The sequence below is a fragment of the Plantactinospora sp. CA-294935 genome, assembly GCF_050936445.1.
Taxonomy (GTDB): domain Bacteria; phylum Actinomycetota; class Actinomycetes; order Mycobacteriales; family Micromonosporaceae; genus Plantactinospora.
The window spans coordinates 9,185,496-9,243,166 of sequence record NZ_JBNJMU010000001.1; the positions used below are offsets into that span (position 1 = coordinate 9,185,496).

46 protein-coding genes, 2 pseudogenes and 1 riboswitch (2 of these 49 cut by a window edge) are annotated in these 57,671 nt (G+C 71.3%); of the genes and pseudogenes, 25 read left to right on the forward strand and 23 right to left on the reverse strand.

Translation table 11 applies throughout. The features are described 5' to 3' along the window. Positions 1-864 carry the 3' portion of a S8 family serine peptidase gene (locus tag ACQEVC_RS39890; RefSeq protein ID WP_432888797.1) on the forward strand. The gene continues 501 nt to the left of window position 1, outside the view, so 864 of the gene's 1,365 nt are visible here — the last part of the coding sequence; its start codon lies off the left edge, out of view; its stop codon occupies positions 862-864. Between the two features lie 74 nt (positions 865-938). Next, positions 939-1,382: a hypothetical protein gene (locus ACQEVC_RS39895; protein ID WP_432888799.1), complete on the forward strand. Its 444-nt coding sequence runs from the start codon at positions 939-941 to the stop codon at positions 1,380-1,382. A 39-nt stretch (positions 1,383-1,421) separates the two neighbouring features. Here ACQEVC_RS39895 and pgm read toward each other — a convergent pair whose 3' ends face one another. The 3 genes and pseudogenes from pgm to ACQEVC_RS39910 form a co-directional block, all read right to left on the reverse strand. After that, a complete protein-coding gene (gene pgm, locus ACQEVC_RS39900; RefSeq protein ID WP_432888801.1) occupies positions 1,422-3,068 on the reverse strand; it encodes a phosphoglucomutase (alpha-D-glucose-1,6-bisphosphate-dependent) in 1,647 nt (548 codons plus the stop codon). Positions 3,069-3,140: 72 nt separating this feature from the next. Continuing rightward, positions 3,141-4,376 (reverse strand): annotated as a pseudogene (gene glgC, locus ACQEVC_RS39905) (glucose-1-phosphate adenylyltransferase); the annotation flags it as partial. Positions 4,377-4,539: 163 nt separating this feature from the next. Next, on the reverse strand, positions 4,540-5,430 hold the full coding sequence (locus ACQEVC_RS39910) for a LysR family transcriptional regulator ArgP (protein ID WP_432888803.1): 891 nt from the start codon (positions 5,428-5,430) through the stop codon (positions 4,540-4,542). Positions 5,431-5,502: 72 nt separating this feature from the next. On the opposite strand from ACQEVC_RS39910, the gene ACQEVC_RS39915 reads away from it, so the two are divergent. From ACQEVC_RS39915 to ACQEVC_RS39950, 8 genes are all read left to right on the forward strand, one after another. Beyond that, on the forward strand, positions 5,503-6,144 hold the full coding sequence (locus ACQEVC_RS39915; RefSeq protein WP_432888805.1) for a LysE/ArgO family amino acid transporter: 642 nt from the start codon (positions 5,503-5,505) through the stop codon (positions 6,142-6,144). A 128-nt stretch (positions 6,145-6,272) separates the two neighbouring features. Continuing rightward, the gene (gene glgA / locus ACQEVC_RS39920) at positions 6,273-7,499 is read left to right on the forward strand and encodes a glycogen synthase (protein WP_432888807.1); all 1,227 of its coding nucleotides are present in this window, start codon (positions 6,273-6,275) and stop codon (positions 7,497-7,499) included. A 137-nt stretch (positions 7,500-7,636) separates the two neighbouring features. Further along, positions 7,637-9,685 (forward strand): alpha-1,4-glucan--maltose-1-phosphate maltosyltransferase, encoded by a 2,049-nt coding sequence (locus ACQEVC_RS39925; protein ID WP_432888809.1) that lies wholly within the window; start codon positions 7,637-7,639, stop codon positions 9,683-9,685. After that, positions 9,673-11,778: a 1,4-alpha-glucan branching protein GlgB gene (glgB, locus tag ACQEVC_RS39930; RefSeq protein ID WP_432888811.1), complete on the forward strand. Its 2,106-nt coding sequence runs from the start codon at positions 9,673-9,675 to the stop codon at positions 11,776-11,778. The genes ACQEVC_RS39925 and glgB overlap by 13 nt, the downstream gene beginning before the upstream one ends. A 135-nt stretch (positions 11,779-11,913) precedes the next feature. Next, the gene (locus ACQEVC_RS39935) at positions 11,914-12,696 is read left to right on the forward strand and encodes a class I SAM-dependent methyltransferase (protein ID WP_432888813.1); all 783 of its coding nucleotides are present in this window, start codon (positions 11,914-11,916) and stop codon (positions 12,694-12,696) included. Positions 12,697-12,932: 236 nt separating this feature from the next. Then, positions 12,933-13,454, forward strand: coding sequence for a hypothetical protein (locus tag ACQEVC_RS39940; RefSeq protein WP_432888815.1), 522 nt, complete (start codon positions 12,933-12,935; stop codon positions 13,452-13,454). A gap of 180 nt (positions 13,455-13,634) precedes the next feature. Then, positions 13,635-14,396, forward strand: coding sequence for a cyclase family protein (locus ACQEVC_RS39945; RefSeq protein ID WP_432888817.1), 762 nt, complete (start codon positions 13,635-13,637; stop codon positions 14,394-14,396). A 73-nt stretch (positions 14,397-14,469) separates the two neighbouring features. Beyond that, the gene (locus tag ACQEVC_RS39950; RefSeq protein ID WP_432888819.1) at positions 14,470-16,104 is read left to right on the forward strand and encodes a thiamine pyrophosphate-binding protein; all 1,635 of its coding nucleotides are present in this window, start codon (positions 14,470-14,472) and stop codon (positions 16,102-16,104) included. Between the two features lie 31 nt (positions 16,105-16,135). On the opposite strand, the gene ACQEVC_RS39955 is transcribed toward ACQEVC_RS39950, so the two are convergent. Then, positions 16,136-16,987, reverse strand: a complete 852-nt coding sequence (locus ACQEVC_RS39955; RefSeq protein WP_432888821.1) for a PhzF family phenazine biosynthesis protein — start codon at positions 16,985-16,987, stop codon at positions 16,136-16,138. Between the two features lie 141 nt (positions 16,988-17,128). Between ACQEVC_RS39955 and ACQEVC_RS39960 the strand changes: the two genes are divergently transcribed. Beyond that, positions 17,129-17,482, forward strand: a complete 354-nt coding sequence (locus ACQEVC_RS39960; RefSeq protein ID WP_346258588.1) for an ArsR/SmtB family transcription factor — start codon at positions 17,129-17,131, stop codon at positions 17,480-17,482. Between the two features lie 111 nt (positions 17,483-17,593). On the opposite strand, the gene ACQEVC_RS39965 is transcribed toward ACQEVC_RS39960, so the two are convergent. Further along, a complete protein-coding gene (locus ACQEVC_RS39965) occupies positions 17,594-18,649 on the reverse strand; it encodes an App1 family protein (protein ID WP_318401078.1) in 1,056 nt (351 codons plus the stop codon). 186 nt (positions 18,650-18,835) lie between these two features. Between ACQEVC_RS39965 and ACQEVC_RS39970 the strand changes: the two genes are divergently transcribed. Further along, entirely contained in the window at positions 18,836-20,551 is a 1,716-nt protein-coding gene (locus tag ACQEVC_RS39970) for a hypothetical protein (protein WP_432888823.1), read from the forward strand. A gap of 44 nt (positions 20,552-20,595) precedes the next feature. Continuing rightward, positions 20,596-21,138, forward strand: coding sequence for an acyltransferase (locus ACQEVC_RS39975; RefSeq protein ID WP_432888825.1), 543 nt, complete (start codon positions 20,596-20,598; stop codon positions 21,136-21,138). 103 nt (positions 21,139-21,241) lie between these two features. On the opposite strand, the gene ACQEVC_RS39980 is transcribed toward ACQEVC_RS39975, so the two are convergent. The 4 genes from ACQEVC_RS39980 to ACQEVC_RS39995 all read right to left on the reverse strand — a co-directional run bounded on the left by ACQEVC_RS39980 (position 21,242) and on the right by ACQEVC_RS39995 (position 27,381). Beyond that, on the reverse strand, positions 21,242-22,525 hold the full coding sequence (locus ACQEVC_RS39980; protein ID WP_432888827.1) for a nucleotide sugar dehydrogenase: 1,284 nt from the start codon (positions 22,523-22,525) through the stop codon (positions 21,242-21,244). A gap of 5 nt (positions 22,526-22,530) precedes the next feature. Next, complete coding sequence (locus ACQEVC_RS39985) at positions 22,531-24,102, reverse strand: glycosyltransferase family 2 protein (protein ID WP_432888829.1); 1,572 nt, start codon at positions 24,100-24,102, stop codon at positions 22,531-22,533. Beyond that, positions 24,099-25,709 (reverse strand): glycosyltransferase family 4 protein, encoded by a 1,611-nt coding sequence (locus ACQEVC_RS39990; RefSeq protein WP_432891975.1) that lies wholly within the window; start codon positions 25,707-25,709, stop codon positions 24,099-24,101. Before ACQEVC_RS39990 ends, ACQEVC_RS39985 begins: the two co-directional genes overlap by 4 nt. A 172-nt stretch (positions 25,710-25,881) precedes the next feature. Next, entirely contained in the window at positions 25,882-27,381 is a 1,500-nt protein-coding gene (locus ACQEVC_RS39995; protein ID WP_432891978.1) for a glycosyltransferase, read from the reverse strand. A gap of 321 nt (positions 27,382-27,702) precedes the next feature. Between ACQEVC_RS39995 and ACQEVC_RS40000 the strand changes: the two genes are divergently transcribed. Continuing rightward, positions 27,703-28,803: an acyltransferase gene (locus tag ACQEVC_RS40000; protein WP_432888831.1), complete on the forward strand. Its 1,101-nt coding sequence runs from the start codon at positions 27,703-27,705 to the stop codon at positions 28,801-28,803. A gap of 124 nt (positions 28,804-28,927) precedes the next feature. On the opposite strand, the gene ACQEVC_RS40005 is transcribed toward ACQEVC_RS40000, so the two are convergent. From ACQEVC_RS40005 to ACQEVC_RS40020, 4 genes are all read right to left on the reverse strand, one after another. Then, a complete protein-coding gene (locus tag ACQEVC_RS40005; RefSeq protein ID WP_432888833.1) occupies positions 28,928-31,441 on the reverse strand; it encodes a glycosyltransferase in 2,514 nt (837 codons plus the stop codon). 129 nt (positions 31,442-31,570) lie between these two features. Further along, positions 31,571-32,611 carry a Gfo/Idh/MocA family protein gene (locus tag ACQEVC_RS40010; protein WP_432888835.1) on the reverse strand — a complete coding sequence of 347 codons (1,041 nt, stop codon included), beginning with the start codon at positions 32,609-32,611 and terminating at the stop codon, positions 31,571-31,573. Beyond that, positions 32,608-33,717 carry a DegT/DnrJ/EryC1/StrS family aminotransferase gene (locus tag ACQEVC_RS40015; RefSeq protein WP_432888837.1) on the reverse strand — a complete coding sequence of 370 codons (1,110 nt, stop codon included), beginning with the start codon at positions 33,715-33,717 and terminating at the stop codon, positions 32,608-32,610. Before ACQEVC_RS40015 ends, ACQEVC_RS40010 begins: the two co-directional genes overlap by 4 nt. Before the next feature lie 188 nt (positions 33,718-33,905). Next, positions 33,906-34,580, reverse strand: a complete 675-nt coding sequence (locus ACQEVC_RS40020; protein ID WP_432888839.1) for a TetR/AcrR family transcriptional regulator — start codon at positions 34,578-34,580, stop codon at positions 33,906-33,908. A 154-nt stretch (positions 34,581-34,734) separates the two neighbouring features. Here ACQEVC_RS40020 and ACQEVC_RS40025 point away from each other — a divergent pair, with 154 nt between their 5' ends. The 6 genes and pseudogenes from ACQEVC_RS40025 (at position 34,735) to ACQEVC_RS40050 (ending at position 41,773) form a co-directional block, all read left to right on the forward strand. Further along, positions 34,735-35,631: an ABC transporter permease gene (locus ACQEVC_RS40025; protein ID WP_432888841.1), complete on the forward strand. Its 897-nt coding sequence runs from the start codon at positions 34,735-34,737 to the stop codon at positions 35,629-35,631. Then, positions 35,624-36,448 carry an ABC transporter ATP-binding protein gene (locus tag ACQEVC_RS40030; RefSeq protein WP_432888843.1) on the forward strand — a complete coding sequence of 275 codons (825 nt, stop codon included), beginning with the start codon at positions 35,624-35,626 and terminating at the stop codon, positions 36,446-36,448. Before ACQEVC_RS40025 ends, ACQEVC_RS40030 begins: the two co-directional genes overlap by 8 nt. Before the next feature lie 220 nt (positions 36,449-36,668). Continuing rightward, positions 36,669-38,118 (forward strand): annotated as a pseudogene (locus ACQEVC_RS40035) (D-ribitol-5-phosphate cytidylyltransferase); the annotation flags it as partial. Positions 38,119-38,416: 298 nt separating this feature from the next. Continuing rightward, on the forward strand, positions 38,417-40,114 hold the full coding sequence (locus ACQEVC_RS40040) for a CDP-glycerol glycerophosphotransferase family protein (RefSeq protein WP_432888845.1): 1,698 nt from the start codon (positions 38,417-38,419) through the stop codon (positions 40,112-40,114). A gap of 74 nt (positions 40,115-40,188) precedes the next feature. After that, on the forward strand, positions 40,189-40,983 hold the full coding sequence (locus tag ACQEVC_RS40045) for a GNAT family N-acetyltransferase (protein WP_432891981.1): 795 nt from the start codon (positions 40,189-40,191) through the stop codon (positions 40,981-40,983). Positions 40,984-41,233: 250 nt separating this feature from the next. Next, positions 41,234-41,773, forward strand: a complete 540-nt coding sequence (locus ACQEVC_RS40050; protein WP_432888847.1) for a DUF2231 domain-containing protein — start codon at positions 41,234-41,236, stop codon at positions 41,771-41,773. A gap of 151 nt (positions 41,774-41,924) precedes the next feature. Here ACQEVC_RS40050 and ACQEVC_RS40055 read toward each other — a convergent pair whose 3' ends face one another. Continuing rightward, on the reverse strand, positions 41,925-42,773 hold the full coding sequence (locus tag ACQEVC_RS40055; protein WP_432888849.1) for a C39 family peptidase: 849 nt from the start codon (positions 42,771-42,773) through the stop codon (positions 41,925-41,927). Positions 42,774-43,252: 479 nt separating this feature from the next. After that, positions 43,253-43,394, reverse strand: a riboswitch (cyclic di-AMP (ydaO/yuaA leader). Positions 43,395-43,650: 256 nt separating this feature from the next. Between ACQEVC_RS40055 and mdlC the strand changes: the two genes are divergently transcribed. Both mdlC and ACQEVC_RS40065 read left to right on the forward strand, forming a co-directional pair. Then, positions 43,651-45,252, forward strand: coding sequence for a benzoylformate decarboxylase (gene mdlC, locus ACQEVC_RS40060; protein ID WP_432888851.1), 1,602 nt, complete (start codon positions 43,651-43,653; stop codon positions 45,250-45,252). A 549-nt stretch (positions 45,253-45,801) separates the two neighbouring features. Next, positions 45,802-46,497 carry a hypothetical protein gene (locus ACQEVC_RS40065; RefSeq protein WP_432888853.1) on the forward strand — a complete coding sequence of 232 codons (696 nt, stop codon included), beginning with the start codon at positions 45,802-45,804 and terminating at the stop codon, positions 46,495-46,497. 239 nt (positions 46,498-46,736) lie between these two features. On the opposite strand, the gene ACQEVC_RS40070 is transcribed toward ACQEVC_RS40065, so the two are convergent. The 4 genes from ACQEVC_RS40070 to ACQEVC_RS40085 form a co-directional block, all read right to left on the reverse strand. Further along, entirely contained in the window at positions 46,737-48,338 is a 1,602-nt protein-coding gene (locus ACQEVC_RS40070; RefSeq protein ID WP_432888855.1) for a flavin monoamine oxidase family protein, read from the reverse strand. Between the two features lie 357 nt (positions 48,339-48,695). Continuing rightward, positions 48,696-49,775 carry an NADP-dependent oxidoreductase gene (locus ACQEVC_RS40075; protein ID WP_432888857.1) on the reverse strand — a complete coding sequence of 360 codons (1,080 nt, stop codon included), beginning with the start codon at positions 49,773-49,775 and terminating at the stop codon, positions 48,696-48,698. Between the two features lie 117 nt (positions 49,776-49,892). After that, entirely contained in the window at positions 49,893-50,087 is a 195-nt protein-coding gene (locus tag ACQEVC_RS40080; protein ID WP_432888859.1) for a DUF397 domain-containing protein, read from the reverse strand. After that, positions 50,080-50,844 carry a DUF5753 domain-containing protein gene (locus tag ACQEVC_RS40085; RefSeq protein WP_432888861.1) on the reverse strand — a complete coding sequence of 255 codons (765 nt, stop codon included), beginning with the start codon at positions 50,842-50,844 and terminating at the stop codon, positions 50,080-50,082. Before ACQEVC_RS40085 ends, ACQEVC_RS40080 begins: the two co-directional genes overlap by 8 nt. Positions 50,845-51,448: 604 nt before the next feature. Between ACQEVC_RS40085 and ACQEVC_RS40090 the strand changes: the two genes are divergently transcribed. The 3 genes from ACQEVC_RS40090 (at position 51,449) to ACQEVC_RS40100 (ending at position 53,217) form a co-directional block, all read left to right on the forward strand. Beyond that, positions 51,449-51,736, forward strand: coding sequence for a flavin reductase (locus tag ACQEVC_RS40090; RefSeq protein ID WP_432888863.1), 288 nt, complete (start codon positions 51,449-51,451; stop codon positions 51,734-51,736). 219 nt (positions 51,737-51,955) lie between these two features. Beyond that, positions 51,956-52,420 (forward strand): aminoacyl-tRNA deacylase, encoded by a 465-nt coding sequence (locus ACQEVC_RS40095; RefSeq protein ID WP_432888865.1) that lies wholly within the window; start codon positions 51,956-51,958, stop codon positions 52,418-52,420. Between the two features lie 191 nt (positions 52,421-52,611). Beyond that, a complete protein-coding gene (locus ACQEVC_RS40100; RefSeq protein ID WP_432888867.1) occupies positions 52,612-53,217 on the forward strand; it encodes a hypothetical protein in 606 nt (201 codons plus the stop codon). Between the two features lie 124 nt (positions 53,218-53,341). Here the strand turns inward: ACQEVC_RS40100 and ACQEVC_RS40105 are convergent, their stop codons facing one another. The 5 genes from ACQEVC_RS40105 to ACQEVC_RS40125 all read right to left on the reverse strand — a co-directional run. Then, positions 53,342-54,037, reverse strand: coding sequence for a class I SAM-dependent methyltransferase (locus tag ACQEVC_RS40105; protein WP_432891984.1), 696 nt, complete (start codon positions 54,035-54,037; stop codon positions 53,342-53,344). A 65-nt stretch (positions 54,038-54,102) separates the two neighbouring features. Next, entirely contained in the window at positions 54,103-54,909 is an 807-nt protein-coding gene (locus ACQEVC_RS40110) for an SAM-dependent methyltransferase (RefSeq protein WP_432888869.1), read from the reverse strand. An 85-nt stretch (positions 54,910-54,994) separates the two neighbouring features. Then, positions 54,995-55,141, reverse strand: a complete 147-nt coding sequence (locus ACQEVC_RS40115) for a hypothetical protein (protein WP_432888871.1) — start codon at positions 55,139-55,141, stop codon at positions 54,995-54,997. Between the two features lie 189 nt (positions 55,142-55,330). Next, positions 55,331-56,968 (reverse strand): SLC13 family permease, encoded by a 1,638-nt coding sequence (locus tag ACQEVC_RS40120; RefSeq protein WP_432888873.1) that lies wholly within the window; start codon positions 56,966-56,968, stop codon positions 55,331-55,333. A 97-nt stretch (positions 56,969-57,065) separates the two neighbouring features. Continuing rightward, positions 57,066-57,671 carry the 3' portion of an alkaline phosphatase D family protein gene (locus tag ACQEVC_RS40125; protein ID WP_432888875.1) on the reverse strand. It continues 1,914 nt past the right edge of the window, so the window shows 606 of its 2,520 coding nt (coding positions 1,915-2,520); its start codon lies beyond the right edge, outside the window; its stop codon occupies positions 57,066-57,068.

Here is a 57,671-nt window from a genome sequence, read left to right on the forward strand (position 1 = left end):
GCCGGTGCCGGCGACGACCTGGAGCAGGCGGTCGAGGAGGCACTGGCCGCCGACGTCGTGCTGGTGGCCGCGGCCGGGAACCGACCGGACGACGGGTTCGTCGGCTATCCCGCCGCCTTTCCCGGAGTGCTCGCCGTCGGCGCTACCGGACGGGACGGAAAACTCGCCCCGGTCAGCGTCACCGGTAACGCGGTCGGTCTTGTCGCGCCCGGAGTGGACATCGCCTCCACCAGCCGGACCGGGGCGTACCGCGCGGCCACCGGGACGAGCGACTCCACAGCGATCGTGGCCGGGGCCGCCGCGCTGGTCCGGGCGAGATATCCGGATCTCTCCGCCGCCGAGGTGGTGCACCGGCTCACCGCGACCGCCACCGACCGGGGCGCCCGTGGCCGGGATCCCGAGTACGGCCACGGCGTGCTGAACCTCGTCGAGGCGCTGACCGCCGACGTCGAGCCGGCCGGGGCGCAGCCCAGCCCCGGTACCCGACCGACTCCCACGACGGACGCGACGTCACCGGCCGTGGCCGCACCGCCGCCCGGCGACGAGTCGGCCGAGGTCCGGCTCAGCCCCGCCGCGTACGTGGTCGGCGGGCTCTGCCTGCTGGTGGTGTTGGCCGGTGCCGGCGTACTCGGCTGGTTGCTGGTGCGGGGCCGACGCCGGAGACAGGGCGGTGCGGGGCCACCCGTTCCTGGGCAGCCGGTGCCGCCCCATCCCGCCGCGACGTCGGGATACCCGGGATCACCGGGCGCACCGCAGTATCCGCCCGGATATCCGGCGCCGCCGAGCGGTCATCCGCCCGGTTACGGCCCAGCCGGACCGCCGTACCCGCCGAGACCCCCTGGCACACCGCCGCCGGGCAGATAGCCCAGCCGGTCTCCGCGACGAGGAGCGAAGGGCTCGGTCGTGGTCGGGACGCGGGTCGGCGTACCGTCGTTGAGATGCGGCAGGACGGGTCCGGCGACTGGGCAGAGCAACGACGGCAGGCGGTCGCCGCCCGGGCACTGGCCGACCAGCATCGCCGGGACGCGGAGCACGAGCAGGCCCGGCAGCTCGTCGCGGCGTTCGTCGCGCAGGCCCGGGAGCGGGGGCTGCGGCAGACCGCACTGACCGCACTCGCCTACAACGGCCGTACCCGTTACCGCACCAAGCTCACCGGCTGGTACCTGGACCTCGCCCGGATCCACGCGGTGGACGACGCCGGCAACTTCTACCTGCTGACCGTGCCGTCCAGCCTGCGTGCCCGGTTCACCGGTGCGACTGTCCGGCCGCAATCCGCGAAGCTGGTCGTCGGTGAGGGCGGGCCGGACGGCCAGTCGATGCCGCTGGCCGCGCTGTTGCGCAAGCGGCTCGACGCCGGTGACCGGTGGCCCGAGACCGCCTGACACGACGTCCGGGTTGCCACTGCGAGGCTCCCGGTCCGGTCAGGCGCCCTTCAGCACCTCGGCGATCAGTGCCTGCGCCTCTTCCTGGAGCCGGCCGAGGTGCTCCGGTCCCCGGAAGGACTCCGCGTAGATCTTGTAGACGTCCTCCGTACCGGACGGGCGGGCGGCGAACCAGCCGGACTCGGTGCTGACCTTCAGCCCGCCGATCGCCGCACCGTTGCCCGGCGCCTCGGTCAGGATGGCGGTGATCGGCTCCCCGGCCAGTTCGGTGGCGGTGACCTGGTCCGGGGAGAGCCGCCCGAGCACCGCTTTCTGGGCCCGGTCGGCCGGCGCGTCGATCCGGGCGTACGCCGGTTCGCCGAACCGGGACACCAGGTCGGCGTAGTGTTCGCTCGGCGTCCGCCCGGTCACCGCGATGATCTCGGCAGCCAGCAGGCAGAGCAGGATGCCGTCCTTGTCGGTGGTCCAGGTCCGGCCGTCGCGGGCCAGGAACGATGCTCCGGCGCTCTCCTCGCCGCCGAAGCCGACCGAGCCGTCCAGCAGCCCCGGAACGAACCACTTGAAGCCGACCGGAACCTCCAGCAGCTTCCGGCCCAGGTCGGCGGCGACCCGGTCGATCATGGACGAGGAGACCAGGGTCTTGCCGACCGCCGCGTCCGCCGACCAGTCGGGCCGGTTGCCGAACAGGTAGGAGATCGCCACCGCGAGGTAGTGGTTCGGGTTCATCAGACCGCCGTCCGGGGTGACGATGCCGTGCCGGTCGGCGTCGGCGTCGTTTCCGGTCGCGACCTGGTAGTCGGCGCGCCGGGCGATCAGCGAGGCCATCGCGTACGGGGACGAGCAGTCCATCCGGATCTTGCCGTCCCAGTCCAGGGTCATGAACCGCCAGGCCGGGTCGACCAGCGGATTCACCACGGTCAGGTCCAGGCCGTGCCGGTCCGCGATCTCGCCCCAGTACGCCACGCTCGCCCCGCCCAGCGGGTCCGCGCCGATCCGCACCCCGGCGGCCCGTACCGCCGGGAGGTCGAGCGCCGAGGGCAGGTCGTCGACGTACTCGGCGAGGAAGTCGTACCGGCCGGTGGTGTCGGCGGCGCGCGCCCGGGCGTACGGGAGGCGCCTGACCTCGCGGAGTCCGTCGGCCAGCAGCGCGTTCGCGCGGTCCTGGATCCACCTCGTCGCGTCGGTGTCGGCCGGGCCGCCGTGCGTCGGGTTGTACTTGAACCCGCCGTCCGAGGGCGGGTTGTGCGACGGGGTGATCACGATCCCGTCGGCGAGCCCGCGGGTACGCCCGGAGTTGTGCCGGAGCACCGCGTGCGACAGTGCCGGGGTCGGGGTGTAGCCGTCCCGGCTGTCGACCAGCACCGTCACCTCGTTGGCGGCCAGCACCTCCAGCGCGCTCACCATGGCCGGCTCGGAGAGCGCGTGCGTGTCCCGGGCCAGGTACAGCGGCCCGTCGACGCCCTGGTCCCGCCGGTATTCGCAGGTCGCCTGCGTGATCGCCAGGATGTGCTGCTCGTTGAACGCCGCCCGCAGGCTCGACCCACGGTGCCCGGAGGTGCCGAACGAGACCTGCTGCGCCGGGTCGGCCGGGTCCGGCCGCTCGGCGTAGTACGCGGTGACGAGCCGGGGCACGTCCACCAGGTCGTCGGGCTCGGTGGGCTGGCCGGCGCGGGCGTGTACCGACATGTGACCTCCTGCTGGCACGGGTGTGGGCACGCGGAACCGGCGGTGCCGGCTCCGCCGGTGGTGGCCGACGGGTCAGGGCTCGACGCGCTGTCCCTTGCCGATGACCACGATCCCACGGTCGGAGACCGTGTACCGCTCACGATCGCGGTCCAGGTCGACGCCGATCTCCGCGCCCTCCGGCACCACCACGTTCTTGTCGAGGATGGCGTTGTGGACCACGGCGTGCCGGCCGATCTCCACCCCTTCCATCACCACCGAGCCTTCCACGTGGGCCCAGGAGTGCACCCGGACATTCGGCGAGACGACCGAGTTCTCCACCAGCGCACCGGAGATCACCACTCCCGGGGAGATCATCGACTCCACCGCCCGGCCGATCCGCTCCTCCAGCCCGTGCACGAACTTGGCCGGCGGCCACGGCGGGTGGTCGGTGTAGATCGGCCACTCGTAGTTGTAGAGGTTGAAGACCGGGTGTACGGCGATCAGGTCCATGTGCGCCTCGTAGAACGAGTCCAGCGTCCCCACGTCCCGCCAGTACGCCCGGTCCCGGTCGGTGCTGCCCGGCACCTCGTTGTCGCGGAAGTCGTAGACGTTGGCCTCGCCCCGCTCGACCAGCATCGGGATGATGCTGCCGCCCATGTCGTGCTTGCTGGCCCGGTCGGCCGCGTCGGTCTCCACCGCCTCGCAGAGCACCTTGGTGGTGAAGACGTAGTTGCCCATCGACGCGTAGATCTCGTCGGGCGCGTCCGGCAGGCCCTTCGCGTCGGTCGGCTTCTCGCGGAACGCCTGGATCCGCCGGCCGTCCGACCCCACCTCGATCACCCCGAACTGGTCCGCGGTGCCGAGCGGCTGGCGGATGCCGGCGACCGTCACCCCGGCGCCGGAGTCGATGTGCTGCTCCAGCATCTGCCGGGGGTCCATCCGGTAGATGTGGTCCGCGCCGAACACGATGACGTAGTCCGGCTGCTCGTCGTTGATCAGATTGAAGCTCTGGTAGATCGCGTCGGCCGAGCCGGCGAACCACCACGGTCCGCGGCGCTGCTGCGCCGGTACCGGCGTCACGTAGTTGCCGAGCAGGTTCGACATCCGCCAGGTCTTGGTGACGTGCCGGTCCAGCGAGTGCGACTTGTACTGGGTCAGCACCACTATCTTCAGGAACCCGCCATTGGCCAGGTTGGACAGCACAAAATCGATCATGCGGTACATGCCGCCGAACGGAACGGCCGGCTTGGCACGGTCGGCGGTCAGGGGCATCAGTCGCTTGCCCTCTCCCCCGGCCAGGACGATCGCGAGGACCTTGGCTGACATGTCCCGACGGTAACGGAGCCGGCAGCCCGCCGCACGGGGCTCGTCGGCTTCGTCCCGGCAAGATCTTCAACGGCCCGATTCGCCCGGATCCACGGCACCGATCCGGGTCGGCCGGGGACGCCCGCGACGGGGTTCAGCGGGCCGGCGCGGACCTGCCCCGGCTCGGCTACCCGTCGAGGGCTTCGGCGGCCGCGGCGGCGACGCTGTCGGCCAGCACGCCGAGGAGCCGGGAGTCGAGTCGCCACTGCTGCCAGTAGAGCGGGACCTCGACCACCGCCGCCGGGTCGATCGGCACCAGGCTGCCGGCCGGATAGCGGTCGCTCTGCTGGGGCGGCACCATCCCCCAGCCGAGTCCGAGCCGGATCGCCTCCGGAAAGTCCCCGGAGGACGGGACGTAGTTGCGCGGCGGGTTCCAGGCCCGGCGGGACCGCTGCCGCAGGTAGCGCTCCTGGAGGTCGTCCCGGCGGTCGAAGACCACCATCGGGGCGCGGGCCAGGGCATCGACGGTCGGGCCGTCCGGCAACCAGGTCCGGAGGTACTCGGGACTGGCCATCGGGCGGTAGCGCATCCGGCCGAGCGGGCGTACCGCGCAGCCCTGCACGGGCCGGGACTCCGACGTGATCGCCGCCATCGCCGTACCCTGGCGGAGCAGCTCGACGGAGTGGTCCTGGTCCTCCCGGTAGACGTCGACACAGATCCGTTCGCGGGCGGCCGCGGCCAGCGCCGGGAGTACCCAGGTGTTCAACGAGTCGCCGTTGACCACGATCGGGATCCGGCTGAACTCCGCCGGCTCGGCCGAGTCCTGCCCCAGTTCCTGCAGCGCGTCGGTGGCGAGCAGCGCGACCTGGCGGGCCAGCCGGAGCACGACCTGTCCCGAGGGGGTCGGGCGGGCCGGCTTGCCGCGCTCGACCAGCACCCGGCCGACGGTGCTCTCCAGCGCCTTCATCCGCTGGCTGACCGCCGAGGGGGTGACGTGCAGCCGCCGGGCCGCCGCCTCGAACGAGCCGTCGTCGACGACGGAGACGAAGGTGCGGAGCTGCTCGAACTGGAGGTCCATGTTAAGCAAGCCTAATGAATCGTAAGAATGATTAGCTGGAGTGGTCTGGCCGCGTTACCTAGGGTCGGGCCCGTGATCCTCTCCTCTGCCGCCGCCACGGCCGGTCTGCTGCCCGTGCTCATCACCGGGTTCGGCGTCGGCCTCTCCCTGATCGTGGCGATCGGGGCCCAGAACGCGTACGTGCTCCGGCAGGGCGTACGTGCCGAACACGTCCTGCCGATCGTGGCGATCTGCGCCGCCTCGGACGCGGTACTGATCCTGGCCGGCGTCAGCGGTATCGGGGCGGTGGTCGAACGCGCCCCGGTCGCACTCACCGTGGTCCGCTGGGCCGGCGCCGCCTTCCTGGTCGGCTACGGCCTGCTCGCCGCCCGCCGGGTCTTCGCCACCCAGAGCCTCCGGGCCGGCACCGGCGGCGGCAGCTCGACGCTGCGCAGGGCGGTACTCACCGTGCTGGCGATGACCTGGCTCAATCCGCACGTCTACCTGGACACCGTCCTGCTGGTCGGCTCGATCGCCAACACGCACGGCGAGGCCGGCCGGTGGTCGTTCGGGGCCGGGGCCGCGCTCGCCAGCTTCGTCTGGTTCGCCGCGCTCGGCTACGGGGCCCGGCTGCTCGGCCGGGTCTTCGCCCGCCCGGCCGCCTGGCGTGTCCTGGACGCCCTGATCGCGATCACCATGATCACCATCGGCGTGACCCTGGTGCTGAGCCGCTGACCTGCCGAGGATCGTGCTACTTGTCGGAAAGAGCGCCCCTCGGCCCGCGGTCGAAGCCACCACCGCACCGAAGTAGTGCGTCGTCGAGGAGCGGGCGGATCGGGGCGGGCTGCACTAGGGTGCCGGCTGTGACCGAATCCGTGCCCGACGACCGGCGGCTCCGGGTCGACCTGCTGACCCGGGAGTACCCCCCGGAGGTGTACGGCGGGGCCGGGGTGCACGTCGAATACCTCGCCCGTGAACTGCGTACCCGCGCCGACACCCGGGTGCACTGCTTCGGGGCACCCCGCCGGCCCCCGTACGCCGAGCCGGGCGTCACCGCGTACCCGGAGCCGGCGGACCTGGCGCACGCCAACGCCGCGTTGCGCACCATGGGGGTGGATCTGGCGATGGCGGCCGGTACCGCCGGCACCGACGTGCTGCACAGCCACACCTGGTACGCCAATCTCGCCGGCCACGTCGCCAAGCTGCTGCACGGGGTGCCGCACGTGGTGACCGTGCACAGTCTGGAACCGCTGCGGCCGTGGAAGGCGGAGCAGCTCGGCGGCGGCTACGCGCTCTCCTCCTGGTGCGAGCGGACCGCGCTGGAGGCCGCCGACGCGGTGATCGCGGTCTCCGCCGGGATGATGCGCGACCTGTTGGCCGCCTATCCGACGGTCGCACCGGAGCGGGTCCGGGTGGTGCACAACGGCATCGACACCCACCAGTACGCCCCCGACTCCGGCACCGACGTGCTGGACCGGCTCGGCGTCGACCCCGACCGGCCCAGCGTGACGTACGTCGGCCGGATCACCCGGCAGAAGGGCCTGCCGTACCTGCTCCGGGCGGCCCACCGGCTGCCGCCGACCGCCCAGCTCGTGCTGCTGGCCGGTGCCCCGGACACGGCGGAGATCGCCGCCGAGGTGGAGGAGCTGGTCGCCGAGCTGCGGGCCAGCCGGGAGGGTGTGGTCTGGGTGGCCGAGATGCTGCCCAAGCCCGAGGTGATCCAGATCCTCAGCCACAGCACCGTCTTCGTCTGCCCCTCCGTCTACGAACCGATGGGCATCGTCAACCTGGAGGCGATGGCCTGCGAGACCGCCGTGGTGGCGACCGCCACCGGCGGCATCCCCGAGGTGGTCGCGGACGGCTCGACCGGACTGCTGGTGCCGATCGCGCAGGCCAGCGACGGCACCGGCACCCCGCTCGACCCGGAGCGCTTCGTCGCCGACCTGGCCGCCGCGATCACCGAACTGCTCGACGACCCGAGACGCGCCGTCGAGCTGGGCCGGGCCGGCCGGCGCCGGGCGGTCGAACACTTCTCCTGGGACGCCATCGCCGACCGCACCATGGCGGTCTACCGGGAAGCCCTCGGCTGACGCGGGGGCGTTCTGCTCGCCCTGCCTGGCACGCCGGACGCTCCGGATCATGACGCCTGGCTGTCGGGGCGGCGGGGCCGGCCTGCCGGGATGCGTCCGACGCGCGGCCGTCGATCAATCACAGTAAGTTGGGCAGGGTGAGTGGACGGATTCCGATCGAGGACGTGACGCCGTCCGTGGCGGGTGGTCGGTACCCGGCCAAGGCGGTGGTCGGCGAACTGGTCCCGGTGACCGCGCGGTCGTACCGTGAGGGGCACGCGGCGATGGGCTGCCAGGTCGCCTGGCGCGGCCCGGACGGTGCGCAGCGGCCGGTGGTCCGGATGCGCCCCGGCCCGCACTTCGACGACCGGTGGCACGCCACCATCCGGCCGGACGCGGTGGGCGAGTGGAGCTTCACCGTGCAGGCGTTCGACGATCCCTATCTGACCTGGCGGGACGCCGTCGGAAAGAAGATCGACGCCGGGCAGGGGCCGGCCGAGCTGGCCAACGACCTGGCCGAGGGCGCCGACCTGCTGGACCGGGCCGCCGACGGCGTACCGGTGCAGGAGCGGGACCGGGTCCGGGCCGCCGCCACCGCGCTGCGGGACGGCGAGCGGCCGCTGCCCGAGCGGGTCTCCCCCGCGCTGGACCTGGCCGACCTGCTCTGGGCGCACCCGGTCCGGACGCTGCTGACCAGTGCGCCGGCCCAGCCGATCTGGGCCGACCGGCAGCGGGCGCTCTTCTCCGCCTGGTACGAGTTCTTTCCGCGCTCCGAGGGGGCGGTGCTGGCCACCGACGGGCAGCCGGCCCGGTCCGGGACCTTCCGCACCGCCGCCGAGCGGCTGCCCGGGGTCGCCGCGATGGGCTTCGACGTGCTCTACGTGCCGCCGATCCACCCGATCGGCCGGATCAACCGGAAGGGCCGCAACGCCGCCCTGGTCGCCGGGCCGGACGACATCGGCTCGCCGTGGGCGATCGGCGCGGCCGAGGGCGGGCACGACGCGATCCACCCCGACCTGGGCACGCTCGACGACTTCCGGTCCTTCGTCGCCGCCGCCGGAAAGGTCGGCCTGGAGGTGGCGATGGACCTGGCGCTCCAGGCCGCGCCGGACCACCCGTGGGTCACCGCGCACCCGGAGTGGTTCACCACCCGGGCGGACGGGTCGATCGCGTACGCCGAGAATCCGCCGAAGAAATACCAGGACATCTACCCGGTCAACTTCGACAACGACCCGGAGGGGATCCGGGCCGAGGTACTGCGGTTGGTGCGGCACTGGGTGGACCAGGGCATCCGGATCTTCCGGGTGGACAACCCGCACACCAAGCCGTTCGACTTCTGGCACTGGCTGATCTGGGAGGTCAAGCGGCACGACCCGGACGTGCTCTTCCTGGCCGAGTCGTTCACCCGGCCAGCGGTGATGCACGGGCTCGGCAAGGTCGGCTTCACCCAGTCGTACACCTACTTCGCCTGGCGGACCAGCACCGCCGAGCTGCGCGAGTACTGCCAGGAGCTGGTGGCGGCGGCGGACTACATGCGGCCGAACTTCTGGCCGAACACCCCGGACATCCTGCCCGAGCACCTCCAGCACTGCGGTCCGCCGATGTTCAAGATCCGCGCCGTGCTGGCCAGCCTGCTCTCGCCCTCCTGGGGGATCTACGCCGGCTACGAACTCTTCGAGCACGTGGCCCGGCCCGGCGCCGAGGAATACCTCGACAACGAGAAGTTCGAGCTGCGCCCCCGGGACTGGGCGGCGGCCGAGGCCGAAGGCCGGTCGCTGGCCCCGTTCCTGGCCCGGCTCAACGCGATCCGGCGGGACAACCCCGCGCTGCACTGGCTGCGCAACCTGGTCTTCCACGAGATCGACAACCCGGCGCTGCTCTGCTGGTCGAAACGGGACGAGCAGACCGGCAACACGGTGCTGGTGGTCTGCTCGGTCGACCCCGGGCAGGTGCAGTGGGGCAACACCGTGCTGGACATGCCGGCGCTCGGCTTCGACTGGCACGAGCGGTTCACCGTGCACGACGAGCTGACCGGCGCCCGGTACGACTGGGGGCAGCACAACGCCGTCCGGCTCGACCCGTTCCTCTCCCCCGCGCACGTCTTCACCGTGCACCGGCACGACGGCCGGCGCGGTGCGGAGAGCGCGGCCGGGGCCGACCGCACCGATACACCCGCCGGACCGGAAGGCCAGGGATGGACGAGCTGATCGCCGGTACGGCACACGACCCGTACGCCGTGCTCGGCGCCCATCCGGACGGCGACCGGACGGTGATCCGTACCCTGCGCCGGGGTGCCGACACGGTGGAGTTGCTGATCGGCGGGGAACGCCGGCCGATGCACCGGGTGCACGACGAGGGGATCTTCGAGGCGACGGTCCCGGGTACGGTGCTCGACTACCGGGTGGTGGTGGACGGCGAGCCGCGCGACGACCCGTACCGCCATCCGCCGACCGTCGGGGAACTCGACCTGCACCTGATCGCCGAGGGCCGGCACGAGCGGCTCTGGACGGCGCTCGGCGCCCGGCCGGCCGACGGCGGCGGGGTGTCGTTCGCGGTCTGGGCACCGAACGCCGTGGGTGTGCGGGTGGTCGGCGACTTCACCGGCTGGGGCACGCACCAGGGCTGGCCGATGCGGTCGCTGGGCAGCAGCGGGGTCTGGGAGATCTTCGTCCCGGAGGCGGCGGCCGGGCACCGGTACAAGTACCGGATCCTGTCCCGGGACGGGCAGTGGCGGGACAAGGCGGATCCGCTGGCCCGGCGTACCGAGGTGCCGCCCGCCACCGCCTCGGTGGTGGACGGGTCCGGCTACCAGTGGTCCGACGCCGACTGGCTGGACCGGCGGGCCCGGCGGCAGCCGCACCAGGAGCCGATCAGCGTCTACGAGGTGCACCTCGGCTCGTGGCGGCCGGGGCTCTCCTATCGGGAACTGGCCGACCAGCTCACCGGCTACGTGCTCGACCTGGGCTTCACGCACGTGGAGTTCCTGCCGGTGATGGAGCACCCGTTCGGCGGCTCCTGGGGTTACCAGGTGACCGGCTACTACGCCCCGACCGCGCGCTTCGGCGACCCGGACGACTTCCGTTACCTGGTGGACCGGCTGCACGCCGCCGGCATCGGGGTGCTGCTGGACTGGGTGCCGGCGCACTTCCCCCGGGACGACTGGGCGCTGGCCCGGTTCGACGGCACCCCGCTCTACGAGCACCCCGACCCGCGCCGCGGCGAGCACCCGGACTGGGGCACGTACGTCTTCGACTACGGCCGCCCCGAGGTCCGCAACTTCCTCGCCGCGAACGCGCTCTACTGGTGTGAAGAGTTTCATGTGGACGGTCTGCGGGTGGACGCGGTCGCCTCGATGCTCTATCTGGACTACTCCCGCGGCGACGGCGAGTGGCTGCCGAACGAGCACGGCGGCCGGGAGAACCTGGAGGCGATCGCCCTGCTCCAGGAGGTCAACGCAACCGTCTACCGGAAGCATCCGGGTGTGCTGGTGGTGGCCGAGGAGTCGACGGCCTGGCCGGGGGTGACCCGGTCGACCGACGCCGGCGGGCTGGGCTTCGGTTTCAAGTGGAACATGGGCTGGATGCACGACACCCTGACCTATCTCGGCAAGGACCCGATCTATCGGCAGCACCACCACAACGAGCTGACCTTCTCCCTGGTGTACGCCTGGAGCGAGAACTACGTGCTGCCGATCAGCCACGACGAGGTGGTGCACGGCAAGGGGTCGCTGCTCGGCAAGATGCCCGGCGACCAGTGGCGCAAGCTGGCCGGGGTACGCGCGCTGTTGGCGTACATGTGGGCGCACCCGGGCAAGCAACTGCTCTTCATGGGCTGCGAACTCGGCGACGACCGGGAGTGGAGCGAGACCCGGGGGCTGGACTGGCACCTGGTCGACGATCCGGGCCGGGCCGGCGTGCAGCGGCTGCTCCGGGATCTGAACCGCGGCTACCGGGACAATCCCGCGCTCTGGTCCCAGGACACCGTACCGGCCGGCTTCCGGTGGATCGTCTCGGACGACTCCGCCAACAACACCCTGGCCTTCATCCGGATCGCCACCGACGGCTCGCCGCTGGTCTGCGTGGCGAACTTCGCCGCGCTGCCGCACGAGGACTACCGGATCGGGCTGCCGCTGGCCGGGCGCTGGTCCGAGATCCTGAACACCGACGCGGACTGCTACGGCGGCTCCGGGGTGGGCAACCTCGGCGCGGTCACCGCCGACGACCAGCCGTGGCACGGCCTGCCCGCCTCGGCGGCGGTGCGGGTACCGCCGCTCGGCGTACTCTGGCTGCGCCCGGGCTGAACGGGGGCGGGCGCACGTCACTGCGGTGACGCCGGTGACCGGCGGCGCCGCCATTCCGACTCGGGTGCAACTCCGGGAGGGCCGGGGCGGCAACAGGGGTTGCCGGGCGGGTCCGACTCTGCTGCATTGTCCAGCATGGACTGGGTACGCGACTTCTACTCCACGACCGGCCGCTGGTGGGGCCCGGCGGAGGCCCGGATCACCGACCAGGACCGGCGGCGGGTGGCGCTGCTGCACGGGTATGCCGGTGACCGGCCGCAGCGGGTCCTCGAACTCGGCGCGGGCTACGGTGCGACCGCCGCCGCGACCGCCCAAGCCGGGCACGACGTCACCGCCGTCGAGATCAGCGACCGGGCGGACCTGGCCGACCGGTTCGCCGGCGACACCGCGCCCGGGTCGCTGACCGTCCGCAAGGAGGACTTCTACGCGGTACGCCCACCGGGGCGTTTCGACGTCGTCTGCTACTGGAACGGATTCGGGATCGGCACGGACGCCGACCAGCGCCGGCTGCTGACCCGGATCGGCACCGAGTGGCTCCGTCCGGGCGGCGTGGCCCTGGTCGACGTCTTCAACCCGTTCGTCTGGGCGCGGTGGGACGGCGAGGAGGAGCACCTGACGCCCGACCCGGCCCGTGGCTACGAATACGACCTGCGCCAGCGGATCAGCTTCGACCCGGTCACCTGCACCGCCGTGGACACCTGGTGGCCGGCCTCCGAACCGGACCGCCGGATCAGCCAGACGTTGCGCTGCTACTCGCCGGCCGACCTCTCGCTGCTGCTCGCCGGGACCGGCCTGTTCCTGGCCGAGCTGATGGTCGGGGACCGGACGTTCACCCCGACGGCGCGGCCGGGGCTGCCGGAACTGCTGCAGCAGCACCACGAATACCTGGCGGTGCTCCGCCCCGAGCCGATCCGCTGACCGCCGGCCGCTCGGCCCGCACTGCCGAATCCAGCAACCTCCGGCACGGCCCCTGGAAATGTTAGATAGACGTGTGACAATGTCCTTCGGCAGCCGGCCAGGCGGGGTCCCGTCCCGACCGGCGGCCGGCACGTCCCGCCCGGCCGCGGGACTCCGGCCGCCACGCACCCGCGCCCGACCGCCCGCCGAGGTAGGCACCGCCACCCGCACCGTCCGTCCGACCAGGAGGTAACGCCATGCCGCGACCGATCCGCCGGTCGGCGGTCTTACTCGCCGCCGCCCTGCTCACCCTCACCGCACTGGCCGGCCCCGCCCGGGCCGGCACCGACACCGCTCTCGCACCGCAGGCGTTCGCCGCCGACAGCGGCGACGGCTGCCGGTACGGCCTCGCCGAAGGAACCCTGGAGTTCCTTCCGATCTCCGCACCTCCCGGGCTCGGCTCGGTGACCGTCACCGGCACCATCGCCGACCGCCCCTACGAGCGCGATCCCGGCCCGCTCTGCCCGGACGACGGGCTCTTCAGCTTCGTCACCTTCTACGCCTACGGCAACGGCCGCCCCATCGCCCAGGACACGTCGAGAGTGGACAACGACATCACCAAGTACAGCTTCCGGCTCGCCCCCCAGGAGCCGTCCGGCGGTGTCGACACCCTCGTCGTCCAGGTCTGCCGGGCCGCGACGGCGAACGCCCCGACGCCGCTGCCGGCACCGGCCGGCTACTGCGGAACGCCCCAGGTCTACTCGTTGCACTGGGGCTGACCGGCCGGTCGAACGCCCTGGGAGGAGCACAATGACAAGCCCGCCCCGGGGGGCCCGCCCGTCCACTCGGTCGGCGACCCCCCGGGGCGGCCGTTCCACAGGTCGGGCCGGCCGCCGGGCGGGGCAACTCCTGACCGATCGCGCGAGTCGGTTTCCCGGAAACTCCGGTAGGTTCCCGCCATGACCGTGCTGCAAGATCTTGTTGCCGCGCTCGCCACCGGCCGGGTCGAGGTCGTGGACCTCACCGCCCCGCTCTCGGCGCAGACGCCGATCCTCACCCTCCCCGAGCCGTTCGGCCAGACCGTCCCGTTCGCGCTGAGCGAGATCAGCCGCTACGACGAGCGCGGCCCGGCCTGGTACTGGAACAACTTCACCACCGGTGAGCACACCGGCACGCACTTCGACGCGCCGGTGCACTGGGTCAGCGGCCGGCACGGCGACGACGTCTCCCAGGTGCCGCCGAGCCGGCTGATCGCCCCGGCGGTGGTGCTCGACCACACCGCCGAAGCCGCCGCCGACCCCGACTTCCTGCTGGAGGTCGAACACGTCCGGGCCTGGGAGGCGGAGCACGGACCGCTGCCGGCCGGCGGCTGGCTGCTCTACCGGACCGGCTGGGACGCGTACGGCGACGACGCACAGCGGTACGCCAACGCCGGCCGTACCCCCGGGATCTCCCCGGCCTGCGCCAGGTGGCTCGCCGAGGAGGCCCCGGTGCAGGGCGTCGGGGTCGAGACGGTCGGCACCGACGCCGGCGCGGCGCACTCCTTCGACCCGCCGTTCCCCTGCCACTCCTTCCTGCTCGGCGCCGACAAGTACGGCCTCACCCAGCTCCGCAACCTGGCGCAGCTTCCGCCGACCGGCGCGGTGGTGGTCGCCGGACCGTTGCCGATCGTGCAGGGGTCCGGCAGCCCGTGCCGGGTACTCGCCCTGGTCGAGCGGTAGCCGGCGGGGTCGACGGGCGAGCGGTGACGGGCGGGCGGCAGCGGATGCGCGCGACGGGACGGGTGTGAACGGCATGCGGGTCGCCGAGGTGGTCGGTCGGGTGCTCGCCGCGCAGGGGGTACGGCACGTCTTCGGGGTGGTAGGCAGCGGTAACTTCCACGTCACCAACGCGCTGGTCGCCGGCGGGGCCCGGTTCGTGGCCGCCGCGCACGAGGGCGGCGCGGCGAGCATGGCGGACGGCTACGCGCGTACCTCGGGCGCGGTCGGGGTGCTCTCGGTGCACCAGGGACCGGGGGTCACCAACGCGCTGACCGGGGTCGTCGAGGCGGCCAAGAGCCGGACCCCGATGCTGGTGCTGGCGCCGGAGGCGACCGAGCCGCGGTCGAACTTCTTCGTCGACCTGCCGCACGCCGCCACCGCGCTCGGCATCCACTACCAGCGGGTACGCCCCGAGCACGTCGTGGTGGACGTCGACGCCGCGTACCGGCGGGCGGCCTCGGGCGACACGGTGCTGCTGGGGCTGCCGCTGGACGTGCAAGCCGCGCAGACGGCACCGTGGAGCGGCCCGCTCGCCCCGTGGTCCGCGCCCGCCGCGCCCGTTCCCGACGTCGAGCCGCTGGTCAGCGTGTTGACCAGCGCCCGGCGCCCAGTATTCGTCGCCGGCCGGGGCGCCCGGGGTGCCCGGGAGCCGCTGATCCGGCTGGCCGACGAGTGCGCCGCGCTGCTGGCGGTCTCCGCCGCCGCCAAGGGACTCTTCGTCGGCGACCCGTGGTATCTCGACGTCTCGGGCGGATTCGCCACCCCGCTCGCCGCCGAGTTGATCGCCGAGGCCGACCTGGTGGTCGCCTGGGGCAGCACGCTGAACATGTGGACCACCCGGCACGGTCGGCTGATCTCCCCGTCGGCCGTGGTGGTCCAGGTCGACGAACTGCCGATCGGCGCGACCCTGCATCCCCGGATCGACCGGCACGTCAGCGGCGACGTGTCCCGGGTCGCCCGGTACGCGCTACGGCGGCTGGACCGGGAACCCGGTGTCGGCCGGCCGCCCGGCACGCAGCGCACACCCGAGCTGCGCCGACGGATCGCGACCGAGGGGCGCTGGCGCGACGTGCCCTATGTGGACGGCAGCGGAGAGGGACGGATCGACCCGCGTACCCTGACCGTCGCCCTGGACGACCTGCTGCCCGCCGAGCGGACCGTGGTGGTCGACTCCGGCAACTTCATGGGTTATCCGTCGATGTTCCTCTCCGTACCGGACGTCGCCGGGTTCTGCTTCACCCAGGCGTTCCAGTCCGTCGGGCTGGGGCTGGCCAGTGCGCTCGGCGCCGCCGTGGCCCGGCCGGACCGGCTCACCGTGGCGGCGCTCGGCGACGGCGGATTCCTGATGTCGGCGGCCGAGCTGGTCACCGCCAGCCGGCTCGGCCCGCCCCTGCTGGTGGTGGTCTACGACGACGCGGCGTACGGCGCCGAGGTGCACCACTTCGGCCCGGACGGCCATCCGCTGGACCTGGTCCGGTTTCCCGACACCGACCTCGCCTCGATCGCCCGGGGCTACGGCTGCGCCGCGCTGACCGTACGCGAGATCGACGACCTCGCCCCGGTGCGGGACTGGCTGGCCGGCCCTCGCGACCGGCCGCTGGTGGTCGACGCCAAGATCACCAGCGAGCGCGGCGCCTGGTGGCTGGAGGAGGCCTTCCGCGGGCACTGACCCGGACGAGGTCACCGGCCGGCCCGGGTCGCTACTCGGCCGGCTCGGGGAGCGTGACGGTGCCGTCGAGGTAGCGGCGGTAACTGCCGCGCAGGCGTACCCGGTCGCCGTCGACCACGCAGTGCACCGTGCCGCCCCGGGCGGAGAGCTGCCGGGCGGTCAGCGTCGTCCGGCCGAGACGCTCCGCCCAGTAGGGCGCGATCTGGCTGTGCGCGGAGCCGGTCACCGGGTCCTCGAAAGCGCCCGCCCCGGCCCCGAACCACCGGCTGACGAAGTCGACGCCGCCGCTGTCGGCGGGAGCGGTGACGATCGCGCCGCGTACCGGCAGCCGGGCCAGGGTGCTGAAGTCCGCCTCGACGGCCCGGACCTCGGCGGCACCGCGTACCACGTAGACCAGGTCGCTGTCCTGGAACCGCTGCTCCGGTTCGATGCCGAGCGCGGCCACGGCGGCGGCGGAGACCTCGTCGCCGTCCGCCACCGCCCGCAGCCGTCCGGCCGGGAAGTCCAGTTCCAGTTCGCCGTCCCGGTCGGCCCGGCTCACCGGGAGCCAGCCGCTGCGGGTCCAGAACAGCAGTCGCCGCGCGTCCGGGTGCACGTCGTCGAAGAGTTGCCCGGCGGTGGCCAGGGTCGCATGCCCGCAGAGGTCCACCTCGACAGTCGGGGTGAACCAGCGCAGGTGGTAGGCGGGGTCGCCACCGGGCGGCGGGATGGCGTCGGCCGGCAGTTCCGCCGTGTAGAAGGCGGTCTCGGAGAGGTTGTTCTCCTCGGCGAGGGCCTGTAGGACGGCGTCGGGCAGCCAGCCGGGCAGGGGCATCACGGCGGCCGGGTTGCCCTGGAACACCCGGTCGGCGAAGGCGTCGATCTGGATCAGACGGAGCCGCATCGCCCCTGTCTACCAGTACCGGGCCACCTCGTCGGGACCGGTGGCCGGCTCGGGCCGGGGCCGGGCCGGTAGGGTCGTCCGGACCGATCCCCAGATTAGGTAGACTTCGGTTATATAAGTGAGCGCTGAAAGGATGGCGGCGTGCACGCGTTCGACGTTCTCGGCGATCCCGTCCGGCGGCGGATCCTGGAGCTGCTCGCCGACGGCGAGCGGTCGGCGGGCGAGGTCAGCGCGGTGGTGCAGGAGGAGTTCGGGATCTCCCAGCCGGGCGTCTCACAACACCTGCGGGTGCTCCGGGAGAACGGGTTCACCACCGTACGTGCCGCCGGCACGCGGCGGCTCTATGCGGTGGACCCCGCCCCGCTCCAGGAGATCGACCGGTGGCTGGAGCGCTATCGAGGGTTCTGGACCCAACGGCTGGACGCCCTCGGCACCGAGATCGCCCGGGGCAGACGCGAACGCCGCCGGGCGGCGGAACCGACCCGGGAGAGCTGAGTACCGATCCGGCTCCGCCACGCGCTCGGACGGGATTCGCCCCAGACCAGGTCGTCAAGCGGGTGTCGCTGGTCGGCTGGCCGGACCACGCCGGTACTGTCGCCGCTCGCCTCAGACCAGGTTCGCTTCGCGGAGCAGCCGCCACAGACCGGCGCCGTCGGGCGCGCAGAACCAGCGCTCGCCCAGCAGGCCGGCCGCCGGGGTACTGCCGTCGGTGCTGTCCGTCGGCGCCGGGAAACCACCGGCCAGCACCGCCTGGGTCGGGGATAGCCGGCGGATCAGCACCCCGGCCACGTTGTCCGGGTGCTCGGCGGCGAACTCGGCGTAGATCTCCTGGTCGTGCTGGCCGTCGTCGCCGATCAGCAACCACCGGATCTCCGGAAACTCGCGGACCAGCCGGGCCAGGGTGGCCCGCTTGTGCTCCCGCCCGCTCCGGAACCAGCGGTCCGCCGTCGGGCCCCAGTTCGTCAGCAGCAGCGGGCCGGCGGGATAGAGGTGTCGGGACAGAAACCGCGTCAGCGTCGGCGCGACGTTCCAGGCACCGGTGGAGAGGTAGAGCACCGGGGCGCCGGGATGCGCGTTGACCAGGCGCTCGTAGAGCACCGCCATCCCGGGTACCGCCATCCGGGCGTGCTCGTCCAGCACGAAGGTGTTCCACGCGGCCAGCAGCGGCCGGGGTAGCGCCGTCACCATGACCGTGTCGTCGATGTCGGAGAGGACCCCGATCCGCAGCGCCGGGTCGACGATCCGGACCGGCGCGTCGACCGGCTCGGCGCCGGGACTGGCCAGGCGTACGCTCTGCCAGCCGGGCGCCAGGTCGGCCTCGACGACGAGGTCGATGAAGCCGCTCCGGTCGGCCCGGGCCTCGTGCCGGCGGCCACCCGCCTCGATCACCACCGGCGCGTGCTGCACCGGCAGGGTGGCGAAGCTACGCCAGCCGCGTACCTTCTCCGGCCGGCGGCGGGGGCGGCGGCGCAGCCGGGTCAGCAGGACCCGACCCAGCACCCGGATCCACCCGGGCGCGCCATAGCCGGCGTACGGGATGATCGTGACATCCCACCCGCCCTGCCCCAGGCGACGCTCGATGAACTGGTGCACCGCGTCCTCGATCCGGGCCGCTCGGTGCAGCCGGGGCGCGGGCGCCGGACCGGCGGGTATCAGCGACACCTAGCCACCCTGCCACAGAGCACCCGGTCCGGCTACGAGACAGATCAACTAACCCGCCGGCACGCTCCCCATGCCGGGCACCCGGACCGGGCGGAACCGGTGCGACCTGCGCCGATCCGGACCTCCGGTGCCGGGCGCCGTGCGAGACTTCGAGGCGGGGCGGCGACGGGGGCGCGGGGGGTGTCGGTGGCGGTGCCGCGCGGGGGGCGGCGGTGGCGAACACTCGACCGGCCGGGTGCGGTGGCGCTCGGCCTCGGCCTGCTCGGCCTGGCCTACCGGCTGGCGCTGGTCCTGCTGACCGTACCCGGCTCCAACAGCGACGAGGCCACGTTCGGGCTCGCCGCACTGCACATCGCGGACGGCCGTGAACTGCCGGTCTTCCTCTACGGCCAGCACTACATGGGCACCGTGCAGAGCTATCTCGCCGCGCCGCTCTTCCTGCTCTTCGGCGCCGGCTGGATCCCGCTGCGGATACCCCTGCTCTTCCTGTACGCCGCCTTCCTCTACCTGGCGTACCGACTCACCCGGCGGCTCTACTCCCCCTGGCTGGCCACCTTCACCGTGGGGGTACTCGCGCTCGGCGGCGAACGGGTGATCCGGGACCAGATCACCGCCGTCGGCGGCCGGCCCGAGGTCAAGCCCGCCGTGCTGGGCCTGCTGCTGATCGCGCTCGCTCTCGGCCAGCGGCGGACCCGGCACCGGTTCTGGGCCTTCGGCCTCTTCGGCCTGGTAACCGGGCTCTGCGTCTGGGACGACTGGCTGGTCCTGCCCTACCTGGTGGTCGCCTTCGCCGTGCTGCTGGTCGGCTGCTGGCGGGACCTGCTCGGTCCGGCCGGCGCCGTGCTGGTCGCCGGGTTCCTGCTCGGGGTCGCACCGCTGGTCGTGGACAACCTGACCGCGCCGGTCGGGCAGGACTCGATCTCCGTGCTGCGGCAGGTCAGCGAGGGCGAGGCGGAGTCGACGCCGGGTACCGCCCGACTGCACGGCGCGCTGCTGGTCGGCATCCCGCTCGCCACCGGGCTCTGCCGGCCGGAGCGCTGCGATCCGGTGGAGATGTCCTGGGGCGGGCTCTACCTGGCGCTGCTGCTCGCCGCCGGGGTGCTGGCGGTGGTCGGACTCGTCAGGGCCGGCCGACCGACTCCGGGCAGCGGTACCGGGACCCGCGGCACGCCCGGCAGCGCCACGGCCGTCGGCACGCCGGGGCACGCCCAAACCGGCGACACGGTCCAAACCGGCGACACGGTCCAGGCCGCCCGGGTCGGGTACGCCACCCAACTCGCCCTGCTGCTCGGCGCCGCGCTCACCGTGGCGGCGTACGCCCGCAGTTCGCTCGCCGGCAGTGCGCCGCTGGCCAGCGCCCGGTACCTGTCGATCCTGCAGATCTCGCTGCCCGCCGTACTCTGGCCGCTCTGGGTGGTCGCCCGCCGGTCGGGGCGGCTCGCCACCGGACCGGTGACCCGGCTCGCCGGGGTACTCGCCAGCGCCGTACTCGCCCTGCTGGTGGTGCTGCTGCTCGGCACCACCGGACACCTGGTCGGCGAGATCGGCACGATCCGGACCGAGGAGCGGCAGCAGCGGCAGCTCGCCCGCGCCCTGGAACGGGCCGGGGTCAGCGCGGTGTACGCCGAGTACTGGACCTGCAACCGGCTGGTGTTCGTCACCCGGGAGCGGATCGCCTGCGCGGTACTCGGTGCGAACCTGCGGCCGGGGCAGGACCGCTATCCGGCGTACCCGAGGCGGGTCGGCGCCGCCGACCGGCCGGCCTTCGTCTTCGAGGCCGGCGCGTCCGCGGACGCCGCGTTCCAGGCCCATCTGCGCCGCTCGGGGGTGCCTGCCCAGGTGACCCGGGTCGGGCGACACACGATCTATCTGCCGGAGTCGACGCTCCGTCCCCCGGGCTGACCGGCCGGGCCACTCCCGTATCCTGCGAAGCCGTGACTCAAGCGATGAACGAGCCTTCCGCCCTCCCCGACACGGTCTTCGTGCACCCCTCGGCCGAGGTCGACGAGGGCGCGCGGATCGGCGACGGCACCAAGGTCTGGCACCTCGCCCACGTCCGCTCCACCGCCCAGGTGGGCGCGAACTGCGTGATCGGCCGGAACGTCTACGTGGACGCGAACGTCGTAGTCGGCGACCTGGTGAAGATCCAGAACAACGTCTCCGTCTACCAGGGCGTAACCATCGAGGACGAGGTCTTCGTCGGCCCCTGCGCGGTCTTCACCAACGACCTCCGGCCGCGGGCCCAGAACCCGGACTGGCAGATCACCCCGACCATGGTCCGCAAGGGCGCCTCGATCGGCGCGAACGCCACCATCGTCTGCGGCGTCGAGATCGGCGAGTACGCGATGATCGCGGCCGGCTCGGTGGTGACCAGGGACGTCAGGCCGCACCAGTTGGTGGCCGGCAACCCGGCCCGCCCGCTCGGCTGGGTCGACGCCTCGGGTCAGGTGGTCTCCCGGGACAAGGAGAACCCGCCGCAGGAGCGGTGAACAGCGGTGGCGGCTCGGCCTGTCCGGCCGAGCCGCCACCGTCGCTGTCTGGTTGTCTCGTTGCCGGTCGGCGAGGTGCTGACCGGCAATCCGGCACGGCCGGTCAGCCGCCGATGACGATCCGGCGCACGCTCGGCCACCGGGCCGGGTCGGTCACCCGGCGGCCGTCGACGACCACCCGGACACCGGGGAGGTCGCTTTCGGCCAGCGTGCGGTATTCGGCATGGTCGGCCTGCACCACCACGGCCTCGACCCGCTCGCCCTGGTAGGCCGGCAGGCCGAGCGCGGTCAGCTCCTCGGCGGTGTACATCGGGTCGGAGACGTACGGCCGGGCGCCCCGGGCGCGCAGCGCCTCGACGGTCGGGAAGACCCCGGAGAACGCCGTCTCCTTGACCCCGCCCCGGTATGCCGCACCGAGCACCAGTACCTCGACGTCGGTCAGGTCGCCCCAGGCGGCGGCGAGCAGCTCGACGGCGTAGTCCGGCATCGCGGCGTTGGCCTCGCGGGCCGCCCGCACCACGGTGGCGGACGGGTCGTTCCAGAGGTACATCCGGGGGTAGACCGGGATGCAGTGCCCGCCGACCGCGATGCCCGGCGAGTGGATGTGGCTGTACGGCTGGGTGTTGCAGGCCTCGATGACCTTGATCACGTCGACGCCGACGGTGTCGGCGAACCGGGCGAACTGGTTGGCCAGCCCGATGTTGACGTCCCGGTAGGTCGTCTCGGCGAGCTTGGCCAACTCGGACGCCTCGGCCGAGCCCAGGTCCCAGACCCCGTTCGGCCGGGACAGGTCGGGGCGCTCGTCGAAGTCGAGCACCGCCTCGTAGAACTCGACACCGCGCCGGGCCGACGCCTCGTCCACCCCGCCGACCAGCTTCGGGTAGCGGCGCAGGTCGGCGAAGACCCGACCGGTCAGCACCCGCTCGGGGCTGAACACCAGGGTGAAGTCGGTGCCGACCTTGAGCCCGGAACCCTGCTCCAGCATCGGCGCCCAGCGGTTGCGGGTGGTGCCCACCGGCAGGGTGGTCTCGTAGCTGACCAGCGTGCCCGGCTTGAGCCCGGCCGCGATCGCCCGGGTGGCGTCGTCCATCCAGCCGAAGTCCGGCGTCCCCTCCGCGTCGACGAAGAGCGGCACCACCACGACCACGGCCTCGGACTCGGCCACCGCCGACGCCGTGTCGGTGGTCGCGGAGAGTCGGCCGGCCGCCACCGCCTCCTTGAGCTTGACGTCCAGGTCGGTCTCGCCGGGGAACGGCACCGCACCGTCGTTGACGAGCTTCACGACCCGCTCTGACACGTCGGCGCCGATCACCGTGTGCCCCTTGTCGGCGAACTGCACGGCAAGCGGCAGCCCGATCTTTCCGAGAGCGACGACGCAGATTTTCATGCCTTCTACTTTCCTCCCTGGGGCAACCTGCGCCGCAGTCGGGCCAGGACCCGACGGGGGGTGACAGGTGCGATGGCGATCACGAGTTGGCCTCGGTGACTCGTTGTCGGGGTGATCATGAAGAACCGCATCCCCCGGCGGAACATCAAGCGTGACACGGTGGGCCGGGTCGGTGCGCGTACCGCCGCCGAGCCGACCCCGCCGAAGGCGGTCAGGTGGGACCGGACGCCGAGCAGCGAACCGCCGGCTCCCGAGCCGGCGAGCAGCAGACTCACCCGGAACTGGGCCCGCACCGTGCTGCCGGTGCCGTCCCGGCTGGTCTCCAGCGTGGTGCCGGTGACGTCGCCGGCGGTCAGCCCGATCGGCCCGGAGGTCAGCGACGCCAGGTCCCGACGCGGGGTACGGGCGGTCACGGTCAGTACCCGCTCGCCGTCGTCGCAGGTCTCCCAGGTGACCGCGACCGCCTCCAGCCGGGCGAGCCAGTCGGCGGCGGTGTCGGAGACGTCGAACCAGGCGTCCGGCAGGTCAAGGCGGGAGTCCCGGAAGCCGGGGTAGCCCGCGTACCAACGGTCGCCGTCGACGATCGTCGGCGGTACGCCCTGCTCGGCGTCCTGCCGGATGACCGCGACAAGATCGTCGACGGTGCCCCGCTGGGCGGTGCCGATCCGCAGCCGGGGCTCGATCTCCAGCCTGGCCCGGATCCGGTCGGTGAGGTAGCGGTCGGCGAGGTCCCGGATGCCCGCCAGCACCTGCTCCTGCACCGCCCGCTCCAGCAGCAGGAAGTCGTCCTCGACCAGCCGGGCGACCTCCCAGGCGAAGTGCCGGACCAGCACCGCGTCCCGCCGCTCGCCCGACTCGATCAGCCCGGCCACGAACCCCATGATCGACTCGACGCAGCGGAGCCGCTCGACGTGCCGGGACCGGTAGGTGATGTTGTGCGCGTTGAGCCGGCGCACCGCGTGGTAGAAGTCGTAGTCCGCCAGCACCGAGATCCGCTTTGCCCGGAAGCACGCCTCCAGGGTGAACGGCTGGTCGCTGCCGACCGGCATGTCCTCCGGGTAGCGCAGGTGGTGGCGCTCGATCAGCTCGCGGCGGAACAGCTTGGTGTTCGCCAGCGACCAGGGCAGGGCGGAGTCGAAGAGGTCGATCTCCACCTCGTTGCGGGCGAAGACCGCCTGGTGGATGTTGCGGCTGTTCACTCCGACGACCTTGCCGAGGACGACATCGGCGCCGTACTCGTCGGCCGCCCGTACCAGCCGCTCCAGCGCCTCCGGGCCCAGGTAGTCGTCGGCGCCGATGAAGAAGACGTACCGGCCGGTGGCCTGCTCCAGGGCCCGGTTGCTCGGCGCGGCCGGGCCACCGGAGTTGGCCTGGTGGATCACCTTCACGGTCTCCGGGTAGAGCCGGGCGAACCGGTCCAGCTCCCGGCCGCTGCCGTCGGTGGAACCGTCGTCGACCGCGACGACCTCGATCCGGTCCCGGCCGATGCTCTGCCGCACCAGGGAGTTCAGGCACTTCGTGAGGTACGGCATGGTGTTGTAGACCGCCACCACCACGCTGACGTCGGGTTCCGTCATCGCGCGGCGGCGCCCGCGGCTGGCCGGCCGGCCGGATCGACTGACGCCGCACCGGGCACGACCGGCCCGACGGCTCCCCGGGGCGGGCCGGAGTCGGCTGCCGGTCGGTCGGGATCTGCCAGCAGCCGCCGGTACACCCCGGTCAGAATCTCCGCCTGGGCCTGCCAGGTCCAACCGGCCAGCAGCCCCGGCCGGTCGTACGCAGCCCGGTAGCGCTCGCGATCCGCCAGTACCGCCCGGACTGCCCGGATGTAGTCGTCGACGTCCTCGGCCCGGAACACCTCACCCTGCCCGGTCGACCGGACCGTCTCCGCCATCGTCCGCACGTCACTGACCACCAGCGGCAACCGGGCATGCGCGTACTCGAAGAACTTGGTGATCAGCGCGATCTCGTGGTTGGGCCAGTGGTGGATCGGGATCACCCCGACATCCGCACCGGCCAGGAACGGCACCACCTGCCAGTGCTCGACGTACGACAGAACGTGCACCCGGGACGTCACGCCCAGCGTCGCGGCCCGGGACAGCAACTCCCGGACGTACGGGCCGTCGGGCTTGTTGACCACCAGGGCGGCGTGCACCCCAGGCAACTGCGGCAACGCCTCGATCATCGTGCCGAGGCCACGCCTGGCGGCGGCCGCGCCGCTGTACACCAACAGTGGCACCTCCGGACCGATGCCGCACCGGGCACGCAGCTCCGGAGCCGGTTCCGCGTCCGACCCACCCGTCACATCCGGCGCGTTGAGCACGACCGCCGGCAACTCGATCAGCCCGTGCTCCCGGCGGAGCAGCTCGGCGAGGCTCGTCGAAACGGTGATGGCGGCATCGGCGTACGGCACGTACTCCCGCTCGTGTGCCCGGTGCGCGGGAAGCCACCGGGCGTTGTCCTGCCACGGCTGCACCCCGGGCAGGAACTCGTGCGCGTCCCAGACCAGCTTGATCTCCCGGCCGGCCACCGCGGCGCGCACCTTGGCCCGGGCGCCGACCCCGATCATGCGGAAGTCGTGCGCGTGGATCAGATCCGGCGCCAGCGCGTCGACCACCGGGCCGAAGGCCAGCTCGTAGTCCCACAGTCCCGGCTCCAGCCGGCGCCACGCCCGACCACCCTGCACGGTGGACCAGAACCAGGTGTAGAGCCGGTCCCACGGGCTGGTCAACTTGCGGCCCTTCCGGGCCCGGGTCAGCATCCAGTACCGCAACGACACCCACCGGCGGAGCAGGTGCGCGGCCTTCCGTTCGATCCGCAGCCGCCGACGCCGCTGCTCCAGGCGGCGGCCGACCAGCCCGGCCCCGGTCGCCAGGGTCAGCTCCGCCTCGCGCTGCCGGATGTCGGTCTGCCAGGCCTTCACCCACTGGGCCCGATGCGCGGCGATGCCGCTCGGCGGGTACGCCAGCGGCCAGCGCAACCAGGCCCGCCGGAACTCGTGCCGGCGGCGGGCCAGCGGATCGGGCATGGGCAGCAACCGCACCTCGGCGGGACCGAGCCGCCAGGTCTGCGCGCCACCATGCGGCGACCTGCCGAGCAGCGTGACCTCCCAGCCGGCTTCGGCCGCCGAGCGGGCGACTTTCTGCACCCGGGAATCACCGTTGACGCCATTGTCCACCAGCATGACGATCCGGCCCCGACTGCGCTGACGCCCGGCAGCCGCGTTCACATCCATGACTCTTTCCTCTGCCTCTCCCGCAGGGCGTCTCCCAGAGGACCCCGGCGAGTGTACGGCACCTCAGCGGCGGCCCACCGCCTCGCTGAAGTGTCCACCTCCCAGCTCACGCCCGGTAAGGTCAGTCCGACAGTAGCCGCTGGTAAAGCCGGTCGAGGATGACCGCCTGCGCCTCCCAGGTCCAGTCGGTCAGCAGGCCGGGCTTGTCATAGGCGGCGCGGTACCCTTCCGGGTCGTCGAGGACGGCTTTGACCGCCCGGACGAAGTCCGGCAGGTCCTCCGCGCGGAAAACTTCGCCCTGACCGGTCGCGCGGACCGTCTCCGCCATCATCCGGACATCGCTGACCACCAGCGGCAACCGCGCGTGCGAGTACTCGAAGAACTTGGTGATCAGGGCGATCTCGTGATTCGGCCAGTGGTGGATCGGAATCAGTCCGACCTGCGCGCCCGACAAAAAGGGCACCACCTGCCAGTGCGGCACGTACGGCACCGCGTGGACCCGCCCGGACACCCCGAGTTCGGCGGCCCGCTTGAGCAGACCCTGGATATACGGCGCCTCGGGGCGGGGAACCACCAACGCCACGTGGACGCCCGGCAACTGGGGCAGCGCCTCGACGGCGATCCCCAGGCCACGCTGCTCCGCCGCCGCGCCGCTGTAGACCAGCAGTGGCACGTCCGGCGCGATGCCGCACAACTCGCGCAGCTCCGGCACGGGGGCGTCGTCCGCCTCCGGCCCGTGATCGGCGTTCGGCGCGTTGAGCACCACGGTGGGCGACTCCCTGAGCCGGTGTCGCTCCCGCAGCAGGTCCGCGAGCCCCTCGGAGACGGTCACCACGGCGTCGGCATGGGGAGAGTACTCCCGCTCGTGCCCGATATTCGCGGGTAGCCACCGTGCGTTGTCGGTCCACCGCTTGATCCCGGGCAGGTATTCGTGGGCGTCCCAGACGAGACGTACCCGCCGACCCTTGCCGTGCGCCCGGATCTTGGCGCGCGCCCCCACTCCCAGCATCCGGAAGTCGTGGGCGTGCACCAGATCGGGGGCCAGCTTGTCGATCTCCGGACCGTAGGCGAGTTCGTAGTCCCAGAGAGTCGGATCCAACCGCCGCCAGGCGCGGTCGCCGTGCAGCTTCTGCCAGAAGAACGTGTAGAAGCGGTCCGACGGCGTATCCAGCTTGGTTCGGGCCTGGCGCGCCCGGTTCAACTGACGGTGGCGGAACGACACCCACAGCCGCGCCACCCTGGCGGCCAGCAGTTGGCTGCGGAGCGCCTGCCCGGCAAGGACCCGTCGCGCCCCGCCGGACCGACCGGGCAGCCCGAGCGCGGCGAGCCGGACCTCCAGATCCGCCCGCCAGGCTTTCACCCACTGCGCGCGCCGGGCCGCCACCCCGGTGGGCGGGTAGCCGAACGGTCCCCGAACCCAGTGCCGGCGGTACTCGTGCGCCGGCTTCGCCAGCGGGGTGGGTACCGGCAGCAGTCGCACCTGCGCCTGCCCGAGCTGCCAGCTCTGCGGCTTCAGGTTCGGGGAGCGACCGAGCAGGACGACGTCCCAGCCGGCGCTCGCGGCGGAGGCCGCCGTCTTCTGGACCCGCGAGTCGCCATGTACCCCGTTGTCGACGAGCATCACGATCCGACCCCGACGCGACACCGTCCCGGGAGTGTCGTGAACCGTCATGCCGCACCCTTTCATCCGCCTGGAGAGCATGGATCGTGGCGAGTGTACGGCACTGCCGTCGCGCCCTCCCCGGGCAACCGGACCGGGCATAAGCGGGCAACCGGAACCGGGCGTAAGCGGCCGGACGTAAGGCGTCGGGCGGTTCTGGAACTGCCCTAACATGTACCGGTGAACTCCCCGATACCCCTTGATGCCGAGGCATCCGTCACGCAGCGGTCGTGGCCGGGCGGATCCCCGTCGGCCGGGCAACCGACCGGACAGTCGCCAGCGGTGCCCCAGCGCCAGGACGGCCAGCCGGCGACCCCACCGACCGGCCAACGACCGGCCCGCGAGTACGGGCTGGACCTGCTACGCGTGATCGCCATCTGCGGTGTCGTCGCGATCCACGTCTTCGGCATCATCGTCGGAAAGGACGACCTGCGCGGCAGCACGCAGTGGTGGATCGCCACGGCGATCGACATCGGCGCGATCTGGGCAGTCCCGGTCTTCGTCATGATCAGCGGAGCCTTCGTCCTGGATCCGCGGGCGCACCGGGCCGGACCGGCCGCCTTCTACCGCAAGCGATTCGCCCGGATCCTGCCCGCGATGATCGTCTGGCACCTGGTGTACCTGCTGCTCGTCCGGCTCATCATGCGCGGCGAGGACCTCCGGCCACTGCTGCTCGGCCGGATGCTGCTCGACTCGACGGTCTTCACCGCCCTGTACTTCCTCTGGCTGATCGCCGGCCTCTACGTCATCGCCCCCGTCCTGGCCGCCTTTCTGGCCGACGGCGGCGTGCTGCGGGCCCGGGTCACCGCCGCGGTCGCGCTGGGCTGGACGACGGTCGCGTACATGCTTCCCGGCCTCGCCCTGCTCGGCGGGCTCTCCAGACCGAACATCCTGACGAGCTGGAACCGCTGGTGGCCGTTTGTCGGGTTCTTCCTGGCCGGTTGGGCGCTGCGCAAGGTGGTGCTGAGCCGGCGCGGCACGATACTCGCGCTGCTCGCCGCCGCTGTGTTGTTGCTCGAGTCGGTGTGGCAGTACGGCGTCGCGCCCTCGCACCGGCTCCTGCAGATGACCTTCCCGGTCATGGCCAACGGCGCCCTGGTGATGATCGCGGCGTTGCTGATCTTCGTCGCCGCGACCAGCATCAACGCCCGGATGCGGATCGGTCCGCGCAGCGCCAGGCTTCTGGTCCGGCTCTCCGACGCGTCGTTCGGGGTCTTCCTGGTTCACCTGCTGGTCTTCGAGGTTCTCCGGCTGCTCATCCCGGCCGTCGCCGAGGGCCGGTCGCTGGCGGTCATCTCCGGCACCTACCTGGTGGTCCTGCTCGCCTCCTTCGCCATTTCGACCGGCGCCGCCCGAATCCCCTACCTGCGGACCGTCTTCTGATCCGCAGGGTGCCGCGCCAGGCTTCCTGGACGCAAGGCGTCGGGCCCGACTCACCCTGAGTCGGGCCCGACGCCTTTGGTCGCTGCCGAACCGCCAGTCGGCTCAGACCACCCGATTCGACCCGTCAGACCAGGAACGTCGACAGCGCGTGCGCGGTCCAGCTTCCATCGTGGTAGATGCGGGCGTACTCGGCGGAGGCGAGCCCGGTCTTCGCGGTGCCGTCCCGATCGTCGAGCAGTGCCTCGATCGTCTCCTTGAGAGAGCTCGGGGAGGCGTTGACGATCGGCAGGTCGCTGCCGACCGTCTTGCTCACACTCTCGCTGAGGTACGCCACCACCGGCTTGCCGGCCGCCATCGCCTCGACCGCGAAGGCACCGAAGCTACCCGTGGTGAACTGGTCCAGCACGATGTCGCAGTCCTGCACCAGGGCCCGCATCTTCTGCACGGGGATCCCCTCGGCCAGAACCAGCTCGATCACTCCGCGCTCGTGCAGCTCCTGGACCACCGGCAGGATACGGTCGGTTCCCTTGGTCCAGCGCTTCGACGGGGCATGCAGCACGATGGGCCGAGCCCGCTCCATGACCGGCCGGTCGCAGGCCCAGGCCTCCACGTCGACCACCAGCGGTGCCCAGGTGGCCTGCGGTAGGTCGTCGAGCAGGTCGGGGGTGGTGACGAAGATCGGAAGTCCGGATTCCTCGGCGACCCGCCGGTTCCGCTCCGCCTTCTTCTGGAGTTTGGCCGCCACGCCCGTCGGGGCGTCCCGGAACAACGAGAACTCGTGCCGTTCCATGTGCTGGCCGGGATGGCGAATCTCGCTGCCGTGCCCGAGCAGCGCGACCTTGATGCCGGCCTGCCTGAGCGCCGGCAGGTCGCCCTCGATGTTGTCACCGTTGAGGTGGCCGAAGACCGGCATGAAGGCGTCGGCCAGCACGTGGGTGTACCGGCCAAGTACCGCCTGCACCCTGGCCATCTGCAGGTCCAGGTCCTTGAGCTTGGACGCGTCGAGGTAGACGTCCGCCGGATAGTCGAACGAGGCGGGCAGCTTCGACATCACGACCTCGGCCGAGACGTCGGCGCGGTCCCGGCAGATCGCCTGGGCGAACGCCGCCGCCTGACCGGCGTAGTTTGCCGGCCCGAGGCCGAGCCGGATCGCCGTCTCCCCCAGTGGCCGCCAGCGGTCCAACGGCCTGCGTTCGGCAGAACGCCCCGGCAGCAGGGCGACAGGCCGCTCCGTGACGGTCCACGGGACATCGTCGCGTGGCGCCGCGGGAGCGAGCCCGGAGATCTCCCGATAGAGCCGGAGCAGTTTGCGGCTCTGCTCCTCCCACGAGTGTTCGTTGAGGATCTGCTCGGTGATCCCGGCAGCGAGTTCCGCCCGGTTCTCCATCGCGCGCCGCGCGGCTGCGGCGAAACTCGCCGGATCCTCGGAGACGAAGACCTCACCGATGCGCTGCTCCTCGACGAAGCCCTTCACCACCTTCACGTCGCTGGTCACGAGCGGCAGCCCGGCCTGGAGGTACTCGGAGACCTTGGTCGGCAGGGAAAGCTCGCAGTTCGGGGTACGCCGGAACGGGATCAGGCCCAGGTCGGCGGTGGAGAGATAGTCCGCGACCTCGTACGGAGGCACGTAGGGCAGGACATGCACCCGGTCGCGCACCCCGAGCGACACCGCCTGGGCGAGCAGCGCCTCGAGCAGGGGAGTCAATCGTCCGGCCACCAGCGCGAGGTGGAACCCGGGCAGGTTCGGCAGGGCGGCGACCACCGTGTCGATCCCGCGCTCCTTGCCGATCCAGCCCGAATACACCATCAGCGGTACGTCTTCGGCAAGCCCGGCGAGCGCGCGTATCGAGGAGGTCTTCGTATCTCCGCTCCGGATCCCCTCGCGGACCGGAGCGTTGCCCACCACCAGGGGAAGCTTCGGAAGTCGGTGCTCCTGCCGCAGCAGCTCGGCGATCTGCGGTGAAACGGTAACCACCGCGTCCGCCTGTCCGATGAACTCCCGCTCCGCGGCCCGACACCCGCTGGCCTGCTGGGGCTTCGGCCACTCCACGCCGTTGACGTACTCGTGGGCGTCGTAGAGCCATGCGCACTGCTTTCCCCGGCCTCGCAGCCGGGCCGCGCTCATCGCCGCAGTCGGGATGGTGTTGATGTCGTTCGCGTGGATCAGGTCTGGCTCGAGCTCCTCCAGCACCGGACCGAACGCGAGGTCGATGTCCATCAGGGTCGGCCAGTCCACCCGCCAGTTGCCGGTCGGCGGGCCCGGCCGGAACTGGCGGTACTGCTCCCAGCCCCAGGCTCGTACCCGCAGTTCGTGAAACGCCTCGCGGGTACGGATCCAGGTCCGCACAGGTACTGGGTTGTGCCGAGCGGTCTGCTTACGCAGCCAGGCCTGGTGGGAGGCCTTGTAACGAGCCAGTGCCGCCTTGTCCGATATGCCAAACTGCGTGAACGTCCGGCGTATGCGCATGGTCGTGCGTTGGGAACCGAGCCGGTCCATCTGCGACACGACCGGAACCCGGATGACCTCGATAGGCCCCATCGAGGACCGGTCGAGCAGCTTGCCGCTCTTCCGCGGGCTACGCCCGACCAGGATGACCTCCCAGCCATCCCGGGCAGCCGCGATGGCGGTCTTCTGCACCCGTGAATCCCCGGTGATTGCGTTGGCGACAAGTACCACGAGTCGTGGTGGGCGGGGCATCGATGCCATCCCGCAGTCCTCCATAGAGATAGCTGAGTGGGTACGGCGCATGGTGATTCCGCCGGAAGGCTAGCCGATGGTGTTGAACGCGGCCTTGTCCACAGGCTCCGCCAGATCGACCCGGACGGTGCTGCCGTCGGAGGCGGACTGCAGGACCGCTGCGGCGACCCGAACGGTACGCAGACCCTGCCGCAGGGTGACGATGTCGCTCTCCTTGCCCTCGACCGCGTCGCGGAACCGCTCGTGCTCGACCAGCAGCGGCTCCCGCTTCGGGATGGCGTACCGGACCATGTCCCCCTCGGCGACACCGCGGAACGCCCGCAGCGCCTCCCACTCGGTGTCGATGGCACCGTTGGCGTAGAAGGTCAGGTCGGCGGTGAGGGTGTCGGCGACGAAGCAGCCCCGGTCACCGGTGATCACCGTCGACCGTTCCTTGAGCGGACTGAGCCAGTTCACCAGATGGTTCACCATGGTTCCGTTGGCGAGCTGGCCCACCGCGGCCACCATGTCCTCGTGCAGCCGGCCGCTGCGGGAAACCGTACGGGCCGACACCGAGGTGTATTCCTGCCCGGTGACCCAGCTCGTCAGGTCGATGTCGTGGGTGGCCAGGTCCATCACCACGCCCACGTCGGCGATCCGGTGCGGGAACGGTCCCTGCCGGCGGGTGACCACCTGGAAGACCTCGCCCAGTTCCCCGTTCTCCAGCCGGGTACGCAGATTCTGCAGCGCGGGGTTGTAGCGCTCGATGTGTCCGACGCCGGCTACCAGGCCACGCGACTCGAACGCCTCGACCAGTCGAGTGGCCGTCTCGACGGACTGGGCCAGCGGCTTCTCGATCAGCGCGCAGACGCCGTTCTCGGCCAGCTCCAAGCCGACGTGCTCGTGCAGCGCGGTGGGGCAGGCCACCACCGCATAGTCGACGCCCATGGCGAGCAGATCCGCCACGGTGGGCACCACCGGCACCGACAACGTCCCGGTGGTGTCACCGGCCGGATCCACCACGCCGACCAGTTCCACGCCGTCCAGGTTGGACAGTACGCGGGCGTGGTTGCGGCCCATGGCGCCGAGCCCGATCAGTCCCGCGCGCAGCGGGCGTGCCTGGCCGCTCACCGGGCACCCGCCAGGCTGTTCGCGGCGTCGGCGATCCGCTCCAGGTCGGCCTGGCTCAGCGACGGGTGGATCGGCAACGACACGACCTCGCGGGCGGCCCGCTCTGTCTCCGGCAACTCCCACGCTCCTGGCTTGCCATCCGAGTTCAGGTACGGCTTCAGCCGGTGAATCGGGGTCGGGTAGTAGACCGCGTTACCCACCCCCTGATCCAGCAGCTTCTGCTGGGCGGCGTCCCGGTCCCCGCGTACCCGCACGGTGTACTGGTGATAGACGTGCCGGGCCGCGTCGGCCACCGGTGGGGTGACCACGCCGGTGATCCGGGCGTCGAGGAACTTCGCGTTCGACCGGCGCTGCTCGGTCCACTCCGGCAACTGCTGGAGCTGTACCCGCCCGATCGCCGCGGCCACGTCGGTGAGCCGCATGTTCGCGCCGACGATCTCGTTCGCGTACCGCTGCTCCATGCCCTGGTTGCGCAGCAGCCGCAGGGTCCGGGCGAACTCCGGGTCAGGAGTGCTGATCATGCCGCCCTCCAGGGCGTGCATGTTCTTCGTCGGATAGAAACTGAAGCAACCCGCGATGCCGAAGGAGCCGACCGGCCGGCCGTCCAGCGCCGCGCCGTGCGCCTGGGCCGCGTCCTCCACGACGGCCAGGCCGTGCCGCTCGGCGATCGGCATGAGCCGGTCCATCGCGGCGGGGTGACCGTAGAGGTGCACGGGCATGATCGCCGCGGTACGCGGGGTCACGGCCGCCTCGACCGCCGCCGGATCAAGGCAGAAGCTGCCGGCCTCGATGTCCGCGAAGACCGGCTCGGCGCCGACCAGGCGGACCGCGTTCGCGCTCGCCGCGAAGGAGAAGGACGGCACGATGACTTCGTCGCCCGGGCCAAGGCCGAGCGCCAGCAGGGCCAGTTGCAGAGCCGAGGTGCCCGAGTTGACCGCGACACAGTGCCGGCCGGCCACCAGCTCGGAGAACTCCTCCTCGAACGCCGCCACCTCCGGCCCCTGCACCACCCGGCCGCTGCGGAGCACCCGGACGGCGGCTTCGATCTCGGCGTCTCCGATGACTGGTTTTGCGGGCGGGATCATGTCTGCGTTCTGCCCGGGCATGGGCATCCTCCTGTCGATGGGGGGATCGCAATTGGCATGCGATGCTAGCTCGTTACGGGATGGCTGGATGAAGTGGTACAGGGTGGGTCATGACCGGCGAACAGTGTCGGACTCGACGGAGTCACGGCCGCTGGAGGCCGGCGGTCGGTCGGGAACGGTGCGGGGAGATCGAAGCGGCGCCAGGACGATCAGGTTGGCAGGGGGATATCGGCACTCCCTCCGGCCGGTACCGGCCCGTCCGCTTGGAACCCGGCCGAGACGTGGTTGTCCGCACCGAGTCCGGCCGCGATCGCGGCGGCCATTCGTGGCAGGTAGTCCTCCGGAAGAGTGGTACGGGCAACGGCGAGCCGCCAGTAGAGGGGACCGACGATCAGGTCGACCGCGACGTCAGGGTCTATCCCGGCAGGCAACTCGCCCCGGCCCACCGCACGGTCGATCAACAGTATGCCGACATCCCGTTGGTTGGCGCGCAGGGCCTGCTGGAGGGTCTGTGCGATCTGCGGGTTGCGGGCCGCCTCGGCGAGCAGATCCGGGATGATCTGCGAGGCCAACCGGTGTCGCAGCGCCCGAGCCACGATCCGCAGCAGCACTTCGAGATCTCCCATTAGGCTACCGGTGTCCGGTAACGGTAGGCTCTGCCCCGCGACCCGGGTGACGATGTCGAGCACCAGCTCCAGCTTCGAGTCCCACCGCCGGTAGACCGCCGTCTTGCCGACCCCGGCACGGCGCGCGACCGCCTCGATCGAGAGACGGCCATAGCCGACCGCCGCGAGTTCCTGCATCACGGCTGCGCGGATCGCGGCGGTGATCCCGTCTCGGAGCACCGCCGCTCCCGCTGGAGCACGCCGGTTGTCGGTCGCCACGCGGGCCAATATAGCGCGACGACGCTACGGTTGCGTCCCGACGTACGATGGACTACCTTGCCACGAAGCGACGACCACCGGCGTTCCAGCGCTCTGGCCACGGTCACCACGTCGCGCGACTCCCGCAGCCCGAACAGATCGGAGCGCCCACGCTATGGCCATCACGGCGGTAGCCAACCCCGATTCAGAGCTCACCCAGGCAGAGCTGGCCGCCCGGTACGGTCTCACCGTCGCTGGTGACCGCCCCTCCCTCACCAGCTACACCCGGCAACTCTGGTCCTACCGGCACTTCATCTCCGCGTACGCCAACGCCAAACTGGTGGCCTCGTTCAGCACCGCACGACTCGGCCGACTCTGGCAGGTGCTGACCCCTCTCACCAACGCGGCGGTCTACTACCTGATCTTCGGCGTGGTCCTGGGCACAAGCCAGAACGTCGAGAACTTCATCGCCTATCTGTGTACCGGTCTCTTCGTCTTCACCTTCACCCAGACCGTGGTCAGTGGTGGGGTCACGGCGATCACCAGCAACCTGGGGCTGATCCGGGCACTGCACTTTCCCCGCGCCAGCCTGCCGATCGCGATCACGCTGACACAGTTCCAGCACCTGCTCGCCTCGATCGTCGTACTGGCCGGGATCGTGCTGATCGACGGCGAGCCGCTGACCTTCGAATGGCTGCTACTGATACCGGCGATCCTGTTGCAGTCGATCTTCAACGCCGGGTTGGCGATGGCGATGGCTCGGATCGGCTCGAAGGTCACGGACCTGAAGCAGGTCGTCCCGTTCGTGATGCGGACCTGGATGTACGCCTCCGGCGTGCTCTACAGCGTGGAGAACTTCGAGAAGCACCTGCCCGAGGCGGCCGCCTGGCTGGTGCAGCTGAACCCGTTGCTGGTCTACATCGAGCTGATGCGGCACGCCCTGATGGAGACAGCGCCGGTGACTGCTTCGGCAATGCAGTCCTGGCTGCTCGGCATCGGTTGGGCGGCGGCAGCCGGCGTCCTCGGGTTCGTCTACTTCTGGCGCGGTGAAAAGGAGTACGGCCGTGGCTGAACCGATCAACCCCGAGCCACAGGCGCCGGCGGGCGACACCGCGGTGGCCAGTCCCCGGATCCCCACCGTCGTGGTCGACGAGGTGCACGTGGTCTACCGGGTGCACGGCGCCGGATCGGGCGGCAACGGCAGCCCGGTGGCCGCACTGAAGCGGATGGTGACCGGCGCCAAGAGCGGCGCGATCCGTGAGGTGCACGCGGTCAAAGGCGTCAGCTTCACCGCGTACCGGGGGGAGGCGATCGGCCTGCTCGGCAGCAACGGCTCCGGCAAGTCGACCCTGCTCCGGGCCATCGCCGGACTGCTGCCGGCCAGCCAGGGCGCGGTCTACACCCTCGGCCAGCCGTCGCTGCTCGGGGTGAACGCGGCCCTGCTCAACGACCTGTCCGGGGAACGCAACGTCGCGCTCGGCTGCCTGGCGATGGGGATGACCCCGGCCCAGGTGCGCCAGCTCACACCGGAGATCCTGGAGTTCTCCGGGATCAACGAGCGCGGTGACTTCGGCTCACTGCCGATGCGGACGTACTCGTCGGGTATGGCCGCCCGGCTCCGGTTCTCCATCGCCGCCGCGAAGAAGCACGACGTGCTGCTGATCGACGAGGCGCTGGCCACCGGTGACGCGCGGTTCCGGCGGCGCAGCGAGCAGCGGGTCCGGGAACTCCGGTCCGGAGCGGGCACAGTCTTCCTGGTCAGCCACGCCATTGGCACGATTCGTTCGACCTGTGAGCGGTCGATCTGGCTGGAATCAGGAGTCATCCGGGCGGACGGCCCGACCGACGAGGTCGTCGCCGAGTACGAGAAGTTCATGAACCGGAAGTAACGCCGCAGGCCGGAGCGGTGGCCCGGCGCCGTCCGACAGCGTGTTCCCAGGGACGCGCTGTCGGACGCTTCCGAGCTAGGGTCCTAGAGGTCACGACGCCCGGCCGACGTGCCAAACCGGTCCGGACGGGCGGTCGATCCCCGTTTCCAGACCGAGTGGGACCCCGTCCGGACGCTACGACATACGACACACGACAGCGTGTAGTCAGTGAGGATCGGCAATGGCGCAGAACCCGGCTACGCGGCCGGACAGCCGCCCGGCCCCGGGGGACCGGACCGGCACGGCGGCGCCGTGGCGGCCCGACCGGACCGTGGCGGTGGTGCTGGCCGGGGGCACCGGGACACGGGTCGGACTCGGCATTCCCAAGCAGCTCCTCAAGATCGCTGGCAAGCCGATCCTCGAACACACCATCACGGTCTTCGAGTCCGCGCCCGAGATCGACGAGATCATCGTGCTGATGGCGCCCGGCTTCCTGGACGAGGCGCGGCAGATCGTCGACAAGGCCGGCTTCCGCAAGGTCAGTCAGGTGATCGAGGGCGGTGACACCCGCAACGCCACCACCCGGCTGGCGCTGACCGCGATCGGGCCGGACGACTGCAACGTCCTCTTCCACGACGCGGTCCGACCGCTGCTGAGCCCCCGGATCGTCCGGGAGTGCGTCAACGCGCTCTGGACGCACTCCGCCGTCGACGTGGCGATCCCGTCCGCCGACACGATCATCCAGGTGGACGACGACGACTGCATCACCGACATCCCGGTACGGTCCCGGCTGCGCCGGGGGCAGACGCCACAGGCGTTCCGGTCGGGCACCATCCGGGCCGCGTACGCGCTGGCGGCGCAGGACCCGGCGTTCAGCGCCACCGACGACTGCGGGGTGGTGCTGCGCTACCTGCCCGAGGTGCCGATCAAGGTCATCGAGGGCTCGGACGAGAACATCAAGGTGACCCACCCGGTCGACGTACACCTGGCGGACAAGCTGTTCCAGCTCGCCGCCGCCCAGGCGCCCCGGCTGCGCGACGAGCGGGCGTACGTCGAGGAGTTGAGCGGCCGCACGGTGGTGGTCTTCGGCGGCAGCGAGGGGATCGGCGCGCGGCTGGCCGAGGTCGCCCGGGGCTACGGCGCGGAGGTCTTCCCGGTCAGCCGGTCGAGCACCGGCACCCACGTGGAGCGGGGCGAGGACGTCGCCGCCGCATTGCGTGGCGCGTTCGAGGCGACCGGCCGGATCGACCACGTGGTGGTGACCGCCGGGGTGCTCCGGATGGGCGCGCTCGCCGAGATGGACGAGGCGACCATCGCGCACATGCTCCAGGTCAACCTGGTCGCCCCGGTGGACATCGCCCGGCAGGCGCTGCCCTACCTGCGACAGACCCGGGGCCAACTGCTGCTCTACACCTCCAGCTCCTACACCCGGGGCCGGGCCCGGTACGCCCTCTACTCCGCCACCAAGGCCGCCGTGGTCAACCTCACCCAGGCGCTCGCGGACGAGTGGTCCGAGTTCGGCGTACGGGTGAACTGCGTCAACCCGGAGCGGACCGCGACCCCGATGCGGACCCGGGCGTTCGGGGAGGAGCCGGAGCACACCCTGCTGGCGGCCGACACGGTGGCCCGGGTCTCGCTGGACGTCCTGCTCTCCGGGCTGACCGGCCAGGTGGTCGACGTCCGCCGCTCCCCCGGCGACCCGGCCGCCGAGCCCACCGGCCAGCCCGCCGAGCCGAACGGGCGGCCGGGCGAGCGGAACGGCGCCGAGCCGAACGGGCAGCCGAGCGAGCCGAGCGGCACCGCTTCGAACGGCCAGCCCGCCGAGCCGAGCGGCGCCGACCCGGACGGTTCGGGCCAGGAGCCCGGGCTCGGCCGGATCGGCCGGCAACGCTCCACCGAACTGGTGCCGCCGCCCCGGGTCGGCACCGCCTAGCCAGGCCCCGCACCGTCGGGGCACCATCCGGCGATCCGCCTCACGGAAGGAAGCGCATGCGTGGCGATCTGGTCAGGAAACTGACCGTCCGGTGTCTGAGTGCCGGCCTGGCCGTGCTGTCCTTCCTGGTCCTCGCCCTCACCTCGGCCGAGCTTGCGGGCCTCGCCCTGGCGGTGGCCGGTGCGGTCGCGGTCTGGCTGGAGCGCCGGATCAACCCGCGCGCCGACCTGGTCGCCGAGCCGGTCCTGCTGATCGCCGGGGTCCTGGTCGGGTACACCCACCAGGTGCCGGAGGACCGGCTGAACTGGGTGGCGCTGGCGCTCACCGGCGCGGCTCTGCTCGGGCTGACCCTGGCCGAGCGACCACTGCGAGACGCCGCCGAACTGGAGGTCCGCTCGGCCAACCTCGGCGTGCGGTCGTCGCCACTGCTGGTCGCCGACCGGCTCGGTCCGGCGGTGCTGGTCCTGCTGGTCGTACTCGCCGGCAGCGCGGCGCTGACCCTGCCGGTCTGGCCCGTCCTGGTGCTCAGCGTGCTGGTCGGCGCCGCCGCCGCGATCGGTGCGGTCGGGCCGATCGCGCTGCGCCGACTGCGGCCCTCCGGCGGGCAGAGCGCGGTCACCCAGGCGCTCCGCCGGCACCGGCCGGAGTTCCTGCTCTACTTCTCCGCACCGCCCGGCTCGGAATACCAGGTCATGATGTGGCTGCCGTACCTGGAACGGATCGGCCGGCCGTTCATGGTGCTGCTGCGGGAGCCGAACTTCCTGCCGACGGTTTCGGCCGCGACCACGGCGCCGGTGGTGGTCTGCCCGACGCCGCGCTCGATCGACGAGGCGATCGTGCCGAGCCTGCGGGTGGCGTTCTACGTCAACCACGGCGCCAAGAACAGTCACTGCATCCGGTTCGCGCACCTCACGCACATCCAGTTGCACCACGGCGACAGCGACAAGGCGCCGAGCGCCAACCCGGTCTCCGCGATCTTCGACCGGATCTTCGTGGCCGGGCAGGCGGCGATCGACCGGTACGCCCGCAACGGCGTGACGATCCCCCGGGAAAAGTTCGCCATCGTCGGCCGGCCGCAGGTGGAGTCGATCGCGGTCAGCCGGGAGCCGATCCGGGACCGGGCCGACAAGGTGGTGCTCTACACACCGACCTGGACCGGGCACAACGCCGACGTCGACCACTGCTCGCTGCCGGTCGGCGAGACCCTGGTCCGCCGGCTGCTGGACCGGGGCGTGACGGTGATCCTGCGGGCCCACCCCTACACCTCGCAGAATCCGGCATCGGCCCGGCAGCTCGCCCGGATCGAGCAGCTCCTCGCCGAGCACCGGGCCGGCACGGGACGGCGGCACGTCTTCGGTGCCGAGGCGGCGAAGAAGATGAGCCTGGTCGACTGCGTCAACGCCTCCGACGCGCTGGTCTCGGACGTCTCCGCGGTGATCTCCGACTACCTCTACTCCGGCAAGCCGTACGCGGTCACGGACCGGGTCGGCGAGGGTGACCGGTTCGTCGAGGGGTTCCCGCTGGCCGGCTCGGGCTACGTGCTGGACTCGCAGATGTCCAATCTGGACGACGTACTGGACCGGCTGCTGGACAGCGATCCGCTGGCCGAGGCCCGGTGGCGGACCCGTACCCGCTATCTCGGCGACTTCCCGGAGCAGCGGTACGCCGACGGATTCCTCGACGAGGCCCGCCGGCAGTTGGACGGCGCCGCCACCCAGTCCGTGCCATCGCCGCGCCCCGCGCCGGTCTCCTGACGCAGCGCCGTCCACACCGTCGGCGCCGGTCTTCCGAGCACGGTCGGCGGCTGTGCCATGATGCGTCGGTGACGATGATCAGGACCAGCCACGACCGGAACGAGCTGGCCGGTCTGCTGCGCCGCGACCCCCACCTGCACGCCTACGAACTCGGCGACCTCGACGACTTCTACTGGCCGTACACCACCTGGTACCGGCTGGACGACGCCGTGGCGCTGCTCTACCAGGGTGGGCCCACTCCGGTGCTGCTGGCGCTGCACCGCTCACCGGCGGTGCTGGCCGAACTGCTCACCGGCCTGCTCCCGCTGCTGCCCCGACACTTCGAGGCACACCTCTCCCCCGGCGGCGAGGCGGTGCTGGCCCGGGAGTACCCGGTCAGGTCGCGCGGGGCGCACCTGAAGATGGCGCTCACCGACCCGGACCGGCTGGCCCGGGTGGCGCCCGGCGGCGAGGTGCTCAGCGAGGCCGACGTGCCGGAACTGACCGGGTTCTACCGGGCGGCCTATCCGGGCAACTGGTTCGATCCCCGGATGGTCGGGACCGGCCACTACGTGGGGATGCGCCGGGACGGCGAGCTGGTCGCCGTTGCCGGGGTGCACGTCTGGTCGCCGCGATACCGGGTGGGCGCGCTGGGCAACGTGACGACGGCTGCGGCGTACCGGGGACAGGGGCTGGCCAGCACGGTGGTGGCGACACTCTGCCGGCGGCTGCTGGAGACCGTCGACACGGTGGCGCTGAACGTCGTCGCGGAGAACACCGCCGCGTACAAGCTGTACGACCGGCTCGGTTTCACCCCGGTCGCCGAGTACACCGAGTACGTCGTCGGCGAGCCGTCACCCGCACCCGGCGCGGACGACCGTCCTCTTTGAACCCGGTCACCACCACGTCCTCCGGGGGCAACACGATCGCCGAGGCGTTCGTCGGCTCGGTCACCCTCGGGGAGGCGCCGCACCGGCCCGAACCGGTCCGACCCTTGTCAACGGTCGGCACCCCGGGCACCATGTCAACGTTCTCGAAAGCCGCCAGTCCGCCAGGCGTGCGGACCTGCGTCCGCCCGGTCCGTACGCCTGCCGTCCACCCCTTGCTTTCGCCAGTCGATCTGTCGCCGAGGAGGCGCCGGTGCTTGAGGAGTTCATGGGCATTCCCGCCCACCCCTTCCTGGTCCATGCCGCGGTGGTGTTCGTGCCACTGCTCGCGTTGACCGCGGTCGGGTACGCGTTCGTTCCGTTCGTCCGACCGCACCTGCGCTGGGTGCTGGGACTGCTCGCGGTCGCCACCCCGCTGGCCGCGCTGATGGCCAAGCTCTCCGGTGACCGGTTCCTCGCCCGGCTGGAGTCCCGTAACCGGGTCAGTCCGGAGTACGTGCCGCGGCTGGCGGAGCACCAGGACCTCGGCACCAACACCCTGTACGCGACGATCGCGCTCGGGGTGCTGACCCTGGCGCTGGTCTTCCTGGTCAAGCCCCGGGTCACCGCCGCACCGGTGACCGCCGGGACCGAGGGGAGCGCCGAGGGCGGCCCGGCCGCTGCCGCCGCCAAGGGGTCGCCGGTGCTGACCCTGGTGCTCGGGGTGCTGTCCCTGGCGGCGGCCGGGATCACCCTGTACTACGTGTTCCGCACCGGCGACACGGGCGCCCAGGCGGTGTGGCAGGGCCAGTGATTCCCGCCTGAGCACGGGCACGCACGGCCGACGACACGACGACGCCGGCCCGCTCCACACCCCCGGTCGGCACGGGTCGTCCGGGTGGGTGGGTCGGGCCGGCGTCTCGTCGGGCCGGCGTCTCGTCGGTACTACCGGCGGGCGGGGCGGGTCAGGACGAGTAGCCCCGGGTGGCCGCCCAGTTCGCCAGGTCGATGGTGGTCATCCAGTAGTTGCTGTCCTCGCCCGGGATGGCCGGGTCGGCGATCTTCACCGTACGGCCGTCGTCGCGGTAGCCGACCACGGTCAGGTAGTGCCCGCCGGGGTAGCTGTGCCAGCCGCCGTCGAGGTCGGTCGCCGAGCCGGCGATGTTGACCACCACGGCGTACCCGCTGGTGACGGCGTGCACGACGTCGGCCTGGAGCCGGTCCATCTGGGCCGGGGTGGCCGCGCCGCCGGGGATGGCGGTGGTGCGGTAGAAGTCGGTCCCGGTGATCTTGTTGAGCACCCGGGTGGTGTCCTCGGCCGAGTTGGTGCCGCTCATCGTGGTGCCGAGGTCGGCGGCGACGGCGTCCTGGCTCGGCTGCTTGTCCCGGACGGTCAGCGCGATCCGGGTGGCGGCCGGGCCGCAGTACCAGCCGTTGATCTGGGCCTGGAACTCGTAGTCCAGCAGCTTCGACTCCGGCGGCGCCGGTGGCTTGCTCGGGGTGCTGGCCGGGGTCGCCTTCGCCGCCTTGGTGGTCGGCGCGGTGGTCGCCGGCTCCGACGGGGTCGCCGGGGCGGTCGTCTCCGGCGCGGTGGTCTCCGGTGCGGTGGCGATGGCCGCTCCGGCCTGCCCCGCCGGGGCGCCGAGTTCGGCGACGGCGACGGTCGAGGTCTCCGGGGCCTCCGCCGAGCCGGTCGAGGCCAGGACGACCCCGCTGGACGCGGCAGCGGCGAGCACCGCGGCCGAGGCGAGCGCGAGCCGGTTGCGCCGGCCCGACATGGCGGTCCGGAACCGCCCGTTAATTGCGTGCTTCAACGTTATCCTCCAGGGGAAATGCGCGTCACCCCCACCGGGGGCAAGGAATGACGCGGCGTTTCAGTCGCTGCCGGAATGTGACGTGAAATCGCACGGAATCGCACGGACGAAATCGCCCGGGAGAGGCCCGCCGATGCATTCGGCGGAACGGCCGACGTACGGACGGACCGACGGTGCGCCAGCCGGTGGGCGCGCCGCTATCGGCGTACCGGCGGAATCAGCGCCACCACGATCCGTCGCGACCGGCCGGCGGCCCCACCGGGGACCGCGACCAGTTGGCCGGCGGACCCGGGCAGCGCCCGCGCGTCGACGACTTCCGCGTCACAGACCGCTATCGGGCCAGGTTCAGGTGCCGGCCTGGGGTCGGCCGGTCCGGGTCAGGGCGGTCCGGGACGGTCGCGGCGACCGGGAGTGGAGCCGCGACGCAGCGAGGGAACTGGGGGGACGGGCCGGGGCCCGGGTGGTACGGCACGAACAGCTACTCCTTCCGACACCGCCTACCGGGTTAGCTGACGGATTCGGGCGGGAAGGCCGCCCTACCACGGGCCAGCGGCTCGCGGATTCACCCCAGATAACTGTGGGTCCCCGGCTCGTTACAGAACGACTCGGCGGGCCTGCTCCGGTGTCACCCAGATGGCGACCAAGGGGCCGGACCAGACCCGCCGACATTACTGGCCGCCTTCCGCCGTTGCCAACCCCACTGAACAGCGAAAACAGTGATTGAGAGCGCGATCGGGACGACCGGCGACCGGGCTTGGGGCGGCGGGCGGCCGCGCAGATAAACCGGCATGATCATGTACGCGTACGGTATGACGGAAATGACCGGCTTGGCGCGGTGGTCCGAGCATGGGACGAGGACTCCAGGAGGCTCCTTCCGATGACAACGGTGCACGAAGCGACCTACGACCTGCTCCGTTCCCTCGGTCTCACCACCCTCTTCGGCAACCCCGGCTCCACCGAGGAGCCATTCCTGAAGAACTTTCCGGCCGACTTCGCCTACGTTCTGGCCCTCCAGGAGGCCTCTGCGGTCGCGATGGCGGACGGCTACGCCCAGGTCACCGGCCGGCCGGTGCACGTCAACCTGCACACCGCACCCGGCACCGGAAACGGAATGGGCAGCCTCGTCACCGCCTGGCACAACAAGACACCCATGATCGTTACCGCCGGCCAGCAGACCCGGACGATGAATTTGTCCGAGCCGATGCTGACGAACGTGCGCCCGACCCAACTGCCCGAGCCGTACGTCAAATGGAGTCACGAGCCGCTGCGCGCGCAGGACATTCCCGAGGCATTCATGCGGGCGCTCGCCACCGCCGTACAGCCGCCGGCCGGGCCGGTGTACCTCTCCCTGCCGCTGGACGACTGGGACGAGCCAGCCAACGGAACCGCGCAGGTACGCCGGATCAGCACCCGGGTCGCGCCCGATCCGGCGGAACTGGACCGGTTCGCCGAGATCCTGGCGGCGAGCCGGAGCCCCATGCTGGTGATCGGATCCGCGGTCGACCGCAGCGGCGGCTGGGCCGAGGCGGTCGCCCTGGCCGAGCGGAGCCGGGCACCGGTCTGGCAGCCGCCGTTCGCGGACCGGGTCGGCTTCCCCCAGGACCATCCCCAGTTCCAGGGACTGCTGCCGCCGGCGATCGGGCCGCTGGCCGAGAAACTGGTCGGGCACGACACCGTACTGGTGGTCGGTGCCCCGGTGTTCCGTTACTACCCGTACGTCCCCGGCCGGCGGGGCTATCTGCCGGACGGCACCCGGCTGCTGCACGTCACCGACGACCCGGCCGAGGCGGCCCGGGCACCGGTCGGCGACAGCCTGGTCGGCGACGTCACGCTGGCCTGCGCCGGGCTGGCCGAGCGGCTGCCGCCGACCGACCGGCCGATGCCACCGCCCCGGGCCGGTGCGCCGGACGGGGCCGCCGGCACCCCGCTGAGCCCGGAGGCGCTCTTCGGGGCGCTCGCCGCCGAGTGGCCGGCGGACGGGATCGTGGTCCCCGAATCCCCCTCCAACCTCAGCGTGCTGCACCGGCAACTCACCATCACCCGGCCGGGCTCCTACTTCAAGATGGCCAGCGGTGGACTTGGCTTCGGGCTGCCGGCGGCGGTCGGCATCGCGCTCGCCCAGCGGGACACCCGGCAGCACCGGCCGGTGGTGGCGGTGATCGGGGACGGCTCGTTCCAGTACTCGCCGCAGGCGCTCTGGACCGCCGCGCAGCACCGGCTGCCGGTCGTCTTCGTGGTGCCGGTCAACCAGGAGTACGGCGTGCTGAAGGCCTTCGCCGAACTGGAGGACGCGCCGGGCGTACCCGGACTGGAACTTCCCGGTCTGGACATCCCCGGCATCGCCCGTGGCTACGGCTGCACCGCCCACCAGGTGGAGTCGGTGGACGAGTTCAGGGCGGCGTTCCGGTCCGCGCTCGGCACGGAAAGCCCGACCGTGCTGGCCGTACCCATCACCCGAGACGTCGCCCCGCTGCTCTGATCCGCCGCCTGCCAGAGGGGCAACTGCCGAGGGGTGACCCGGACGATCGCCGGGATCCGTGAGACGTCGAGGTGCGCCTGCTCGACCTGGGCGGGCAGATTCTGGACGGTATATTCCGGTCGAGCGTGATATCGGGGAGTCATCATGATGACTCCCCGATATCACCCCGAAGAGGAGATGCCCATCCCGTCGGGCAACCACCCTCGCCCGACCGGTCATCGTCGGGGAGGCGGCCCATCCCGTCGGAGACCTCCGCCGATTTCATGATCGACCCGGTGGGGTGGAATGCAGAGCGCCCGCCAGTCGTTACATCTCGTGTACGGCCGAGTAACACCGCCTGCCGCCTGTGCTGGTGCCGGGCCCTCGGGGAATGATCCGGGGCCACCGGTCGTTACATATGGTGTTCGCCTGAGTACCAGCCGCCCCCCGCGTAGGTATTCGGGTTTTCCTGTTGTCCCTGGAGGCCACGACGTCTCGGGACACATTTTCTCCAATGGCACCCCGCGTCCCCCGCTGGGGTGTTCATCCCCGATTGGAAGGCAGACCATCATGAACAAGACTCTGTTCAGCCGATGGCTCCCGGCCGTCGAGCAGACTTCTCTGGTTCGTAAGACCGCTCTGGGTGTGGCTGGCCTGGCGTTCGTCGGCGGCGCTGTCGCCGGCCCCGCCGTGGCCGCGCAGGCCGCTCCCGAGCATGCCGGCTCGCCGGTGTCGCAGTCGGTCATGCAGGCCGACAAGGACCGCAAGGATAAGAGTGACAAGAGCAAGAGCGACAAGGACCGTAAGGGCGGTAAGCCGTCGCGGGACAAGCTCGTGCCGCATGGTGTGCAGGGTGAGCAGTCCCGGATCTCGCTGTCGGGTGAGCAGTCCGACAACGTGAAGGCGATCGTGAAGGCCACGAAGAAGGCCGGTCTGGACGAGCGTGCGGCCGTGATCGCGGTCGGCACCAGCCTTCAGGAGTCGAAGCTGGAGAACCTGGGCCACCTGGGTGACCGCAACGACCACGACTCGCAGGGTCTGTTCCAGCAGCGTCCGTCGTCGGGTTGGGGAACGCCGGAGCAGATCACCGATCCGGAATACTCCACCATCGCGTTCCTGAAGGGACTGAAGCAGGTCGACGGTTGGCATGACCTGCCGCTGACTGCCGCGGCGCAGAAGGTACAGGTGTCGGCGTACCCCGACGCGTACGCGCAGTGGGAGAACCAGGCCGCTGACCTGGTCGCCAACGCCTGGAACAACAGCTGACAACCGAACAGCGGCACGAACGTATCCGCTGGCCGGGTCCCCCACACCGGGGACCCGGCCAGCGGCGTCTCTGGGCACGGGCTGGCACATTGCCGAGATGAGTCAGGATCCTGACGGCGGAGCGTGCCGCTGTCGCGGGGCAGCTTCGTTGACCTGTGTTGGTTGACCGTGCGGTTGCGCGGCTACGACCGGTGCGGCTGGAGAGTCACCTCGACCAACTGCTGAACCGCGTGACGGCGTCAGCCCGCCATCACCCGCTGGTGCAGCGCGGTGACCACCGAGCGGGCCGAGACGAACGCGCCGTGCTGCCAGGCCACCTCGTGGCTCAACCAGTCACCGGCGAAGTAGACCCGGCCGGTCGGCCGGAGCAGCAGGTCGTAGCCGGCGGTGCCGTGTGGCGGCGAGGTCCAGGCGCCCTCCAGGTAGCGGGTCCGGTCCCAGGCGTGCGAGTACGCCGTCACCAGCTCGGAACGGTACTTCTCGCCGTGGATCCTCACGCCCTGCATGACCGCCCGCTCCTGCCGTTGCGCCGGGGTCAGCGCGCTGTACGCCCGGGCGTTCGCCCCGGTGTTGTAGTAGCCGACGATCAGGCCCCGCCGGCCGTGGAAGCCGTGCGACGGGTACCAGATGTGCGACAGGTCCAGGTCGGTCTCCGTGATGCCGCCGTAGATCCGCTGGTCAAGCTCCCACCAGCGGCTCCGGTACTCCAGACCGATCTTGCCCGAGGCGGTGGTCGGGAAGCTGCCGAGCGCCGCCGTCACGTCGGTGCCGAGGTTGTGCGGCACCCGGGCCATCAGGTGCGGCGGCAGCGTCGCCACGCAGAAGTCGGCCCGGACCAGGCGCTCCCGGCCACTCCGCCGGTAGGTCACCTCGACCTTGCCGCCCCGGTCGGTCACCCCGGTCACCTCGGCGCCGAGCTGGATCCGGTGCGTGCCGACCGCCTTCGCCAGCGCCCGGGGAATCTGGTCCATCCCGCCGACCGGCTGGAACATCAGCATCGCCTGGTCGTAGCCCAGTTCGAAGGAGAAGTACCGGCCGACGTTGCTAGCGAAGACATCGGAGAGCGGCGGCGGGGCACCCAGCGGTACGCCCGCGTCGTTGCCCGCGCCGGGATAGCTGGCGTAACCCCGCCGGCCGGTACCGGTGTACGCCCACCCGCTGGTGCGCCCACCGATCGCGCCGAAGCTCTGGAGGAACGAGAGCAGCCGCTGCTTGTCGTCGCCGGTCAGCCGGTCGTCCAGCGCTCCCTGGTCGGTCGCCTTGGCCAGCAGCTCGGAGACGTACCCGTAGACGTCCGCCTTGGCGGTGCGGTAGCGGACCGGCGCGGTCATCCCGGCCGAGGAGTTGTAGATCCAGGCGTCCGCGTTCGCGTTGGTGAACACCTCCACCGGTACGCCCAGCTCGCGGCAGTAGTCCATGGTGACCATCCACTGCGCGATCCGACCGGGGCCGGCGTTGAAGTAGACCCCGTCGGAGAACCTGGCCCGCTGGGTGTGCCCGTCCAGGTCGGTCTCCACGGTGCCGCCCCGGACGGTCAGGTTCCGGCCACCGGCCCGGGAGCGCGCCTCCAGCACCGTGCAGTCGTACCCCGCCTTGCCCAGCTCGTACGCGACGGCGAGGCCGGCGACGCCGCCGCCGAGCACCACCACCCGGGCACCGGACCGGCCGGTCAGGCTGAAGTCGGCGCGGGTCGGTGCCCGGAACGGCGGTACCGCCGAGGCGGCGGTCGGGGCGAGCCCGAGCGCGCCCATCGTGGCGAGCATCGCGCCCGCCCCGCCGCTGACCCCGACCGCGCGGAGGAAGCCCCGCCGGCTGACTGTGGACTGGTCGTGCTGGTTCATGCCGTCTCCTCGCCGCGCTCGTCGGCACGGCCACGGAGCCCGAGCTGCCTGGATCGCCCACCGCTCTCGCTCATGCCGTCCCCCAAGAAAGATCCGTGGGACGCCGAGTCTGTAAGGGGTGTGTTTCCGCGACGGAACAGAGAAGATTGCCGATTTGTTTCCGGACCGGCGCCGGCAGGACCGGCCCGGGCAGGCCGGAGGGGTCGAGCGACCGGTTCGGACATGTCCGTCCGGTTACCTCACCCTCCGCCCGCACCGACCATCGTGGACCCCGGTGGGGACGGGTCGAGGACGTCCGGTCCAGCCAGCACCGCGCCGCCTCCCGGACCCCGCATTGGGACACGGCGCGGTCGGTCGCTAACGGACCTGGTCGGCGAGCCGGACCAGCATCTTGCCGACGTTGCCGCCCCGGAGCATCTCCAGGAAGGCGCCCGGGGCCGCCTCGATCCCGTCCCGGACCGTGGTCGCGGTCCGCAGCGTGCCGTCGGCCAGCCAGCCCGCCGCCAGCGGAAGGTACTCGGCGAACCGGTCCAGGTGGTCGGTCACCAGCATGCCGCGCAGGCTGAGCCGTTTGGTCAGCGCCAGCACCAGGTTGGTCGGGCCGGGCACCGGCGCGGTCGCGTTGTAGACGCTGATCGCGCCGACCAGTGCGACCCGGCCGCCGACGTGCAGGGCGGCCAGGGCGGCGGCCAGATGGTCGGTGCCGACGTTGTCCAGATAGACGTCGATCCCCTCGGGCGCCGCCGCCGCCAACTGCGCACCGACCGAACCGGCCCGGTAGTCGATCGCCACGTCGTAGCCGAACTCCTCGACCAGCCGCCTCGCCTTCTCCGGGCCACCGGCCGAGCCGATCACCCGGGACGCGCCGAGCTTGCGGGCGAACTGCCCGGCGACCGAGCCCACCGCACCGGCGGCGGCGGAGACGAAGACCACGTCCCCGGAACGGACCGGGGCGGTGTCGGTGAGCGCGACGTACGCGGTCAACCCGGGCAGGCCGAGCACCCCGAGGTACGCCTCGGCGGGCGCGACAGTGGTGTCGACCACGGTCGCGGCGGCGGCGTCGAGTACGGCGTACTCGCGCCAGCCACGGAAGTGCGACACGGTGGTCCCCACCGGTACCGCCGGGGCCTCGGAGGCGACGACTTCGCCGATCGCCCCGCCGTCCAGGGCGGCACCGACCCGGAACGGCGGCATGTACGACTTCCGGTTGTCCATCCGCCCCCGCATGTACGGGTCGACCGACATCCAGGTGTTCCGCACCAGGATCTGGCCCGGTCCGGGAGCGGGCACAGTGGTGCTGACCAGTTCGAAGTTCTCCGGGCCGGGTGCACCGTGCGGCCGGGCGGCCAGCCGGACCTCCCGACTGGTCAGCTCCGGGCCGGCGGATCCGGCCCCGCCACGGTTCTCCGGCTCTGCGCTGCTGGCATCGCTCGACATGTGGGCTATTCCTTCCGGTGCTCCTGGTAGGTACGCGATCGCGGTCGGCTGACAAAGGCGCAGCGCCCCGCGCCCGGGCTGTCCGGGGTGCGGGGCGCTGGCGTGCCTCTGGCGCGGCTACGGCCGGCGGGCTACCTCGCCGACGAACACGCGCCACGCCACCGGGGCGAAGGCCAGAGTGCCGCCGTCACGGTCCTTGGTGTCGCGGACCAGGACGACGCCGGAAAGGTTGTCGGCGACCTCGACACATGCGCCGCCGTTGTTGCCACTGCGGGTGCTCTTGCGCCAGTGGGCGCCGGTCAGGTCATCCATGCTGGGCTGCTTCCTTGATCAGTGCCAGTGAGGCAGAGCTTGGGAGGGCGTGACTGCGGATTCTCTCCCATCTACCCGCCAGGGTAGCAACGTCCTCGGCCCGCTCGACGATGTGCGCTTCCACCTGACTATCCGCGTACGCCGCGCGCAGTCCATCGCCAAGTTCGGCGATGATGAACTGACCGCCTAGCCCCGGGTACAGGCCAGTCCCGACCGGCACGACGTGGATCTCTACGTTCGGCAGCGCCGCGCATTCGACCAGCCGTGCGATCTGCTCAGCACACAGCCCCGCCGGACTCTCGCACAGCCGCCGAATAACGGCCTCGTCCAGCACCGCAACGACCAGGGGCGGGCGCTCTCCCGTAAGGATGGACTGCCGACGCAGGCGCGCGGATACGAAGCTGTCGACCTCCTCGGCGGTCAGCATTTCGCCGGCCAGCGTGGCCCTGGCGTACGCCTCGGTCTGGAACACGCCCGGCACCCATGCCGGCTCGTACCACCGCAGCGCCACCGCTTCATGCTCGGTGTCTGCCCATGGCCGAAACCAAACAGGGTCACGACGTTTCAGAACGTCCGGCCAGAGGTCTGCAACGTCCCGGCCCACCAGGCCAGCGATCTTGGCCCTATGCCGTGACTGTGGAATGCGTCCGGGGGTCACCCAACGGGCTGCTGTCTTCGGGTCAACGCCGATCTGCTCGGCAAGACTTTCGGGTGTCTGCCCGGCCTCGGTCATCGCTTCCAAAAAGGCCCGGTTCATCACAAGCTCCCGTCTGAACGTCCAGAACGTCCAAAGTCCATCTTGCAACGGAGTGTGTTTATGCCACAACCGTTAGCAGGCTTGGAGGCGAACTTCTCGCCCGTTGTCCTGCCGAACGCTTGGCCGGATGAGGTGCCGGCGGGGGCGGCGCAGAGGCCGGGAAACCGGAAGCAGCCGCGCCCGTCCCATTTCGCCGACGGAAGGCAAAACACATGAGACTGTTTCGCAGAGAGCGCCCGGCTCACCGTCGGGACTGGCGCCGACTTTGGCGGTATTGCCGGTGCGGTTATCGATGGGTCTGCCCGGACGCGGCCGACCGCGTTCCGAAGCCGTACCAACCCTTCGTCCGGCCGATGACCGACGAGGAGTATCGGGCGGGCATGCTTGCGTCGTCGCCCGTGCCCAAGGTCGTCTTGCGCCTGGATCCGATCGGTCCGCCGCCACCGAACACACGCTGGGCGCGGGACGGTAGGAATCCGATCTGGAACTCGCCGTCTGGACGACACCAGATCGGCCGAGCTGGCGCGTCGACACCCGCCCAGAACTACCGAGGCCGCTACGGGGAGCGATCGTCTCATGCCGAGCGAGCCGGTCGGATGTAGCGGTGATCGGGCCGCAGGAGCGCTGGTGCCGGCACATGCGACGGATCGCCCAGCGACGCTACCCGATCGGTCAGCACACCCCGGCGCGGTCGTACCAATGCGAGACGTGCTGTGACCCCTGGCCGTGTGCGCCGGCACGCCTCGCCCTCCTGGTCGGCTTCAAAGGCGACCGGGTGGGGCTGATGATGTACCTCGGTGTACACCTCACCCGCGCACTGCAATCGATGCCCGACACGCACCCCGCGCTGATCGCCGGCCAACTCCTCAACTGGGTGCCTCGGCGCCGTTGACTGCCTCATCACCCGATCGGCCCGCCTCGGTGTCGCTGCCCTCCCCCTCCGCAGCGGTCCGGGGCGGGCCTTTGTGCGCCGGGCCGCAACTCCCGGCTTGATCTCGCCCCAAGGGCGCTGGTCGCCCGCCTGCATGAACGGTCGCCGCTCTGCTGCTCGTCGCGGCCCGCGTCGCCGGACCCGCCGCGACACCGCCCGGCCGGCGGGTACGGTGACGCCATGTCCGCGATCGCCGCCCTCACCTCGGCTGGTATCCCGCACCGGGTGATCCGGCACGGGCCGGTCCGCAGCGTCGCCGAGGCCGCCGAGGCGATCGGCGTCGAGGTCCCGGACGTGGTGAAGACCATCGTGGTACGCCGGGGCGCGCAGGACTTCGTCTTCGTCCTCGTCCCCGGCGACCGGGTGATCTCCTGGCCGAAGCTGCGTACCCTGCTCGGGATCAACCGGCTCGCCCTGCCGGACGCCGACGAGGCCAGGGCGGCGACCGGCTACGAGCGCGGCACCATCACCCCGTTCGGCTCCCGCACGGCCTGGCCGGTGGTGGCGGACGAACGGATCCGGGGCCGCACTATCACGCTCGGTACCGGCGAGCGGGGCACCGCCGTGGCGCTGGAGGCAGACGCGGCCGTCGCCGCCCTGGACGGCCGGGTCGCCGACGTCACCGAGCCGGAAGCGCCCCGCTGACCCGTCTCCCTGCCGGTTGTCGCCCGCGTTACCAATTGAGCTGGAGCTGCTGCGAGGCCGCGCACCGGAAGGCTGTGCCTCGTACCCCTGCCCGGCGCAGGAGCGACGCGTACGGGACCGGGTGCCAAGATGGGGGCATGTCGAAACGGAGGCTGGCGCTCTGGACCCTGCCGCTCGTCGCGGCGGCATCCTTGATCGTGTGGGCCCTGCTCGATGACCCGGGGACCCGGCTGGCCGGCATGATCCTGCTGGCCGCCATGCTGGGATTCGCCGGGGTTTTCGTGATCCCCGTACTCGTCATCGCCAACCTTGAGGGCCGGATCGCTTCTTTCCGCGACGCACCCGGATGGGCGCTGTTCCTGGCCGGGACAGGTCTGACCGTCGGCGTGCTGGCGTGCATGGGATGGTTCGAGCGCGGCGAGCCCGAATACGTCTGGAGGTACGGCGAGCCGGGGCAGGTCGAGATGAACCCCAGGCTCTTCTGCACGCAGAGTCGTGAGTGCGACGGCTCCTGGGCCTCCGACGGCACCGAAACGCCCGTCACGATCCGTTTGTCGAGGGAGGAACTCCAGCGGCTCCGAGACGACGCTGTCCTGTATTCCGCCGAGCCCAGCGAGCCGATCGCGGTGGACGCGCGGATCCTGGGCGACCGGGCCACCAGCGTCGGATTCGGCGCGCAGCCCGACAGCTCCGTGGCGCTCGGCAGGATCCCCGGATGGCTCGGCTGGGCTGGCGGCGGGATCGGGCTGGCGGGCTTCGCGCTCGCCGCGGTGTACCCTCGCCGGCGCCACTACTGAACCTTTTCAACCTGAACCGCGCGGCGCCCACGCACCGCGTCCGACCTCGCGCTCCAACGGGCCGCAACGGGAGGTCGAAAAAGGTTCATTGAATGTGGCGGCGCCGGCCGGATCGCAGCCGAGGTTAGGGCTGGCGGTATGCGAACATGATCGCGCCTGGGACGCTCTGGTCGAGGTCGAGGGTCATTTGGGCCTTGACCGTGAATCCGGCGTCGCGTAGCCACGCGGCCACTTGGTCAGGCTGGCGGCGGTGGACGTAGACCTTCATCGGGTGGCCGCCGTAGCCCTGCGTCTTCAACCGCGACTCGTCGCCAACGTGAAAGCCGAGCATTAGCGGTCCGCCGGGACGCAACACCCGATGGAAGTGGCCGAACACCGTGGGGACCGCGTTGTCGGGAATGTGGATCAACGACCAGAACGCGAGGAGTGCGGCGATCGAAGCGTCGGCGAGTTGCAGGTCCGTCATCGAGCCCACTTCGAACCGCAGGTCGGGGTGCTCACGCCGGGCCAGATCGATCATCGCGGGTGACAGGTCGATGCCGAACGTGTCGACGCCCAGCTTGTGCAGGTGGGCAGTGACGTGTCCTGGTCCGCAGCCAACGTCCGCCACTGGCCCACCATCGATGGCGTGGACCAGGTCGGCGAACAGCGCCAGAGCCGCGAGTAGGTAGGGCTCCTTGGCCAGAGCTTCACGTGTGTAGTCGGAGTAGCTGTCGGCGACTGTGTCGTAGGAGGTCCGGGTGTCTGCCAACCAGCCGTCCGCTGCCCTGCTCGGCGACCCGGATGGATTGGCGTCTCCGAGCGGTGCCTCGGTTTCCATCATGGGACCCCCCCGTGCCCGCGAATAGGTTGCCCTCATGGCTGACCGGCGTCGAGAGGCTCAGCTCAGCCGATGCGGCCGACGCCGCCGAACAGGTAGACTTCCGGCTCGTCGGACTCCGGGTGGGGGCGCCAGCGCGAGCACGTAACGACGCCGGGCTCCAGCAGATCCAAGCCGTCGAAGAAGCGTTCGAGCTCCATCTTCGTCCTGGCGCGGATTGGCGTGCCGCCGCGCTCGGTGGTCTCCCGCATCACGCGCAGCATCGGCTCGCCGTGGATCTCCGCGGTGGAGTGGGTGAGCACCAGGTAGCTACCGGTGGGCATCGCCTGCACAAGCTGCGCGACGGAGCCGTACGCCACGTCGTCGTCCATCAGGTGGTTGACGACGCCGAGGAGCATGAGCCCGATCGGCTGCGAGAAGTCGAGCGTCTGCCGCGCGGACGCGAGTATCGTGTCCGGCTGCCGCAGATCGGCTTCGACGTAGTCGCAGCTGCCTCCCGGCGCGCTGGTCAGGAGCGCACGCGCATGCGCCATGACGAGCGGGTCGTTGTCGACGTAGACCACCCGGCAGTACGGGTCGAGGGACTGCGCGACCTCGTGGGTGTTGTCCGCCGAGGGGAGCCCGGTGCCGACGTCGAGGAACTGACGGATGCCGGCATCCTCGACGAGAAACCTGACCACGCGCTTGAGGAACGCGCGCTCGGACTTGGCCCCGATGGGGATGTCCGGGATGTGTGCGATCACCTCATCACCGGCGGCCCGGTCGACCGCGAAGTTGTCCTTGCCGCCGAGCCAGTAGTTCCAGATCCGCGCCGAGTGCGGAACCGTGGTGTCCAGTTTGGAGTTTGAGGGGAACTCCAGGTCCTCGGTCATGAGGGCATTCTTCCGCACCGAAGGGGCGGCGACGCAACTGGGGCGGTGGTCCCGACGGCACGGCGGGCTCCAATTGGGTGCCCAGCTACGGCAACTGCGTGAGGCCCACCAGAGCATCGATCGGCACCGAACGGTCCGGGACGCTACCGGTCCAGCCCACGGCGATGATCAATGAACCTTTTTCAACCTGAACCGCGCGACGCTCGTGCCCGCGTTCGACCTCGCGGTCCACCGGACCGCAAGGGGAGGTTGAAAAGGTTCAATAGGTCCGCATCAGGATGGCGGCGTCCCGGACCGGGCTGGGCACTCCGGGCCACCGCGTGGAGCACCTACCGGGCGGCCTCGGTCGCCTCGCCCCCGATGCCGTCACCGGGAATCACCGCGATGCGCCGCACCTCGGTGCCGGACCCCGGGGCCGCCATCACGCCCCCAGCCCGACGAGCGCGACCATCAGCGGAAGGAGCAGCATGATCAGGATCGCGCCCAGGATGTCGAAGGAGAAGCCGGAGCGGATCATCCGGGTGATCGGTACGACGCCCGAGCCGTAGACGATCGCGTTCTGCGGGGTGGAGACCGGCAGCATGAACCCGAACGAGGCGGCGAAGGTGGCCGCCAGCGCCGGTACGAACGGGTTGATCCCGGCGGCCACCGCCACCGGAATGATGATCGGCACCACCACGGCGGCCGAGGCGGTGTTGCTGGTCGTCTCCGAGATGACGATGGCCAGCAGGACGGCGAACGCCGTGATCGCGACCGCGCTGCTCAGCCCGAACAGGTCGGCGCTGCCGTCGCCGATCGTCTTGGCCAGGCCGCTGCTCTCCAGCAGCGCGCCGAAGATGATGCCGGTGCCGAAGAGCAGGACGGTGCCCCAGTCGATCCGGGCCGCGTCGGACCAGGTGAGGGTGAACGACCGACCCTTCCAGTCGGTCGGGAGCAGGAACAGCAGCGAGGCGCCGAACACCGCCACGATTCCCTCGTCGAGCCGCCCGCCGATCCACTCGTACTGGCTGGAGTCGCTGCCCCAGATCAGCGCCACCACGCCCGGGGTGATCCACAGCACCACCGTGACGGTGAAGGCGACCAGGGTGTTGCGCTCGGCCCTGGAGAGCCGGCCGAGTTGGGCGCGCTCGCTGGCGACGTACTCGGCGACGCCGTCGATCCGGCGGATCTCCGGCCGGTTCAACAGCAGCAGCACCGTGGCGAGGGCGACGAACATCAGCGCGCAGATCGGGAAGGCGACCACCATCCACTCGGCGAACGAGATCCGTTCTCCGGTCGCCTCCGCGATCAGGTCCCGGCCAATCAGGTTCGGCGGAGTGCCGACCGGGGTGAGCAGGCCGCCGACGCTGGCGCCGTAGGCGAGCATGAGCATCAGCGCGATGCCGACCCGCAGCCGGGTGGGATCGAAGTCGGCCGGCGCGATGCCCCGTTCCTGCAACAGCTTCGCGATCACCGCGAGGATGCCCAGTGCGGTCGGCAGCAGCATCGCCACCGTCGCGGTGTTCGAGACGAAGGCGGAGAGCAGGGCGGTGATCAGGCCGAACGTGACGACCACCCGACCGGTGGTCCGGCCGACCCCGGGCAGCGACAGCATCCGGAACGCGAACCGCCGCGCCAGCCCGTGCTTGAGCATCGCCTGGGCCAGGATGAACGCGCCGATGAAGGTGAAGACCGTCGACGAACCGAACGGCCCGAGCACGTCGTCGGCGGGCGCCACCCCGAGCACGACGACGGCGGCGACGCCGAGCAGCCCACCGACCGGAATCGGCACCGGCTCGGTGACCCAGAGCACGATGACGCCGAGCAGGATGCCGGCCAGGGTCTGCTGGTTGCCGGGCATGTCGAGCGGCAGCGCCAGGAAGACCACCGAGACGAGCGGGGCGAGCCAGAGGCCGGTGGTCCGGCGGCCCCGCTCGAAGCGCTCCTCGGCCGGGGAGAGCCGCTGCTCCCCGAGGCTCCGATAGGTACCTCCGCCCAGTAGCGCCTTGTCCACATCGGTCTTGTTCTCGACATCAGCCTTCGTCGGAGCGGTATCGCTGCTGTCGCTGGTGGTGGCCACGACAACCTCCATCGGTCTGCTCAAGTGCCGGGACAGGGGTACTCCCCCCATTCCCGCCAGACCGGTGGTTCACAACCGAATTCGGCGAAAAGGACCGTCAAACCCTTTCGAGTACGGCGAACGGGTCGGCCGCCCCGCCGTTGTCCAGCGCCACGATCCGCCGCCGCAGCGTGAACGTCGCGCCCGGCTCCAGCGTCACCTGCCGCTGACTCATCACCCAGTTGTACGCGGCGTACGCCGTGAACCCGGTCTCCTCGTAGCAGAGCCCGTAGGTCTGCCGGTCCGAGCCGGTCATCCCGATCCAGGGCGCGGCCGGCGGATAGTCGGCCGGGGTGGAACTGGTGATGGTGCCGTGCCCCGGTACCCCGCTGCGCTGCCCGGCACCGTCGTGGTCGAGGGCGTCCCCGATCCAGAACGTGCGCGGCAGCGCCCCGCCGTTGCGGAAGACGCTCTCCGCCGCCACCCACGGCTCACCCGGCCGGATGCTGTACGTCGTCACCACCGCGATGTCCGGCACGGCGGTGCTGACCCCGGTGGCCCGGACCGCCGCCACCGGCCCGTCCAGCACCTCGACGGCGGTGGACCGGACGGTGCGCTGCTGCCAGGCGTTGCCGCCGCGCGGCTGGGCCGCCGAGGCGTACGGCAGGTTGATCCAGTCGAGCTGGTCGAGGTGGCCGACGGCGGCGAAGTCCAACGGCTTGCC

What these genes read in the sequence shown, in the direction of transcription:
- ACQEVC_RS39895 (WP_432888799.1), top strand. Translation starts at nt 939, where the DNA reads ATGCGGCAGGACGGGTCCGGCGACTGGGCAGAGCAACGACGGCAGGCG.
- pgm (WP_432888801.1), bottom strand. Translation starts at nt 3,068, where the DNA reads ATGTCGGTACACGCCCGCGCCGGCCAGCCCACCGAGCCCGACGACCTG.
- ACQEVC_RS39910 (WP_432888803.1), bottom strand. Translation starts at nt 5,430, where the DNA reads ATGGACCTCCAGTTCGAGCAGCTCCGCACCTTCGTCTCCGTCGTCGAC.
- glgB (WP_432888811.1), top strand. Translation starts at nt 9,673, where the DNA reads ATGGACGAGCTGATCGCCGGTACGGCACACGACCCGTACGCCGTGCTC.
- ACQEVC_RS39935 (WP_432888813.1), top strand. Translation starts at nt 11,914, where the DNA reads ATGGACTGGGTACGCGACTTCTACTCCACGACCGGCCGCTGGTGGGGC.
- ACQEVC_RS39940 (WP_432888815.1), top strand. Translation starts at nt 12,933, where the DNA reads ATGCCGCGACCGATCCGCCGGTCGGCGGTCTTACTCGCCGCCGCCCTG.
- ACQEVC_RS39945 (WP_432888817.1), top strand. Translation starts at nt 13,635, where the DNA reads ATGACCGTGCTGCAAGATCTTGTTGCCGCGCTCGCCACCGGCCGGGTC.
- ACQEVC_RS39950 (WP_432888819.1), top strand. Translation starts at nt 14,470, where the DNA reads ATGCGGGTCGCCGAGGTGGTCGGTCGGGTGCTCGCCGCGCAGGGGGTA.
- ACQEVC_RS39955 (WP_432888821.1), bottom strand. Translation starts at nt 16,987, where the DNA reads ATGCGGCTCCGTCTGATCCAGATCGACGCCTTCGCCGACCGGGTGTTC.
- ACQEVC_RS39975 (WP_432888825.1), top strand. Translation starts at nt 20,596, where the DNA reads ATGAACGAGCCTTCCGCCCTCCCCGACACGGTCTTCGTGCACCCCTCG.
- ACQEVC_RS39980 (WP_432888827.1), bottom strand. Translation starts at nt 22,525, where the DNA reads ATGAAAATCTGCGTCGTCGCTCTCGGAAAGATCGGGCTGCCGCTTGCC.
- ACQEVC_RS39985 (WP_432888829.1), bottom strand. Translation starts at nt 24,102, where the DNA reads ATGACGGAACCCGACGTCAGCGTGGTGGTGGCGGTCTACAACACCATG.
- ACQEVC_RS39990 (WP_432891975.1), bottom strand. Translation starts at nt 25,709, where the DNA reads ATGCTGGTGGACAATGGCGTCAACGGTGATTCCCGGGTGCAGAAAGTC.
- ACQEVC_RS39995 (WP_432891978.1), bottom strand. Translation starts at nt 27,381, where the DNA reads ATGCTCGTCGACAACGGGGTACATGGCGACTCGCGGGTCCAGAAGACG.
- ACQEVC_RS40015 (WP_432888837.1), bottom strand. Translation starts at nt 33,717, where the DNA reads ATGCCCGGGCAGAACGCAGACATGATCCCGCCCGCAAAACCAGTCATC.
- ACQEVC_RS40025 (WP_432888841.1), top strand. Translation starts at nt 34,735, where the DNA reads ATGGCCATCACGGCGGTAGCCAACCCCGATTCAGAGCTCACCCAGGCA.
- ACQEVC_RS40040 (WP_432888845.1), top strand. Translation starts at nt 38,417, where the DNA reads ATGCGTGGCGATCTGGTCAGGAAACTGACCGTCCGGTGTCTGAGTGCC.
- ACQEVC_RS40045 (WP_432891981.1), top strand. Translation starts at nt 40,189, where the DNA reads ATGATCAGGACCAGCCACGACCGGAACGAGCTGGCCGGTCTGCTGCGC.
- mdlC (WP_432888851.1), top strand. Translation starts at nt 43,651, where the DNA reads ATGACAACGGTGCACGAAGCGACCTACGACCTGCTCCGTTCCCTCGGT.
- ACQEVC_RS40065 (WP_432888853.1), top strand. Translation starts at nt 45,802, where the DNA reads ATGAACAAGACTCTGTTCAGCCGATGGCTCCCGGCCGTCGAGCAGACT.
- ACQEVC_RS40070 (WP_432888855.1), bottom strand. Translation starts at nt 48,338, where the DNA reads ATGAACCAGCACGACCAGTCCACAGTCAGCCGGCGGGGCTTCCTCCGC.
- ACQEVC_RS40075 (WP_432888857.1), bottom strand. Translation starts at nt 49,775, where the DNA reads ATGTCGAGCGATGCCAGCAGCGCAGAGCCGGAGAACCGTGGCGGGGCC.
- ACQEVC_RS40080 (WP_432888859.1), bottom strand. Translation starts at nt 50,087, where the DNA reads ATGGATGACCTGACCGGCGCCCACTGGCGCAAGAGCACCCGCAGTGGC.
- ACQEVC_RS40085 (WP_432888861.1), bottom strand. Translation starts at nt 50,844, where the DNA reads ATGAACCGGGCCTTTTTGGAAGCGATGACCGAGGCCGGGCAGACACCC.
- ACQEVC_RS40095 (WP_432888865.1), top strand. Translation starts at nt 51,956, where the DNA reads ATGTCCGCGATCGCCGCCCTCACCTCGGCTGGTATCCCGCACCGGGTG.
- ACQEVC_RS40105 (WP_432891984.1), bottom strand. Translation starts at nt 54,037, where the DNA reads ATGGAAACCGAGGCACCGCTCGGAGACGCCAATCCATCCGGGTCGCCG.
- ACQEVC_RS40110 (WP_432888869.1), bottom strand. Translation starts at nt 54,909, where the DNA reads ATGACCGAGGACCTGGAGTTCCCCTCAAACTCCAAACTGGACACCACG.